This is a genomic window from Acinetobacter schindleri, assembly GCF_010918895.1.
Classification (GTDB): domain Bacteria; phylum Pseudomonadota; class Gammaproteobacteria; order Pseudomonadales; family Moraxellaceae; genus Acinetobacter; species Acinetobacter schindleri.
Genome location: NZ_CP044483.1, coordinates 2479752 through 2537422 on the forward strand (window position 1 = coordinate 2479752; position 57671 = coordinate 2537422).

54 protein-coding genes and 2 pseudogenes (1 of these 56 only partly in view) are annotated in these 57671 nt (G+C 41.7%); 17 read left to right on the forward strand and 39 right to left on the reverse strand.

The window, feature by feature from the left end:
- Positions 1–154 precede the first annotated feature (154 nt).
- A complete protein-coding gene (rho, locus tag FSC11_RS11895) occupies positions 155–1423 on the forward strand; it encodes a transcription termination factor Rho (protein WP_004812998.1) in 1269 nt (422 codons plus the stop codon).
- Between the two features lie 412 nt (positions 1424–1835).
- On the forward strand, positions 1836–2123 hold the full coding sequence (locus FSC11_RS11900; protein ID WP_004813000.1) for a hypothetical protein: 288 nt from the start codon (positions 1836–1838) through the stop codon (positions 2121–2123).
- A 104-nt stretch (positions 2124–2227) separates the two neighbouring features.
- Here the strand turns inward: FSC11_RS11900 and FSC11_RS11905 are convergent, their stop codons facing one another.
- The 3 genes from FSC11_RS11905 to pheS form a co-directional block, all read right to left on the reverse strand.
- Entirely contained in the window at positions 2228–2524 is a 297-nt protein-coding gene (locus tag FSC11_RS11905) for an integration host factor subunit alpha (RefSeq protein WP_004813003.1), read from the reverse strand.
- Positions 2521–4902 (reverse strand): phenylalanine--tRNA ligase subunit beta, encoded by a 2382-nt coding sequence (gene pheT, locus FSC11_RS11910; protein WP_163167085.1) that lies wholly within the window; start codon positions 4900–4902, stop codon positions 2521–2523. Before pheT ends, FSC11_RS11905 begins: the two co-directional genes overlap by 4 nt.
- Before the next feature lie 137 nt (positions 4903–5039).
- Positions 5040–6020, reverse strand: coding sequence for a phenylalanine--tRNA ligase subunit alpha (pheS, locus tag FSC11_RS11915; protein WP_004813006.1), 981 nt, complete (start codon positions 6018–6020; stop codon positions 5040–5042).
- Between the two features lie 160 nt (positions 6021–6180).
- Here pheS and FSC11_RS11920 point away from each other — a divergent pair, with 160 nt between their 5' ends.
- Positions 6181–7203, forward strand: coding sequence for a hypothetical protein (locus FSC11_RS11920; RefSeq protein WP_163167087.1), 1023 nt, complete (start codon positions 6181–6183; stop codon positions 7201–7203).
- Here FSC11_RS11920 and FSC11_RS11925 read toward each other — a convergent pair.
- From FSC11_RS11925 to rpmI, 3 genes and pseudogenes are all read right to left on the reverse strand, one after another.
- A pseudogene (locus tag FSC11_RS11925) lies at positions 7200–7777 on the reverse strand (P-loop NTPase family protein). The gene FSC11_RS11920 and the pseudogene FSC11_RS11925 overlap by 4 nt on opposite strands.
- Positions 7778–7854: 77 nt before the next feature.
- On the reverse strand, positions 7855–8214 hold the full coding sequence (gene rplT / locus FSC11_RS11930; protein WP_004647525.1) for a 50S ribosomal protein L20: 360 nt from the start codon (positions 8212–8214) through the stop codon (positions 7855–7857).
- Between the two features lie 11 nt (positions 8215–8225).
- Complete coding sequence (gene rpmI, locus FSC11_RS11935; protein WP_004278281.1) at positions 8226–8420, reverse strand: 50S ribosomal protein L35; 195 nt, start codon at positions 8418–8420, stop codon at positions 8226–8228.
- Between the two features lie 413 nt (positions 8421–8833).
- Here rpmI and FSC11_RS11940 point away from each other — a divergent pair, with 413 nt between their 5' ends.
- Complete coding sequence (locus FSC11_RS11940) at positions 8834–9574, forward strand: TonB family protein (protein WP_163167088.1); 741 nt, start codon at positions 8834–8836, stop codon at positions 9572–9574.
- Positions 9575–9600: 26 nt separating this feature from the next.
- On the opposite strand, the gene FSC11_RS11945 is transcribed toward FSC11_RS11940, so the two are convergent.
- The 3 genes from FSC11_RS11945 to FSC11_RS11955 all read right to left on the reverse strand — a co-directional run bounded on the left by FSC11_RS11945 (position 9601) and on the right by FSC11_RS11955 (position 11027).
- Complete coding sequence (locus tag FSC11_RS11945) at positions 9601–10023, reverse strand: YqaA family protein (protein WP_163167090.1); 423 nt, start codon at positions 10021–10023, stop codon at positions 9601–9603.
- Between the two features lie 17 nt (positions 10024–10040).
- Positions 10041–10331, reverse strand: coding sequence for a hypothetical protein (locus FSC11_RS11950; RefSeq protein WP_048881470.1), 291 nt, complete (start codon positions 10329–10331; stop codon positions 10041–10043).
- A gap of 75 nt (positions 10332–10406) precedes the next feature.
- Entirely contained in the window at positions 10407–11027 is a 621-nt protein-coding gene (locus FSC11_RS11955) for a glutathione S-transferase family protein (protein WP_163167092.1), read from the reverse strand.
- 281 nt (positions 11028–11308) lie between these two features.
- Between FSC11_RS11955 and FSC11_RS11960 the strand changes: the two genes are divergently transcribed.
- Positions 11309–11782 (forward strand): Hsp20 family protein, encoded by a 474-nt coding sequence (locus FSC11_RS11960; RefSeq protein ID WP_004889904.1) that lies wholly within the window; start codon positions 11309–11311, stop codon positions 11780–11782.
- Positions 11783–11830: 48 nt separating this feature from the next.
- On the opposite strand, the gene FSC11_RS11965 is transcribed toward FSC11_RS11960, so the two are convergent.
- The 5 genes from FSC11_RS11965 to FSC11_RS11985 form a co-directional block, all read right to left on the reverse strand.
- Positions 11831–12502 (reverse strand): HAD hydrolase-like protein, encoded by a 672-nt coding sequence (locus FSC11_RS11965; protein ID WP_163167094.1) that lies wholly within the window; start codon positions 12500–12502, stop codon positions 11831–11833.
- A gap of 284 nt (positions 12503–12786) precedes the next feature.
- Positions 12787–13338, reverse strand: coding sequence for a translation initiation factor IF-3 (infC, locus tag FSC11_RS11970; protein ID WP_076753101.1), 552 nt, complete (start codon positions 13336–13338; stop codon positions 12787–12789).
- A gap of 5 nt (positions 13339–13343) precedes the next feature.
- A complete protein-coding gene (gene thrS, locus FSC11_RS11975) occupies positions 13344–15266 on the reverse strand; it encodes a threonine--tRNA ligase (protein WP_163167096.1) in 1923 nt (640 codons plus the stop codon).
- 237 nt (positions 15267–15503) lie between these two features.
- The gene (locus FSC11_RS11980) at positions 15504–16661 is read right to left on the reverse strand and encodes an alanine racemase (RefSeq protein ID WP_163167098.1); all 1158 of its coding nucleotides are present in this window, start codon (positions 16659–16661) and stop codon (positions 15504–15506) included.
- A gap of 22 nt (positions 16662–16683) precedes the next feature.
- Positions 16684–17964, reverse strand: coding sequence for a D-arabinono-1,4-lactone oxidase (locus FSC11_RS11985; RefSeq protein ID WP_163167100.1), 1281 nt, complete (start codon positions 17962–17964; stop codon positions 16684–16686).
- A gap of 481 nt (positions 17965–18445) precedes the next feature.
- Between FSC11_RS11985 and FSC11_RS11990 the strand changes: the two genes are divergently transcribed.
- On the forward strand, positions 18446–20086 hold the full coding sequence (locus tag FSC11_RS11990; protein WP_163167102.1) for an acyl-CoA synthetase: 1641 nt from the start codon (positions 18446–18448) through the stop codon (positions 20084–20086).
- A gap of 56 nt (positions 20087–20142) precedes the next feature.
- Here FSC11_RS11990 and FSC11_RS11995 read toward each other — a convergent pair whose 3' ends face one another.
- A complete protein-coding gene (locus FSC11_RS11995) occupies positions 20143–21606 on the reverse strand; it encodes a phospholipase D family protein (protein WP_163167104.1) in 1464 nt (487 codons plus the stop codon).
- Between the two features lie 106 nt (positions 21607–21712).
- Entirely contained in the window at positions 21713–23872 is a 2160-nt protein-coding gene (gene znuD, locus FSC11_RS12000; protein ID WP_163167106.1) for a zinc piracy TonB-dependent receptor ZnuD, read from the reverse strand.
- Between the two features lie 140 nt (positions 23873–24012).
- Here znuD and FSC11_RS12005 point away from each other — a divergent pair, with 140 nt between their 5' ends.
- The 7 genes and pseudogenes from FSC11_RS12005 (at position 24013) to FSC11_RS12040 (ending at position 31082) form a co-directional block, all read left to right on the forward strand.
- On the forward strand, positions 24013–24777 hold the full coding sequence (locus FSC11_RS12005) for a DUF4184 family protein (RefSeq protein ID WP_163167108.1): 765 nt from the start codon (positions 24013–24015) through the stop codon (positions 24775–24777).
- A 162-nt stretch (positions 24778–24939) separates the two neighbouring features.
- Entirely contained in the window at positions 24940–26724 is a 1785-nt protein-coding gene (gene aspS / locus FSC11_RS12010; RefSeq protein ID WP_163167110.1) for an aspartate--tRNA ligase, read from the forward strand.
- A gap of 274 nt (positions 26725–26998) precedes the next feature.
- Positions 26999–27864: pseudogene (locus tag FSC11_RS12015) on the forward strand (lysophospholipid acyltransferase family protein).
- Positions 27865–27983: 119 nt separating this feature from the next.
- On the forward strand, positions 27984–28202 hold the full coding sequence (locus FSC11_RS12020; protein ID WP_048881462.1) for a hypothetical protein: 219 nt from the start codon (positions 27984–27986) through the stop codon (positions 28200–28202).
- 55 nt (positions 28203–28257) lie between these two features.
- On the forward strand, positions 28258–29271 hold the full coding sequence (locus FSC11_RS12025) for a glycosyltransferase family 2 protein (protein ID WP_163167112.1): 1014 nt from the start codon (positions 28258–28260) through the stop codon (positions 29269–29271).
- Between the two features lie 289 nt (positions 29272–29560).
- The gene (locus FSC11_RS12035; protein WP_163167114.1) at positions 29561–29821 is read left to right on the forward strand and encodes an IS30 family transposase; all 261 of its coding nucleotides are present in this window, start codon (positions 29561–29563) and stop codon (positions 29819–29821) included.
- Positions 29822–29984: 163 nt separating this feature from the next.
- Positions 29985–31082 carry a glycosyltransferase WbsX family protein gene (locus tag FSC11_RS12040; protein WP_163167116.1) on the forward strand — a complete coding sequence of 366 codons (1098 nt, stop codon included), beginning with the start codon at positions 29985–29987 and terminating at the stop codon, positions 31080–31082.
- A 36-nt stretch (positions 31083–31118) separates the two neighbouring features.
- Here the strand turns inward: FSC11_RS12040 and rfbC are convergent, their stop codons facing one another.
- From rfbC to rfbB, 4 genes are read right to left on the reverse strand one after another with little or no spacing between them, the layout of a single operon-like run.
- Positions 31119–31667, reverse strand: a complete 549-nt coding sequence (gene rfbC, locus FSC11_RS12045) for a dTDP-4-dehydrorhamnose 3,5-epimerase (protein WP_163167118.1) — start codon at positions 31665–31667, stop codon at positions 31119–31121.
- Complete coding sequence (rfbA, locus tag FSC11_RS12050; RefSeq protein WP_163167120.1) at positions 31664–32548, reverse strand: glucose-1-phosphate thymidylyltransferase RfbA; 885 nt, start codon at positions 32546–32548, stop codon at positions 31664–31666. The genes rfbC and rfbA overlap by 4 nt, the downstream gene beginning before the upstream one ends.
- Positions 32545–33438, reverse strand: coding sequence for a dTDP-4-dehydrorhamnose reductase (gene rfbD, locus FSC11_RS12055; RefSeq protein WP_163167122.1), 894 nt, complete (start codon positions 33436–33438; stop codon positions 32545–32547). The genes rfbA and rfbD overlap by 4 nt, the downstream gene beginning before the upstream one ends.
- 3 nt (positions 33439–33441) lie before the next feature.
- Positions 33442–34509, reverse strand: coding sequence for a dTDP-glucose 4,6-dehydratase (gene rfbB / locus FSC11_RS12060; RefSeq protein ID WP_048881453.1), 1068 nt, complete (start codon positions 34507–34509; stop codon positions 33442–33444).
- Positions 34510–34827: 318 nt separating this feature from the next.
- On the opposite strand from rfbB, the gene FSC11_RS12065 reads away from it, so the two are divergent.
- Positions 34828–35715 (forward strand): glycosyltransferase family 2 protein, encoded by an 888-nt coding sequence (locus FSC11_RS12065; protein ID WP_163167124.1) that lies wholly within the window; start codon positions 34828–34830, stop codon positions 35713–35715.
- Between the two features lie 46 nt (positions 35716–35761).
- Here FSC11_RS12065 and FSC11_RS12070 read toward each other — a convergent pair whose 3' ends face one another.
- Genes FSC11_RS12070 through FSC11_RS12085 form a run of 4 tightly spaced genes read right to left on the reverse strand, consistent with a single transcriptional unit; the run spans position 35762 to position 39125 of the window.
- The gene (locus tag FSC11_RS12070) at positions 35762–36538 is read right to left on the reverse strand and encodes a glycosyltransferase family 25 protein (protein WP_163167126.1); all 777 of its coding nucleotides are present in this window, start codon (positions 36536–36538) and stop codon (positions 35762–35764) included.
- A gap of 10 nt (positions 36539–36548) precedes the next feature.
- Positions 36549–37313 (reverse strand): glycosyltransferase family 25 protein, encoded by a 765-nt coding sequence (locus FSC11_RS12075; protein ID WP_005220996.1) that lies wholly within the window; start codon positions 37311–37313, stop codon positions 36549–36551.
- 9 nt (positions 37314–37322) lie between these two features.
- Positions 37323–38297, reverse strand: a complete 975-nt coding sequence (locus FSC11_RS12080) for a stealth family protein (RefSeq protein WP_163167128.1) — start codon at positions 38295–38297, stop codon at positions 37323–37325.
- A 54-nt stretch (positions 38298–38351) separates the two neighbouring features.
- On the reverse strand, positions 38352–39125 hold the full coding sequence (locus FSC11_RS12085) for a glycosyltransferase (RefSeq protein ID WP_071320474.1): 774 nt from the start codon (positions 39123–39125) through the stop codon (positions 38352–38354).
- Between the two features lie 183 nt (positions 39126–39308).
- Between FSC11_RS12085 and FSC11_RS12090 the strand changes: the two genes are divergently transcribed.
- Together FSC11_RS12090 and FSC11_RS12095 are read left to right on the forward strand one after the other, a co-directional pair.
- Positions 39309–40478 carry a nucleotide sugar dehydrogenase gene (locus FSC11_RS12090; RefSeq protein WP_163167130.1) on the forward strand — a complete coding sequence of 390 codons (1170 nt, stop codon included), beginning with the start codon at positions 39309–39311 and terminating at the stop codon, positions 40476–40478.
- Positions 40475–41497 (forward strand): NAD-dependent epimerase, encoded by a 1023-nt coding sequence (locus FSC11_RS12095; RefSeq protein WP_004813072.1) that lies wholly within the window; start codon positions 40475–40477, stop codon positions 41495–41497. The genes FSC11_RS12090 and FSC11_RS12095 overlap by 4 nt, the downstream gene beginning before the upstream one ends.
- 58 nt (positions 41498–41555) lie before the next feature.
- Here the strand turns inward: FSC11_RS12095 and FSC11_RS12100 are convergent, their stop codons facing one another.
- From FSC11_RS12100 to mazG, 12 genes are all read right to left on the reverse strand, one after another.
- Positions 41556–42482 carry a branched-chain amino acid transaminase gene (locus FSC11_RS12100; RefSeq protein WP_004813074.1) on the reverse strand — a complete coding sequence of 309 codons (927 nt, stop codon included), beginning with the start codon at positions 42480–42482 and terminating at the stop codon, positions 41556–41558.
- 24 nt (positions 42483–42506) lie between these two features.
- On the reverse strand, positions 42507–45257 hold the full coding sequence (glnE, locus tag FSC11_RS12105) for a bifunctional [glutamate--ammonia ligase]-adenylyl-L-tyrosine phosphorylase/[glutamate--ammonia-ligase] adenylyltransferase (RefSeq protein ID WP_163167132.1): 2751 nt from the start codon (positions 45255–45257) through the stop codon (positions 42507–42509).
- A gap of 78 nt (positions 45258–45335) precedes the next feature.
- A complete protein-coding gene (locus tag FSC11_RS12110) occupies positions 45336–46613 on the reverse strand; it encodes a sensor histidine kinase (protein WP_163167134.1) in 1278 nt (425 codons plus the stop codon).
- 694 nt (positions 46614–47307) lie between these two features.
- Positions 47308–47841, reverse strand: coding sequence for a ribosome biogenesis factor YjgA (yjgA, locus tag FSC11_RS12115; protein WP_048881444.1), 534 nt, complete (start codon positions 47839–47841; stop codon positions 47308–47310).
- A gap of 2 nt (positions 47842–47843) precedes the next feature.
- Positions 47844–48113: an HPr family phosphocarrier protein gene (locus FSC11_RS12120; RefSeq protein WP_008303424.1), complete on the reverse strand. Its 270-nt coding sequence runs from the start codon at positions 48111–48113 to the stop codon at positions 47844–47846.
- Positions 48110–48961 (reverse strand): RNase adapter RapZ, encoded by an 852-nt coding sequence (gene rapZ / locus FSC11_RS12125; RefSeq protein WP_008303422.1) that lies wholly within the window; start codon positions 48959–48961, stop codon positions 48110–48112. Before rapZ ends, FSC11_RS12120 begins: the two co-directional genes overlap by 4 nt.
- 14 nt (positions 48962–48975) lie before the next feature.
- Positions 48976–49827, reverse strand: coding sequence for a pantoate--beta-alanine ligase (panC, locus tag FSC11_RS12130; RefSeq protein WP_076753077.1), 852 nt, complete (start codon positions 49825–49827; stop codon positions 48976–48978).
- Between the two features lies 1 nt (position 49828).
- Positions 49829–50638 (reverse strand): 3-methyl-2-oxobutanoate hydroxymethyltransferase, encoded by an 810-nt coding sequence (gene panB / locus FSC11_RS12135; protein WP_163167136.1) that lies wholly within the window; start codon positions 50636–50638, stop codon positions 49829–49831.
- 52 nt (positions 50639–50690) lie between these two features.
- Positions 50691–51176: a 2-amino-4-hydroxy-6-hydroxymethyldihydropteridine diphosphokinase gene (gene folK / locus FSC11_RS12140; RefSeq protein ID WP_004889973.1), complete on the reverse strand. Its 486-nt coding sequence runs from the start codon at positions 51174–51176 to the stop codon at positions 50691–50693.
- A complete protein-coding gene (gene pcnB, locus FSC11_RS12145) occupies positions 51173–52639 on the reverse strand; it encodes a polynucleotide adenylyltransferase PcnB (RefSeq protein WP_103800617.1) in 1467 nt (488 codons plus the stop codon). Before pcnB ends, folK begins: the two co-directional genes overlap by 4 nt.
- A gap of 136 nt (positions 52640–52775) precedes the next feature.
- Entirely contained in the window at positions 52776–53201 is a 426-nt protein-coding gene (locus tag FSC11_RS12150) for a ComEA family DNA-binding protein (protein ID WP_163167138.1), read from the reverse strand.
- Positions 53158–53973 carry a nucleoside triphosphate pyrophosphohydrolase gene (gene mazG, locus FSC11_RS12155; RefSeq protein ID WP_163167140.1) on the reverse strand — a complete coding sequence of 272 codons (816 nt, stop codon included), beginning with the start codon at positions 53971–53973 and terminating at the stop codon, positions 53158–53160. The genes FSC11_RS12150 and mazG overlap by 44 nt, the downstream gene beginning before the upstream one ends.
- 90 nt (positions 53974–54063) lie before the next feature.
- Here mazG and FSC11_RS12160 point away from each other — a divergent pair, with 90 nt between their 5' ends.
- The gene (locus FSC11_RS12160) at positions 54064–54837 is read left to right on the forward strand and encodes an SDR family oxidoreductase (RefSeq protein WP_163167142.1); all 774 of its coding nucleotides are present in this window, start codon (positions 54064–54066) and stop codon (positions 54835–54837) included.
- Positions 54838–54854: 17 nt separating this feature from the next.
- Here the strand turns inward: FSC11_RS12160 and FSC11_RS12165 are convergent, their stop codons facing one another.
- The 3 genes from FSC11_RS12165 to bamB all read right to left on the reverse strand — a co-directional run.
- Positions 54855–55502, reverse strand: a complete 648-nt coding sequence (locus tag FSC11_RS12165) for a 4'-phosphopantetheinyl transferase family protein (RefSeq protein WP_163167144.1) — start codon at positions 55500–55502, stop codon at positions 54855–54857.
- Positions 55503–55609: 107 nt separating this feature from the next.
- Entirely contained in the window at positions 55610–57022 is a 1413-nt protein-coding gene (der, locus tag FSC11_RS12170) for a ribosome biogenesis GTPase Der (RefSeq protein ID WP_004889995.1), read from the reverse strand.
- A gap of 176 nt (positions 57023–57198) precedes the next feature.
- Positions 57199–57671: the 3' end of an outer membrane protein assembly factor BamB gene (gene bamB, locus FSC11_RS12175; RefSeq protein WP_163167146.1), read on the reverse strand. Its footprint extends 676 nt past the window's final position; the window shows 473 of its 1149 coding nt (coding positions 677–1149); the start codon falls outside the window, past its right edge; its stop codon occupies positions 57199–57201.

Consider the following 57671-nt stretch of genomic DNA (forward strand, 5'->3'; position numbering starts at 1 on the left):
AATTGTTTTTTCACATTTCTCTTTGAAACAATCAAACAAACCTCTGAATTGTTCTTGTGCAAATTCAATTGCTGTCGTTTGAATGCTTGTATGCGGCCGAATGTTACTCCCTTTCTAACCTGTACCTCAGAACTTTGATTCTATCCGACCACCTATGAATTTAACCGAACTCAAGAAAAAACCGATTGGCGAACTCATCAAGATTGCCGAGTTTATGGGCCTAGAAGGCATGGCCCGTAACCGCAAGCAAGACATTATTTTTGCCATCTTAAAGCGCCATGCGATGAATGGTGAAGAGATTTTTGGTGATGGCGTTTTGGAAATTCTGTCAGATGGTTTTGGCTTCTTACGCTCTGCGGCAGGCTCTTATCTGGCAGGTCCCGATGACATCTATGTCAGCCCTTCCCAGATCCGTCGTTTTAACCTTCGTACAGGCGATACTATTACTGGTACCATTCGCCCACCGAAAGAAGGTGAACGTTATTTTGCACTTCTAAAAGTGAACCAGATTAACTACGACACACCTGAGAACTCTCGCAACAAGATTCTGTTTGAAAACTTAACCCCATTATTCCCAACTGAGCAATTGGTCATGGAATTGGGTAATGGTACCACTGAAGATTTGACAGCTCGTGTAGTCGATCTGGTTGCCCCAATCGGTAAAGGTCAGCGTTCTATTATCGTTGCACCCCCGAAAGCCGGTAAAACCATGTTGCTGCAAAACATTGCACAGTCAATTGTTCGTAACAACCCTGAATGTTTCCTGATTGTACTGCTGATTGACGAACGTCCTGAAGAAGTAACGGAAATGGAACGTACGGTTCGTGGTGAAGTTATCGCTTCAACCTTTGATGAATCTCCGGCGCGTCACGTACAAGTGGCTGAAATGGTAATTGAAAAAGCCAAACGTCTGGTTGAACATAAAAAAGACGTAGTGATTCTGCTTGACTCAATTACCCGTCTGGCACGTGCGTACAACACTGTAATTCCTTCATCTGGTAAGGTATTGACAGGGGGTGTGGATGCACATGCACTTGAACGTCCAAAACGTTTCTTCGGTGCGGCTCGTAATATCGAAGAAGGCGGTTCACTGACCATTATTTCTACTGCATTGATTGAAACCGGCAGTAAAATGGATGAAGTGATCTACGAAGAATTCAAAGGTACAGGTAACCAGGAAATCACGCTTGATCGTCGCATTGCTGAGAAACGTGTATTCCCTGCAATGAACATCAAGAAATCGGGTACCCGTCGTGAAGAACGTCTGATGTCAGAAGATAATCTGCGTAAAGTCTGGATTCTGCGTAAGCTTTTGCATACCCAGGACGAACTGGCGGCAATGGAATTCCTGCTTGATCGCATGAAAGAAACCAAGACCAATGATGACTTCTTCGATCAGATGAAGCGCAAGGCATCTAACTAAGTCCTCAAAAATTATAGAAAGGTCATCTAAAACGATGACCTTTTTTATTTGGGTTGACATTGATTACACAAAGAAACAAAGTCCATGATGATTTGTAAACTTATTTGCAAGTTTATGATTAATAAAATAATGGTAAGAAAAATTGTATAAGTTTTAGAGGTTTAAATCGCCTTTACCCCATATAAGTCTTTCCTTTAATTGTTATTTTCTGTTAAAAAAACCATGAATTTCATGCGTTTTTTGCACTTTTTTGAACTTGCCCTGTAGCAATTAAAAATGCGCAGTGATAGCATATTTGCAGACCAGTTAGACTGCTCCTGCGTTGTTAGTACCTAACAAAATTAGGAATAATAAAAGCACATAACAGGCTAACGTCGGTTTTTTTTAATCTCAATTTTTAGAGAGTGATGCCATGTTATTCAAAAAAATCGCTATTGCTGCTGCAGTTGCTACTACTTTAGCTTTCGTTGGTTGTGCTAAAAAAACTGAAGATGCTGCTGCTGACGCTAACCAAGCTGCATCTGAAGCTGTAGAAGCTGCATCTGAAGCTGAAGCTGCTGCTGACGCTGCTGCTGTAGAAGCTACTTCTGAAGTTGCTGCTTCTGACGCTGCTGCTGTTGCTGAAGCTGACGCTGCTGCTGCAGTTGCTACTGACGCTGCTGCTGACGCTACTGCTGCTTCTGAAGCTGCTGCTCAATAATCTAACGATTATTCAGTACGAAAAAGAGAGCCATTGGCTCTCTTTTTTTATGCCTATAAAAATCGAAATTTCTACCGGCAATCTCTATCAAGAAAAAAAGCAGATCAATTGACCTGCTCAGTTCCCACACGCTGACGGAACTTCTGCCCCGCACGGAAGGTTACGACCCGGCGTGCAGAAATCGGAATTTCTTCACCAGTCTTCGGATTACGGCCTGGACGTTGACGCTTGTCACGCAACTCAAAATTACCGAAACCTGATAGTTTGACTTGCTCACCCGAGATTAGCGCCTGGCTAATCTCATCAAAGAACAATTCGACCATTTGTTTTGCTTCACGACGGTTTAAACTCGTGAGCTCACTTAAATGATCAGCCATCTCTGCTTTAGTTAGTGCTGTCATGAAGCCCTCAATGTCGCTTGATAAGTGTTTTCTAACACTTGCAGGATATTATCCATGCCTGATTTAATTTCAGCATCTTCCAGGGTGCGGGTTGGATGCTGCCAGAGAAGAGCAAATGCTAGAGAACGCTTGCCTTCTTCTACCCCTTGTCCAGTGTACACATCGAACAACCAGGTTGACTCCAGGAGCTCACCACCAGTCTTTTCGATAAGTCTCTGAATTTCGCTAACATTAATCTTATCACTAATTAAAAGCGCAATATCACGTCGAACCGACGGAAAACGTGATAATTCTGTAAAATTAGATACATAAGTTTGCAAAACGGCTTTTTGATCGAGTTCAGCGACCCAAGTGGTTGCTAAATCCAGCTCATCTTCAAGTGATGGATGTAAACGACCTAAATAACCAATCGACTGACCATTAACCATAATTTCAGCAGATTGACCAGGATGCAACCATGCACGCTCTGAACGAACATATTCAACATTCAGACGAGCTGCTGCCAGAATTTCTTCCACATCACCTTTAAAGTCAAAGAAATCCATTGGCTGTGGCTTACCATGCCATGATTCATTGATACGTGAACCAGTCGCAATCAGGGCGAAAGTTGGAATCTGTTTCAGGTCATGAATCGATGCAGCATCCTGATAATCAAAACGCAGACCCAGCTCAAAGAAACGTACGCGGTTTTGCTGACGATTGACGTTATATTGCACACATGGAATCAAACTTGATAACAGGGTTGAACGCATTACCGCTAAATCACTTGAAATCGGGTTTGCCAATGCTAATGGATTTACTGCAGGGTTGAGCTGTTTTTCCAGTTTCAAGTCAGCAAAGCTAAAACTGATCGCTTCTTGATAACCCAAAGTCACCGCAGTCTGACGAAGCTGAGCCACTTCGAACTGATCCTGGTATTTTGCAAGTTTGACATCAATCACAGGCAAACTGATTTGAATATTGTCATAACCATGAATACGTGCAACTTCTTCGATCAAGTCCTGGTAGATTGCCATATCATAACGGTGTGACGGTGGTACCACAGACCATTGACCTTCTGCTTTCACAGTCACTTCACAGCCCAAACGCGTTAACGCATCGGTAATGAAGTCTGATTCAACTTTATAACCCAGAAGTTGATCTACTTGTGCCTGTTCAAGTTCAATTGCTTCACGTCTAGGCAATACTGCTGGATTTTCTGCAACTGTAATTGGACCAAACTCACCGCCTGCAAGTTCAGCAATCAGCTGAGACGCACGGTGCATTGCCATCACTGGCAATTCAAAGTCCACACCACGCTCATAACGCTGAGAAGCATCCGTATGTAAACCGAAGCTACGCGCACGACCTGCAATGTGTAAAGGTGCAAAGAATGCAGACTCCAGGAAGATCTCAGTGGTTGCATCCGTTACAGATGAAGACAGACCACCCATGATGCCTGCAATCGCCAATGCTTTTTCATCATCTGCAATCACCATCACTTTTTCATTCAGTTCAACTTCCTGTTCATTTAACAGCACCAGCTTTTCACCGGCTGTTGCTTGACGAACGTGAACTGCACCTTGAACCTTGCCACCATCAAATGCGTGTAACGGTTGACCCAGCTCGATCAATACATAGTTGGTAATGTCGACCAAAATGCTGTGCTGACGGATACCCGAACGAGCAAGCGCACGTTCCATCCATTCAGGGGTTGGCGCTTTGGTGTTGACGTTTTTGATCACACGACCTAAGTAACGTGGACAGCCTTCAGTCGACACCACCACTTTCTTTTCATCAGCAATGGTTGCAGCCACTTCTTGAATTTCTGGCGCAGTCACTGGCAATTGGTTAATCACACCAATTTCACGTGCAATACCACGAATGCTGAAACAGTCACCACGGTTTGGCGTAATGCTGATGTCAATCACGTTGTCATCTAAGTCTAAATATTCACGAATGTTGACACCCACAGGTGCATCGTTTGGTAATTCTAAAAGACCATCAATTTTGTCTTCTAAATCAATTTCAGACGCACCACACAGCATACCTTGGGATTCGATCCCACGAAGTTTGCCCTTCTTGATTTTGAAATCGCCCGGCAAAACCGCGCCAATGGTAGCAACTGGCGCTTTCATACCTGCACGTACGTTTGGCGCACCGCACACGATTTGGAGTGGTTCACCTGAACCGATATTCACGGTAGTTACACGTAAACGGTCTGCATCTGGGTGCTGTTCAACAGTCAGAACTTCACCAACCACTACACCTGTAAATGGTTTTGCGGCAGGAGATAAATCATCGACTTCTAGACCTAACATGGTCAATTGATTAGAAAGTTTCTCGCTGTCGATGGCTGGGTTAACCCATGTGCGTAGCCAATTTTCGCTAATTTTCATTGATATAAAACCTGTAATTCAAATCTCTAGAATCCCCCCTAACTCCCCCTTTAAGAAAGGCGGAGAACCCCCACTGATTTCGTGGAGTCCCTCTCCTTTTAAAAAGGAGAGGTTAGGAGAGGATTTAATAAAAAGTTTTAAGCAAACTGGCGTAAGAAACGCACATCGTTTTGGTAGAACATACGCAAGTCGTTAATGCCATAACGCAACATTGCAAAACGCTCAACGCCTAGACCAAATGCAAAGCCTTTGTATTTGTCAGGATCAATACCAGCAGAACGTAATACATTCGGATGCACCATACCGCAACCCAGAACTTCCAACCATTTGCCACGCTCATCCATAATATCCACTTCTGCACTTGGCTCTGTGAATGGGAAATAAGATGGACGGAAACGTACTTTTAAGTCTTTTTCAAAGAATTCGTTGAGCAGATTGACCAGCAAACCTTTCAATTCAGCGAAGCTGGTATTTTCAGCAACGTATAAACCTTCGATCTGATGGAACATTGGTGAGTGGGTTTGATCCGAGTCACAACGGTATACACGACCTGGACACACGATACGGATTGGTGGTTGTTGCGTTTCCATAGTACGAATCTGCACACCAGAGGTATGCGTACGCAGCAAATGGTTTACATCAAAATAGAACGTGTCGTGCATGGCACGTGCAGGGTGATGGCCTGGAATATTTAAGGCTTCAAAGTTGTGATAGTCATCTTCAACTTCCGGGCCAGTTGCCACTGTAAAACCTGCTTTGGTAAAGAACTGGCAGATACGTTCCTGTACTTGGGTCACTGGGTGGATACTGCCCACCTGCTGGCCACGACCGGGTAATGTAATATCAATAGTTTCGCTGGCAAGCTTCTGCTCCAGCGCAGCTTTATGCAGTTCTGCCTGACGTGCTGTCAGTGCAGCTGTAATCGCTTCACGCACAGCATGGATTTTTGCACCGAATTCTTTACGTTGTTCCGGATCCATTTTACCCAGCGACTTAGATTGTTCCGCGAGCTGGCTTTTTTTCCCCGTAAATTGCACTCGTACTTGATCAAGTGCAGCAAGGTCTTGAGCTGCTGCAATCGCAGCGAGCGCTTCAGTGGTCAGGGCTTCCAGTGACATAGTAACTCTCAAAGCAACAGGTTAGAAATATTTTTAAAAAACCCCGTATTCTAACAGTTTTTAGGCACGTTGATGAAGATGGCATGTAATGAAAATTAGATTGGCAGATGTAAAAATAAAAAGTATAAAATAAACATGATATCAATTAGATCAAATCATTATGGCAATCGATCAAATTTGGAAACAGCAACTTACTTTAGTAACTTATGGAAATGAGTACCTGTCTCAGGACTTAAGTTTCAATCGCTGGCTTCAGCATTCCATCTTTAATCAGCATCAGTTTGCCTTTCGTGATCTGATTTCACAGCATCTTTTAGCGCAGCATTTTCAAGTCTGGCTGGAAGGCTTGAAAAAACAGGGCGTACAACGTCTAAGTCTGCACCGCTCCACCCTGCTTGAAGATGAGCAGAATCCCAATGTAAATGTTGAGCTGCTGCCATTTGAATATTTCATTGTCAGTCATGAAGCCCAGAAAAAAAATGCCTGGATTATTGGCAAGGAATTACCAGAATGGTATACCGCAGACAATGATTATGAAGCGCCTATTACACAGCGATCTTCTCTACGTCATGAGACCTTCTGGCAATATGAACTCAACAGCAAACTGGCCCGACGTGTACTGGCAGATCTGGAACAGCCAAACTGGGACGATATTCAAGTCTTTATGGATCATGAATTATTTGATACCAGATTTGCGCAAGGTTTTGTTCAACCTGCTCAGCTTGGACAACCTTATTATGGGGTGTCTTCTACTGCGGATACAGCTATCGGTAATAGACTGGCATTATTGCCAACCGATTATACAGCTGACTTTGCCCATGACATGCTGTACCGTCTGGATGCGCTGGAAGAACTAATCGAAGCTAAAATCCAGCATCCTTATCATGAAAACGGTGAAGTGCTGACACCGGACCAACAGCTTGACCTACGCCATTTTGCGCAGAAAATCGACGATCTGAAAGCGAAGTTTATTGTCAAAATCGCGAATCACTACAAGACTGCAAAACTGAGTCCAAAAATCAGCGCTGATCCATTTGCAGGAATGACTACCGACGAACATGTGACCAAACCATCTAAAGCACATAAGCCTCACGATGCTGCCAAATCCAATTCACGTAACGTTATTACCCTGATTATTATTACGGTAATTATCTGTTTGATTGGTTATTATTTTGGACTTTAATGCTGTGCCAGAAAAGCGTCAATTTCTTGGGGCGATCTTAATCTGATCCAGTGGATATGCTGATATTCAGGCGCATGCATCAACTTTAAATAATGCTGACGATTTTCTGGTGGGTTTTAATCATCCACCAGATGATGGAATCACGACTCAACATCTGGCTGAAACTTTCTGTATTATTCGAGTTTGGCCAAAGCGGTTGTTTGCTAATTGCCCGCTGTATGGCTCTTTTTATGGAACGATATAGATTGAGATGGAACGGTAAATCAATCCAGATCACACTGTCGATCTCAGCCCATTTGACGGGAATACTGCGGGTATAATTACCATCAATCACATAGCCATCTTTGGCCTGATCGATGGCTGCTTGAATTTTATCAAAGAACTCTCGATCCGCAGTTTCCTGCCAGTTATCCAGCCAGAATAAATTATCCAGCTCGATATAACTGAGGCCTAATTTTGTCGCTAAAGCGCGAGCAAAAGTAGATTTTCCCGAAGCAGAGGTGCCGACCACATTTATTCTACGAAAACCTCGTACTTTATCTTTCTCATTCATCAGCACTAAGTCATTTGTCATATTTTAAATAGCTTATACTTTTTCATCAGACAAAAAAAAGACCGCTAAAAGCGATCTTTTTTCTAAGTCATAAAGACTTATGCAGCCAATGCATCTTTAGCTTTAGAAGCTAGAGCTGCAAACGCAACTGCGTCATGCATAGCGATGTCAGCAAGTACGCGACGGTCGATAATCACTTGAGCTTTTTTCAAGCCAGCGATCATACGGCTGTACGACAAACCATTTTGACGAGCACCAGCGTTGATACGCGCAATCCATAGAGCACGGAATTGACGTTTCTTCTGACGACGGTCACGGTAAGCATATTGACCAGCTTTGATTACCGCCTGGAACGCTACGCGGTAAACGCGTGAACGAGCACCATAGTAACCTTTAGCGCGAGCAAGAATTTTTTTGTGACGGCGATGAGCCTGTACACCACGTTTTACACGAGCCATTTATAATCTCCTTAGATGTACGGGCACATACGACGAACTGAAGCAACGTCACTTACGTGAACCATTACACAGCCGCGCAATTGACGAATACGCTTAGCAGATTTTTTGGTCAAAATGTGGCGTTTGAACGCTTGTTTACGCTTAAAACCGTTAGCAGTCGCTTTGAAGCGTTTAGCTGCACCACGGCGAGTTTTCATCTTAGGCATAACAACCTCTTTTGAACACCTGTTCGGCACGTCTGCACCATTGCAAAGACGCCCTGCAGGTAAGGGAGCCGATATTCTAAAGCATCTTTGTTTAAAACAAAAGCAGTATTAAAAGTAAAAGATAGATGACAGGGACTTAATCCTATTTCCCATAAATATTGCGCGATGAAATATCAAGCTGACTAATCCAAGTTTTTTTATAATCCACGCATCTTTCTCATAAAAAAACTTCTGACTCCTGCAGCAATACATGTATAGCTTGGCTTCATTATGATTTTTTAATTATCACCTTCAAGATTCACAAGGCAGAAAAATAAATTATTTTGAATGAGATACTTGCCAGTATTGCCAATTCAGGAAATACTGCGCTTCAAAATTGAACATCCTCTTTGCTTGATTCAAGACCGAAACTTATGAAACGTATTCTGTGTATGACCCTGTTGTTGAGCTTTCCCTTTGCAGCAAGCTATAGCGCATCAACAAAAAAAGCACCGCAATTGCCCACACAGACCATTGATGTGCAGCCAACACATTTGACGACACGCATTGAGTGGACCAAGTTTCCCAAACCAAAATATAGCAATGAAGATTTAAAAGGTCAGGACCGTTCTGCGGTGGTACGTATCTATGCCAATGAGCAGGGACACATCAAACAGGCTGCCATTCAGGACAGTACCGGTTACCAGCAGCTGGATCAGCTACTACTTAATGCCGTGGAATCTGCTGAAGTTAGACCACATATTGAAAATAAAACAGCACTACCGATCATTGGCTATCAGGTGTTTAACCTGAAACTGACTGACCAGGATCAGGAATTTTGTGAATACAGTTTCAACTCTAAAAATTGGCAAGCACAACAGCAGCAGCAAAAAACTAAATTCCAGTATCTCAACCAACCTGAGCTGAACGTTAATACAGATTTACTGAATGAACATGACCGAACAATAGAGTTTCAGATCAAAGCCAATCGCAAAGGCGAGATTAAAAAGGTCAATATCAAAAAAGGTTCAGGCATTTATCAATTAGATCAGCAAGTAACAAGTGCATTAAAAGGTACACAAATCAGTACTAAACGCCGCGCAAGTACCCTATGGTTGTATAAACCATCCAGCTTTAAGGATGAAATTCAGTTTAAACTGAATGAATGCAAATAAACCAAAAGAGGCTTCAAGCCTCTTTTTTAAATCATGCTATAAGCCATGTAAATAAACAGATAACGTCCGATTTTCGCAATACTCACGATCAGTAAGAATCGAGCAAAGTTTTCCTTAAGCAATCCTGCAATTAAGGTAATTGGATCACCAAGCATGGGCACCCAACTCAGCAACAAGGACCAATAACCGTATTTCTGGTAGCTCCTTTGTGCTTTTTGCATCTGCTGTTCAGAGACTGGAAACCACTTCCGGTCTCTATATTGCTCAATCTTTAGACCTAAATACCAATTGACGCAAGAGCCGAGAATATTCCCAATACTGGCAACGGCGATCAAAGTAAATGCTGAATAGCTACTATTGACCAGTAATCCTAACAATACCGCTTCTGACTGCAAAGGCAATAAAGTTGCCGCGCCAAAGGCAGACAGAAACAGAATCAGTAATGCCATCTAAGTGATCCGACTGTTTAGCGTGTCAGTCTTAACTGTCTTTTAGCTTTCAGATATTCCATATTTGACCAGAAAAGAGCGAGTATGATTGCAAAAATACGAGACCATTTATATTTGGTTGCCAAGGGCAAAATTGCCTCAGCCAATACATTTTGATCCTTGGTATTCAGCTCATTAATAACCAGCTGAATATGCACAATCTCAGCCACAAACAAAGCTAAACAGGCAGCTAGACCAAAGATAATGCTCCAGTAAATTCGAGGATTAGTTTCCACAATTCGAGTGAAGTTCAGGAAAAATGCTTTCATGCTCATATCCAATAAAAAACCACCTGAATCGGTGGTTTTAATAACTTTTGTACATCTTAACATAACAATCGCAGATTAACTGACCTGAATCGCTAATGCTTTTTGCACCGCAGGACGTGCCTGTATACGCTCAATATAACGACTGATTTCAGGATAATCCGCCAGATCAATACCTTGCCATTCATAACGAAGTAACCAAGGGAAAATCGCCATATCAGCAATTGAATATTCGCCAGTGACATAGTCCTGACCAATCAATTGTTTATCCAGCACACCATACAAGCGCTTGGTCTCATTCACATAGCGCTCTGTTGCATAAGGAATCCGCTCTGGAGCAAAACGACTAAAATGATGGTTCTGTCCCAGCATCGGACCCAGTCCACCCATTTGCCACATCAGCCATTGTTCCACCTGAATCCGCTTAATTTCATCGGTCGGATAAAACAGTCCGGTTTTACGTCCCAAATACTGCAAGATGGCGCCGGATTCAAAGATTGAAATCGACCGATAATCTGGTCCATCCTGATCGACAATAGCTGGAATTTTATTGTTCGGTGAGATTGCCAGAAAGTCTGGCTGAAACTGGTCATTTTCCAGAATATTGACTGGAAGGATCTGATAAGGCAGCCCCATTTCTTCTAATGCGATTGTAATCTTATGACCGTTGGGTGTACCCCAGTAATATACATCAATCATTCGTGCCTATACTCCATACACCTTTATTATGGTGTTTTAACAAAATAATGGATCTGGTCAAAAACAACAAGCAATGCTTAATAAAATAATTTTTAATTTAATTTCAATAAATTAATTAATTTTTAAAAAAATTTCACTGAATTTTCTTGAAAATTTCCAGCCTGAACACATATTTATTTCTGCATAAGGATGGTCTATCCATCTTTTGCCCTGTCGATGATCATCATGACAGCGGTGTTTTCTTATTTTTAAAACTTTGCTGACCTCAGGAGGTTCTAATAATGAGTAATATCAATCTTCATCCATTATTCCGCCGTAGTATTGGCTTTGATCGCCTCAATGATTTCATTGATTATGCCATGCAAAGTGATGCGCCAAATTATCCACCATACAATATCGAAAAACATGGTGAAAACCGTTACCGCATTGTCGTAGCCACCGCCGGTTTTAACCAGGAAGAGTTGAGTATTTCTCTTGAAAATCGCTTGCTGACAATTTCTGGAAAACCTGAAGCTGTTCAGATTGAAGGTACTGAGTATCTACATAAAGGTATAGCCCGTCGTGCCTTCAAACTATCACTGCGTTTAGACGAACACATTGAAGTACAGCAGGCAGATTATGCTAACGGTCTACTCGTAATTGACCTGCAGCGTGTAATTCCGGAAGAAAAACTACCAAGACAAATTCCGATTGGCAAAAAGTTATTGCTAGAAAATCCGGAAGAAGTCACTGAAAAAACCGTCAATGCGGAATAAGCATATATAAAATGTTCTAAAAAGGCCCTTCGGGGCCTTTTTTTATTTTTAGGCCGGTCTGGATTTTGGAGTTAATAACAGACTTTTTAACTGCTGAACGCTATGAATCAGGTAATGTGGCTGATGAGCCACCAATGCAGATTCACTATTAAAACCCCAAGTCACGGCAGCGACAATAATCCCATTCTGATGAGCTGATTTTATATCAATGATCTGGTCACCAATATAGATAACCTGTTCTGGATGCAATTTGGATTGCTGCACGATTTTTCTAATCTGTTTGGCTTTGCTATAAATTGAAGCATTGCTTTCGACCCACTCAAATAGCTGAAACAGTTCAGCACCTAAATACTTTCGGCAATTATTCGGAGTATTTGAGGTGACAATTGCCAGGCGAACTCCCTGCTGTTTGAGATGGTGAAGCAGATCCGTAATGCCTTCAAATAATTCTGGAGTCTTGCCACTACGACGCATTTCCCGTTTACAGTCATACATTAAGCGAAAGGTCTGAAATATTGACAGATTGAGTGCCTGACGGATCTGTCGTGGTGGTAAAGCTCTTAAATGCTCGACCTGATCTTTATACATCAATGCATAGCGATATTTACCAGCAAAGCAATTCAGCAACTCGATAAACTGTTCAAAGGAATCAACCAGAGTACCATCTATATCAAAAATGACCAGTTGATACGGTACAACGCGATTATTTAAAAAAGCCATAAGCCAGTCATCCAGCAATTTATGCCAAGTTTAAAAAATATATCTTTTCTCTACTCATATTCACTCATATTCACTCATATTCACTCATATTCACTCATATTCACTCATATTTGTAATGTTTATAACTGTAATCCTGATCAAAATTATTTCAACACAAATAATGTGCGGCATAGTTGAGTTATTTTTTAGGCTTTAAACTGATAGCAGAAACTAGATTGTCTATTTTATGGCTATAAAATAAAAAAAGCCCTGCAAGTGCAGGGCTTTTTTCGCTCAATGAGTGCTTACTTTTTCTTTTTAGGACCAAGCAGCATACCCATTTGACGGCCTTCCATTTTTGGAGACTGTTCAACTACACCAATTTCCGCTACATCAGCTTCAATTTTTTGTAATTGAGCCAGACCCAACTGTTGGTGAGCCATCTCACGACCACGGAAACGAAGCGTGATTTTTACCTTGTTGCCTTCTTCAAGGAACTTGATAATTGCACGCAGTTTTACGTTGTAATCACCTACATCAGTACCAGGGCGTAGCTTGATTTCTTTCACCTGTACTTGATGTTGTTTTTTCTTCGCTTCTTTCTGCTTTTGTTTAAGATCAAACAAATGCTTGTTAAAGTCCATGATTTTACAAACAGGTGGCTCAGCATTTGCTACGATCTCTACAAGATCAAGCTCTACGCTTTCTGCTGCACGTAAAGCTTCAGTTAAGCTTACGATACCTTTTTGCTCACCATTTTCGTCTACAAGACGGACTTCTTTTGCACGAATTTCATCATTCAACGCAGGACGGTTTGATTTGTTACCGCCCTGTTGATTACGGTCAGGCTGTTTAATCGCTGTTACTCCACAATGTACCGGCCGCGTTCGGCAACGGCTGTTTTTACCAGATCAACGAAAGCATCGATTGACATGGTACCCAAATTTGTTCCTGAGCGGGTACGGACATTTACCGTACCTTCCTCTACTTCACGGTCCCCAAGTACCAGTAAGTAAGGAATACGCTCTAAAGTACGTTCACGAATCTTAAAGCCGATTTTCTCATTTCTCAAGTCGGAAATCGCGCGGATACCGCTTTCTTTAAGTTTTGCGACGACTGACTCACAAGCCTCAGCTTGAGAATCGGTAATATTCATGACACACGCCTGAATTGGTGATAACCAAGGTGGCATAAAGCCTGCGTAGTGTTCAATAAGTATACCAATAAAACGCTCGAAACTGCCAAGAATTGCACGGTGCAACATTACTGGCTGATCACGATCGTTGTCTTCGGTCACGTAAGATGCATCTAGACGTTCTGGAAGGTTGAAGTCACATTGAATGGTACCGCATTGCCATACACGGCCCAAGCAGTCTTTCAATGAGAATTCAATCTTCGGACCGTAGAACGCACCCTCACCTGGCTGCAATTCCCACTCCAGACCAGCAGCATCTAAGGCATCCGCCAAAGATTTTTCTGCCATATCCCAAAGTGTATCATCACCAACACGTTTTTCAGGACGAGTTGACAACTTCATTTGTACTTCTTCGAAGCCAAAATCTTTGTATACATCCAGTGTCAATTTGATAAAGTCTGCAACTTCAGTACCAATTTGTTCTTTGGTACAAAAAATATGTGCATCATCTTGGGTAAAACCGCGAACACGCATAATGCCATGTAAAGAACCTGATGGTTCGTTACGGTGACATGACCCAAATTCTGCCAGACGTACCGGAAGATCACGGTATGATTTCAAGCCCTGGTTGAACACTTGTACGTGACAAGGACAGTTCATTGGTTTCACCGCATAGTTACGGTTTTCAGAATGCGTCGTGAACATGTTGTCTGCATAGTTGGCAGCATGCCCTGATTTTTCCCACAACGTGAAATCAACCACCTGTGGTGTGCGGATTTCTTCGTAGCCATTGTCCTGCTGAACTTTACGCATGTACTGTTCAAGAACCTGGTAAATGGTCCAGCCATTCGGATGCCAGAACACCATACCCGGTGCTTCTTCCTGCATATGGAACAAGTCTAGCGCTTTACCGATTTTACGGTGATCGCGTTTTTCTGCTTCTTCAATACGTTTGATATAAGCTGCTAACTGCTTCTTGTCTGCCCAAGCTGTACCGTAAATACGTTGCAGCTGTTCGTTTTTCGCATCACCGCGCCAGTAAGCACCCGAGATTTTAGTCAGCTTGAACGATTTTAAGAATTTAGTATTTGGAACGTGCGGACCACGGCACATATCCAGATAGTCTTGATGGTAATACAAGCCCATTTGTGTTTCTTCAGGCATGTCTTCGATCAGACGGAGTTTGTATTCTTCACCACGTGCAGTGAATTCTTTGATCACTTCATCACGTGGTGTCATTTTTTTGATGACATCGTAGTCTTGATCGATGAGCTTTTTCATACGCTCTTCGATCGCAGCCATATCGTCTAGAGTAAATGGACGTGGCATCCAGATGTCATAGTAGAAACCTTCTTCAATGACTGGACCAATTACCATTTTTGCTTCTGGGAACAATTGCTTAACAGCATGACCCACTAGGTGTGCGCAAGAATGACGAATGATATGAACACCATCTTCGTCTTTAGGCGTAATAATCTGTAAGGTTGCGTCTTCATTAATAAGATCACAAGCGTCTACTAAACGATCGTTCACACGACCTGCAACAGTATTTTTTGCTAGACCAGGACCGATGCTTTGAGCAACTTCCATCACAGATACGGCTTGATCAAACTGTTTTTGATCGCCATTTGGCAAAGTGATAATTGGCATATAAAATCCTTAAGGAGTGATGCCCCGTACAATGGAGCATGTCACCGCGAGATTATGATCGAGGAGAACCTCAAAAGATAAAAACGGTGGATAAATAAAAATCGCCTAGAATTTTACACGTCTCGGGCCATTTAATAAACCGTTAATCCTTTTTTCTCGGCTGAAAACATGCTTTGCTGCCAATCCCTTGCAGGATATTCAGGATGACTTGGGAGATAACCACCATGATCCATCCTGTTATTCCCTAAAATTCTCCCATTTTTGATATTGTCCCTGCTCATAAGCATACAGCGAAGCAAATTGTGGCAGAATCGATTCACTTTGGGCTGGTCGGAAAAATACATAATCATCGACCTGAATCTGGCAACTAGATGGAATCTGCAACAATTCCTGATTACTACTGCGCCCATACAGTAAATGCGGTTTCGTACCTGGTGGATAGATGCATTTCCCGCGCCAGTAGCCACCATAGATACATACCGCTCGTTGCCGCGGTTGAAATCGCCTTAATCGCTCTAATCCAGGTAACTGAATTTGGTCCAGCACTTTCAATACTGGTGCAGCAATCCATAAAGCTGGTTGCATGGGCTCTAGGCCTTCCAGATCAAAATCAGTTGGCTTGAGCAGCATCGAACCGAAGGACACATCATTACAGACCGTCTGGATAAAGTGGTGATGCAAGGTGCCACTTCCCGCTCCATTCAGACAAAGAGCAGACAAATCCAGTTCAGGTAGCATCTGGCACATGACATTAATGAAGTTCATATAACACTGTTGAGATTTCTGATAGCTCTGGATGGGAGGAAATAATGCACTAGGCAACTTAGAAACATGAGCATCGTAACCCATCAGACCACTTAAAGTCAGATATTCAGAATGGCTTTTGATAATCGCCAGACAGTGCATAAACTGCTCTAGATCTGACAGCCCACCACGATGTAGGCCAATATCAATTTCCAGATTGATCCGCAGCTGTAAATTTCGCTCCTTGGCATACGTTAGATAATTTTTCAGACGATCAGCTGAATCAATCAGCCACTGCACTTTCGGCAGATGCTCAGCCTGATCTTCGGTAAAGCTTTTCAGGCATTGCAAAGGCACTGGCTTACCCATCAGAATATTTGCCTGTGTATAGGCTTGCAGGATATGGACCGCATGCGGAAGATGGAACACCATAAAAGACTGGCTATTAAAGGCTTTAGCAATTCGTTTTAGCAATATTGAATTGGCTAATGATTTCACCACCAGACGCGGTTTCAGATGGGTCGGCATCTTATGTTGTAACCAGTCAATATTCTGTTCCAGCTTAGACAGATCCAGAATCAATTGAGGTTGTCCATTTCCTTGCTCATGCAGAGTTTTCTGGAGTTCCTGAAAGTAGTCAAGATATAGCATACTGTATTCCTCCTCAGCTCATTCAAGATGGAATGAACAGGCGCTCCAGATAAGGATTGAGCCATTTATCCTGTGGATCAAGGGATTTTCGTAACTGCATAAACTCATCCCATTTCGAATAGAGTTCACAAAGCTGTCGGGCTTCCAGTGAATGCAGCTTGCCCCAGTGCGGGCGTCCTCCGTATTTTCTGAAAATCGGTTCTACCAGATCAAAAATCACCTGATAATCCTGTTTGTAAAATTGATGTACCGAGATCGAAACTGAATCTTGCTGATAAAATGGACTTAGCCAGATATCGTCCCCACGTACATAACGAAATTCAATTGGAAAAAATACCGGCGCTTTCTGTTGCTGTAGTACTTCCATAACCTCCTCAAAACAGGCCAGTCCCTGTTTCACCGGCAGCTGATATTCCATTTCATTAAAACGGGTATTACGTACACTAGGAAAAATACGGCTGGACCAGTCTACTGCTTTCGATGGCCGGATCGCTATATTTAATAGACGCTGTAACCAGGGATTCAGCCCTGGCCAAATTCGATTCAGCTCACAGCACATGTTCAACATGAAGTCCTCATCCAGCCACCCATCCGGTCTTGCCTGTGCTTCTTCCTGAGTTTCATCCAGACTTTTTAGAATGACATTATCGCTATGGGTAAAGGCCCAAAACTCTATATGCCGGTGCTGATGCTTCCATTTGTCGATGCTTGCATATAGGTCAGTGAGTGAGCAAAGTCGAATCTGCTCCTGCAACCGGTACATAGGCCGGTTTTGTAGCTGGATACGGGTCATAATGCCCAGACTGCCACATGCCACCCGTCCTGCAGCAAAGATATCTGCATTCTGCTCAGAGTTACAGCATAGCAAGTTACCGTCCGCAGTCAGCAATTCAAATTCAGAAACCAGAGCAGAAAGACAAGGTAACTCCACCCCTGTTCCATGCGTACCTGTAGCAATGGCACCTGCCAGACTTTGCCGGTCAATATCCCCCTGGTTTGCCAATGCCTGATCAATGGTGGCCAGCTTCTCGCCCACATCATACAAACGGGTCCCCGCCCAAAAGGCACTGCGACACTGTTCTCGATCATAGTCACACATCCCTTTAAGCTGATCCAGACAAACTAGCACGTCGCTGGTTTTTGCCAGGGCACTAAAGGAATGGCCTGCACCCACAACACGTAATTTTGGATAAATACGCACAAGCCCCTGCAGCATCTCAATGCTGTAAGGGTGAAAAATACTGGGACTGGATCGCTGAGAACCTGACCAGTTGGCCCACATCTCCGCGCGTGCTATCTCCATAGCGGCTTCCTTTTACCCGGTTTTAAGTCAATAAAACCCGGACATAATTGCTCTTATTTTTGTTGTTATGAATATCTTTCTATTTAGAAATCATCATGCAGTCATTTAGAGAAACAAGTCAATTTTAAAGTCTATGTAAATTTGTAAAACTCGTTTTTTTATAAATACTTGCAAAATAATTTGATTTTATCAGTCACTAATCCACAAAAATAAAAGCCAGGCATTTTATCTATTTGCACTGGTCTTTGAAGCTAAATTGCACACCGGATTCTATTTGAGCCAACTTTATTCTGTTTATTATGATGACAGACAAGGAAAGTAACAGTTCATTTTACCCATTAAATTTTAATAAAAACAAATATATAGATATTAAAAGCTTGATCCTTCATTCACGCTCGACTAAAGCATAAATGTCAAAATCACTAAAAATTGCTAGATTTAGAGTAATTACACAATAATTATTTATTCATGGAGTAGAACAATGGTCAGTGCATATGATGAATTACCACGCACACCAGCAAACTTTGTAGCGCTTTCACCTTTACGCTATCTAGAACGTGCGGCCTATATCTATCCCAACCAGAATGCCATTATTCATGGCCAGCGTGAAATTACCTGGCGTGACACTTATCAGCGCTGTCGTCGGTTCGCTCACCAGTTGCAACAGCTTGGTGTAGGCAAAAATGATACCGTATCTGTCCTTTTACCTAACGTCCCAGCCATGATTGAGGCGCACTTTGCTGTTCCGATGGCAGGTGCTGTACTGAATACCTTAAATACCCGTTTAGATGCCAAGACTTTGGCTTTTATGCTAGAACATGCGGAAACTAAAGTTCTACTTGTCGATCCTGAATTTACTGCTGTGGCGCAGGAAGCGCTGGCACTGATCAAGCAGGATATTTATATCATCGATGTAGCAGATGAGAACTATGAAGAAGCTGCTGATCGTATTGGCCAGATTGAATATGAAAGCTGGCTGGCTCAAGGTGATGCCAATTTTGAATGGCACCTGCCACAAGACGAATGGGATGCGATCAGCCTGAACTATACTTCAGGTACGACTGGCAACCCGAAAGGCGTGGTTTATCATCATCGCGGCGCGTATATCAACGCAGCCAGCAACATCATTGCCTGTGGCATGATGCCACGTGCAACCTATCTCTGGACTCTGCCATTATTCCACTGTAATGGCTGGTGTTTTGCCTGGACCATGGCGGCCAACGGCGGAACTAATATCTGCTTACGCAAAGTTGATCCTGAACTGATCTTTCAGCTGATTGCCACACATAAAGTGGATTATTTCTGTGGTGCACCAATTGTCCTGTCGATGCTCATCAACACACCGGAAGAGAAAAGAACCAAATTTGATCACCGTGTAGAAGTCATGGTGGCAGGTGCTGCGCCTCCAGCAGCCATTATTGAAGGCATGCGCAATATTGGTATCAATGTAACGCACGTCTATGGTTTAACCGAGACGTATGGTCCTTCTGCCCTATGTGCATCTCAAGCTGGCTGGTCCGATCTCACTATCCAGGAACAGGCCCAGTTACACTCACGTCAAGGTGTACCATATCCATTGCAGGATGGTATGAAAGTACTTGATCCTGAAACCATGCAGGAAGTGCCACATGATGGTAAAACGCTGGGCGAGATCATGTTCCGCGGTAACATCGTCATGAAAGGTTATCTGAAAAATCCGGAAGCTACGGCAGAAGCTTTTGCCGGTGGCTGGTTCCATACCGGTGACCTCGCTGTTTGCCAGCCAGACGGTTATGCCAAAATCACTGACCGCTCTAAAGATGTCATCATTTCTGGTGGTGAAAATATTTCTTCGCTAGAAGTAGAGGAAGTGCTGTATCAGCACCCTGCAATTCTGACTGCAGCGGTAGTTGCCAAACCAGATCCACGCTGGCAGGAAGTGCCGTGTGCCTTTATTGAACTCAAACAGGGCTTCGAAGTTACACCAGAAGAAATTATTGAATTCTGTCGTGAACATTTGGCGCGTTTCAAAGTGCCAAAAGATGTGGTGATTACTGAGATTCCAAAAACCTCGACCGGCAAGCTGCAAAAATTTGTCCTGCGTGAATGGGCCAAAGAACGCTCAACTGGTGAGTTTAGCTAATCCATTGTTATTCGATAAAAAAAGGAAGTCATCTCGACTTCCTTTTGATTTCTCATCTAAAACGTCGACCAGCCACTCCATTCCATAAAACGGTATAGCCAGTATTTAAAGAACGAATCTTCTGCATATTGCGTATAGTCCACGCTCATGGAACGACCATTCAGATTTAACCATGCACCGTCAAAATATTGCTGGGCATCCTTGAACACTTCGGCCTGAGGCTGCCCCAGCACGCGCATATTGGTTTCCAAATTATAGTTTTTCAGATTGCGTACCGTGAAATTGGCCGAGCCTAAAATCATTTCAGCTTGCTGAGCATTGCGCTTCATCAGTATTTTGCTATGACATTGCTCACCCTGAGTACGGCACCAGCGCACATCAATACCTGCTTTATGCAGTTCCCAAGCCACTTGCCGGTTTGGAATCCCGTTTTTCTCACGGCCAAAAGCATCTTTATTTGGATCGAGTAAAACCCGGACTTTGACACCACGTTCATGTGCCGCGATCAGGCTTTTAATAATTTTGCGTTCAGACAGATAAAACATCGCCAGATCAATCTGTTCATTGGCTTTTGCCGTCTGGATCAGGTTCAGAATCGCATCATAAATAGCTTTTTCAGTCAGTACCTGAACTTGTGGCTGGCTACTGTCTGCCTGAAAATCCCCGGCGACAATGGCAGGCATATTCGCTTGTGACATCATGCCGACAGATTGCTCGGTTTTCAGAATGTCCACAGCGGTGCTACCCCAGACCAATAAACCAATATTAGAATGCCGCGAACTGCCATCATGCGGGTTCATGGAGGTAACCAGTGCTTTCCAGCCCTGATCGGTATCGACTACCATGGTTTTACGATGATTGGCTTTAAAGTTAAACAGCTCAAAATAACTACGCAGGGTGATTTTTTCTGGACCAAACGGATTCGGCAACCAGCCCTTGCCCGGATTATTGCCAATGCCCTGACAACAGATATACCAGAAGCCGGACCAGCTTGGATTAGAAGCCCGCAATGGCGTCAGATTGGTTTCAATCACATCAATACCATGTTGACGTAAGGTCCGATACTGCTCGGATCGAATGCCACCATAAACCGAATTAATCGGATCAGTAATAAATTTGATTTCGACTTCAGGATTCAGCAGGCGTTTACTAATTAAAGCATCCGTCAGTTGTTGACTTAATGCCTGATGTTCCTGCGTAGATGCCCCCGTTTGCTGATTAAATAAAAACATATCCAGCACAATCAGCGATTTGGCCTCTTCAATCATGTTCAGCATTTCATTAAAAATGCGATGATCTAGCTGCTGCTTGCCTTGTGCATCCAGATAAGTCTGATCGGCCAAAAACTTGACTTCGGCATGACGCATTTTGCCTGTGTAATTCAGACCTTCCGGCAAAGGCTTATACGTGTGGTAGATCGCTGAAGCCAGATAACCCACGGCCAGCATACTAATGATCAAAGCCGCATAACGGCGATTCGACCAGTTCAATTTATTGTGAATTCGTTGAAAAATACGCATAAGAAAAAACCTAACCCAATAGGCTCAGGCTAGGTTTAATCTTATGATTTTTCAAGTAGATTTCAGTGACATCTATTTGATTTCGTCAATTACTTCATCTGACTTATTAGAAATCATACTGTACGCCAACAGTGAAGTTACGACCAACTTGCGGGATATTGGTCAGGAATGAGGTATGTGAATAGACCTGATCATCCAGCAAGTTATTGGCTTTGAAATACACGCGATAAGCATTTTTATCGGCAATCGTATTGGCATAGCTTAGGCCAAGATTGACCATATTGTAGCCCTGAGTTTCATCTTCATAACTGGCAATTTTGTCCTGATTGAAGACATGATAATACTCAGCCAGACCTGACCAGCCATCGGCAAAGTCTGCTTCGACTTTGGTGCCTAAGCGACCTGCGGGTACACGTGGTGCATTCTCAGCTTCAATCTTACCGCGCACATAGTCACCAAAGACGCTGAGCTTATACATATCATTGATCTGATAACCTGCTTGTGCTTCTGTACCATAGAAACGTGCTTTGTCTTGGGTATATTGCACGCCCCGTAAATTACCTTTCTGCGCTACCGTTTCGCCATAGATATAATCATCAAACCAGTTGTGATAGACATGCACATGGTAATCCAGTTTATCGCCTTCATAATGCAAACCTAATTCGAGATTATTTGAAGTTTCTTTATCGAGATCAGGATTACCGAGTTCATAGGTATTGGTCGCAAAATGCAAGCCATCAGCATAGAGTTCTTGCGCTAAAGGCAAACGTTGCTGATGTGATCCCACTACAGAAAGTTTGTAATTCGGTGCAAATTCCCAATTGGCAGCAGCGGATGCAGAGACACCAGTCCCCGAATAATCTTTCTGATCCGAATCTACTTTCACTTTTTGATGATCGATACGCGCACCAAGTTCAACATGCACATCGCCAAGTTGTTTATGTTCCAAAGCAAATAAGCTGTATTTTTGAGTTCTTGTGTCCGGCATTACCACACCTGAACCATGAACATGATGTTCTTCATCATCTTCATCGCCATCTTCATGATGGTCATGCTCGGAAGCGGCAAGATTAATTTTTTGCTGTGAAATCTGGGTTCCAATTACACCTTCCCAGCCTGCAACTGGTACATGCACCAATTCTAAACGACCGTCATAACCTTTGCTTTTAAAGTTACTGATGACTTCATTTTCTTCTAGCTCATCGTGTTCATAATCAGTGAAGCTGGCATGGGCACGTAATTTATCAAAACCGGCAAAAGGCTGTTCCAGCTCGGTGCGTACTTCATAACGTTCAGATTTTAAATCTACCCATGGTCCACCATGCTCTTCATGGGCTGGTGCATCTGAATCATCAGGTGTTGGACAACCATGAAAATGATCACCATGTAAGACACAGCCATGATATTCATGACTATGACCGGGCAAGCCATACTGATCCTGACGGTTACTATAAGATAGACCAACAAAACCACGATCATGAATCCATGACCCGCCAATATTGACTGTTTGTCCTTCTGCAAAAGTATTGTCGACACGGCGGGCTTTTTCACGATGAATTTCTTCAATTTCATTTCCATTTTCATCTTCTTCATGATGAGAATGTTCTGTGAAATAACCTGCATGAGCAATATAGTTATTAGCTTTACGTTTTGAACCTTCTACACGTAGAGCAAAGTTTTCACCAATACCCGTTGTCACACCAGCACTTGCCAGTTTTTCGTCACTACCTGAGTTATAACGCAGGCCGACTGTACCTTCCAGACCATCTGCCGGCATTTGGGTCGGAATTTTTTGATCGGTGACATTCACCAACCCACCGACTGTACCGGCACCGTAAAGTAATGTAGATGGACCGCGAATCACTTCTACCTGTTTCGCCAGAATCGGATCAACGGTGACAGCATGATCCGGAGACAAGGTCGAAACATCAGCAGTTTCTGAAGCATGCTGCAACACTTTCACACGTGGGCCATCCTGACCTCGAATGACCGGACGACTTGCACCTGTACCAAACTGATTTGAATAGACACCCAATTCATCTGCCAGTGCATCACCAATAGTCGTCGCACGCTCAGATAATGCTTTTTGATCCACCACATGATCCGCAACCGCAAAATCTGCTGCGGTTTGTATCAATGGATGGGCCTGAACCTGGATGGTTTCCAGCGTTTGTACAGCTACTGTCGCTTCTTCTTGTTGTGCGAATGCTGATGGTGTAATAACCGCAAAAATAGAGAGTGTTATTAAATTCTTATGAAAAGACATGACCCAAGCTCAAAATGACTAAAATAGAATAATGTTATAATATAACATTTCATTATTTTTGCAATCGTTTACGATAACCAGTGATATATTTTATTAGAATGCTCTTTGAATATTTTTTATTACATTAAAACATTATTTTTATGCCCTTTACCTTATCGCATGCTGTGCTTGCTCCACCTATTTCACGTTTAAGCGGTAATCGGCTACCGATTGCTGCGTTGGCGATTGGCTGTATGGTGCCCGATTTACATCGACTGTTTACTTCGAGCAATTCAAATATCACGCATTTATGGTCTTCGCTGATTCATCCAGACCTCTGGATTGGGCTGGCTTTCTGTAGCATCTGGTATCTGGTTTACCGGCCAGTAATTTACCGTTTCATGGGCATTCAGCATGATTTAAATATTTACAGCATCCTTTCAGCTTTAAGATTCATCTTGGCGATGTGTCTAGCACTGATCATCGGCACAGCCACTCATTTAATCTGGGATGGTCTGACCCACGTCGATTTTCGGACTTTTGCCTTCCATGAAGTTTTAGCACAACAGTTTCAGTTGTTTGGACAGAGTTATCCCTTGCATCGGATTTTACAGATCGGTACGTCCGTGATTGTTTTGCCGTTTATGCTGTGGATGAGTGTGCACTACTATAAAAAGCATCGCCAATATCTCGCAGTCAGTCTGAAAATCAAATCATTTGCCGGAGGCTTATTTTTCTTTTCTATATTAACCGCTCTGTTTTCAGTCTGGGATTATACACGCTATATTCCTACAGATGTCTGGCAATCAGATCTCTACTATTTTACTGGACGATCTATTAATGAATTTAGTCAGGGCTTCCTAATCACATTCAGCCTAGGCTGTTTACTGTTTTTATTTTTAGGCAGAGGTCGCAGGATGGGTTAGATAAAGCGCTGGCTTTTCGTCTATTCACTTTAAAATGATATTGTTTTTGACCCAGGTTCTTGTGACTACATGCCCAAAGAGGCATAATCCTACCTTTACGAAAAGCGGTACGCTGTTTACGTATTCGCTGACCTTAAACCATATAGTTGGATTTTTAACGCTATGATGCGAACTCATTACTGCGGTTCATTAACCGAAGCTCAAATTGACCAAACCGTAACATTATGCGGTTGGGTTCACCGTCGCCGTGACCACGGTGGTGTAATCTTCCTTGACATGCGTGACCGTGACGGTCTTGTTCAAGTGGTTATTGACCCAGATACTCCTGAAGTATTCGCAACTGCCGACAAATCACGTTCAGAATTTGTATTAAAAATTACAGGCCGCGTACGTCGTCGTTATGCAGGAACTGAAAACGCAAATATCACCAGCGGTCAAATCGAAGTTCTTGGTAAAGAAATTGAAGTTCTTGCTGCGTCAGAAACTCCGCCATTCCCATTGAATGACGAAAATACCAACATTTCTGAAGAAGTACGTTTAAAGTACCGTTTCCTGGACATCCGTCGCCCTGAAATGTTAGACCGTTTACGTTTCCGTTCTAAACTGACTAACCTGATTCGTAACTACTTCGAAGACAATGGTTTCTTAGATGTTGAAACTCCGATTTTAACTCGCGCGACTCCTGAAGGTGCACGTGACTATTTAGTACCTAGCCGTGTATCAAATGGTAGCTTCTATGCCCTGCCACAATCTCCACAGCTGTTCAAACAATTGTTGATGGTGGGCGGTATTGATCGTTACTATCAAATCGCAAAATGTTTCCGTGATGAAGACTTACGTGCTGACCGCCAGCCTGAATTCACCCAAATCGACGTTGAAACATCGTTCATGAGTGACGATGACATTATGGATTTGATGGAAACATTGACGATCAAGATGTTCAAAGAACTTCTAGACGTGCAATTCGAAAAATTCCCTCGTATGACCTATGCAGATGCTATGCGTGACTATGCATCTGACAAGCCAGACTTACGTATTCCGTTGAAACTGGTGGACGTTGCAGACTTAATGCAAGACGTTGAGTTCAAAGTATTTGCAGGTCCAGCAAAAGATCCTAAAGGTCGTATTGTTGCACTTCGCGTACCGGGTGCAGGCTCACTGCCACGTTCTGCAATTGATGAATACACCAAGTTTGTAGGCATTTACGGTGCACGTGGTTTGGCGTACATCAAAGTCAACGAACTTGAAAAAGGTATTGAAGGTCTTCAATCTCCAATCGTTAAATTTATCGAGCCAATCGTGCTTGATCTATTAAAACGTGTTGGCGCTGAAAATGGCGATATCGTGTTCTTCGGTGCAGATAAAGCGAAGATTGTAAATGATGCAATGGGCGCACTTCGTGTGAAAATTGGTCATGACATGAAACTTTCAACGTGTGAGTGGGCGCCGCTTTGGGTGGTTGACTTCCCAATGTTTGAAGAAACTGATGATGGTAAATGGACTTCTGTTCACCATCCATTCACGCTACCAAAATCAAGCGTTGAAGAAGTGAAGAACAACCCAGGTGCTGCATTGTCTGTTGCTTATGACATGGTATTGAATGGTACTGAAATCGGTGGTGGTTCACTGCGTATTTATAACCTGGAAATGCAAAAAGCGATCTTTGAAGCGCTTGGTATTGGTGAAGAAGAAGCAGAAGAGAAATTCAGCTTCTTATTAAACGCGTTGAAATTCGGTGCGCCTCCGCACGGTGGTTTGGCATTTGGTCTTGACCGTCTTGTGATGTTAATGACAGGTGCGTCTTCAATCCGTGACGTAATCGCGTTCCCAAAAACCAAGACTGCTGAATGTCCACTGACTCAAGCACCAGCTCCAGTTGAATCAAATCAATTGCGTGATTTGGGTATTCGCTTACGTGAAAAACCAAAAGCTGAATCTCAAGAATAATTCTTGAAGATTTAAGTAAATAAAGCCCTGCTCTGTGCAGGGCTTTTTTATCACGATGTTAGCGACTCATTTTTTATATTTTTAACTAGGGCTTTGAGTATAAAAAATCTTATCTTTCAGTATGAAAATATAGATAAATTTTTTTAAGCTATTTTTCACAATATTTTATATTAACTAATAAGTTGCTTTGCTATTTTTGATAATCTCTTAGATTTTTAGGCACTTATATAATTTTCAAGATTAAACCCGCCTATTAAAGAGTCTTTTTTAAAATATGTATTTTCTACTAACTTTTTTAGCTATATTGCCTTTACGCATTTTACAATTGTTCGGGTACATCATTGCTTGGTTTTTATATCAAACCAATTCATCTATTCATCGTATCACGCAGATTAATATTCAACTAGCTTATCCTGAACTAAATGATAAACAAAAAAAAATATCATTAGAAAAAGTATTCAAAGTCAATGTTTAAGTTATTTGGAATGTATTAAATTTTGGGGAATGTCTACTGATTACAACCTTTCACGTGTCAATCAAATTCATGGCATTGAACATTTCAACCATGCCATCAATGAGAAAAAAGGTGTGATTGTCGTAGTTCCACATTTGGGAAGCTGGGAATTACTAAATGCATGGCTTTGCTCACAAACACAACCCATGATCATGTATAAGCCGAATAGAAATAAAGATATCAATCGCTATATTTTGCAGGCTCGCCAGAAAACGAATGCTATTTTAGTCCCTGCAGATGAAACTGGTATAAGAGCAATATTTAAACATTTAAAACAAGGTGGTCTTACTGTTATTTTACCAGATCATCTTCCTAAGCCTTCGGGCGGCATTTATGCAGATTTTTTTAAACAAAACGTTCTTTCAGGAACTATTGTTCCCAAATTAGCTCAAAAAACACAATGTAATGTTGTAGGTGTCAGCTGCATTCGTAATGAGCATCCTGGCTATTTTGATATTCACTGTAGTTTTGTATCAGAGGGTATTATGTCTAAAGATATACACACTAGCGTACTCTGCCTGAATCAACATATGGAGCAGATGATCGCAACAGCACCAGCACAGTATATTTGGTCATATAAACGTTTTAGAAGCTGCTTTGGTAATGACAATCCTTATAAAGCTTAAAATCAAATTTCATAAGCGCCTGTTAGCTCACTGTTAATTCTGAAAACATAGATTAAATTGAGATTCCGCCCTAAAAATGGCATAATCTCTACATTCTTTTAAGATGTGGATTGTCTCCCATGGCGATGCGTCCTGCTGTCCGTAATCGTGGCATCATGCTGATTGTGTTTTCAGTCGTTCAATGGTTGTTTATGCGCTATATTCTTGCCAACAATCTATTCTCTTTAGATACTAATGACCGTATTGTTTACTTCTGTCTCAGCAGTATCATTGGTGCTTTCCTGATTTTTGTGGGTTTGATTTATATGGTGTTGAAGGGGAATCCAGAGAAGGATTAACTAACACCTCTCATAAACCAATTCATAATTCTTAATATTTTGGACTTATTGAACCGTGTTCATCAGCGTTATTGTACCTTGCTATAATCATGCACCTTATTTAAAAGAGCGGATTGAAAGCATTATTCATCAGACTTACCAAAACTTTGAGCTGATTTTATTAGATGATTTATCACCTGATAATAGCGCTGAAATTCTTCTATCTTATAAAGATCATCCTAAAGTTACATACTGCATTATCAATAAAAAAAATTCTGGTTCAACTTTTTACCAATGGAATAAAGGGATAAAGCTCGCCAAAGGAGAACTGATCTGGATTGCAGAATCTGATGATGTGGCTGATTTAAGTTTTTTAGATGAGTTAGTTAAACCTTTTCTAGAAAACCCTAATTTAGTTTTAGCATATAGCCAATCTTATCGATTTGATAGTAAAGGCAATATTACTGGCTCATGGAAAGACCATACAGATGGCTTAGATTCAAAAAAATTTGAAGAAAATTTCACAATGTCTGGACTAGATTATGTAGATAAGTTTCTAGTAGTAAAAAATACAATACCCAATGCAAGCGCAGTTTTATTCAAAAAGCATACTTATCAACAAGTAGGTGGAGCAAACCCTCATTTAAAATTAATCGGCGATTGGGAAATTTGGAGCAAAGTTGTTACGCAAGGTGATATTTTTTTTAATGCGAAAAAATTAAACTACTTTAGATACCATGAAACCAGTGTCATCGCTAAAGCTAAAAAGACGCAAGGTAATACATTACTTAGAAATCAAGTAATTGAATTTAGGCAATTGATATCCATTTACTGGAAAAGTTTGCCACAAAATAGAAATATTCTAAATATTCAGAAAAAGAATAAAAAATATTTATTTCAAGATATTAAGAGAAACTCTTCTTTAGCAATTCGAAAACGCTACTATAAAGAGATTTTACCTACTTCTATTCAAACCATTCGAAATACTCCCTTATATTTATTACCTATTATTATTCCTAAGTTATTAGTGAAACTTATTTTTTCAATTTGTATAGATGCGCCTTTAAAAAAGTTCATTATTCGTAAATAATCCATTCATTAGAGTTCTTTCATAAATCATTTTTTACTCAACTCCAAGTTGTAAATTCCAGCGATTAAATTAAATCTCAGGTGGTGTTTCAAAAAGTATGCTGGGATTAAATGCAGTCATTATTGATGTAGAAGAAAGTTAAATCGTAAGCATCCGGCTAACCCATCTTACCAAGCTATCCTATAAGCCTTAATTTAGTCCCCACTTAAAAGCAAGTGGGTACTTAAATTTATGACTACAAATAATCAGACATTCATCGCATCTCTTGCGAAAAAACGAAGAACATACAGTGCTGAATTTAAACAGCCGATCGTTCTTACTTACACCGATTAAAGATCAGCTGAAAACCACCACTGCAGATAATGGCAAAGAATTTAGCTTACATGAGCATATTGCTCAGGAACTAAATTTGGATTGGTATTTTGCGGATCCTTACAGTGCTTGGCAACGAGGTACCAATGAAAATACGAATGGCTTAATCAGACAATACATTAAGAAAGGCAATGATTTAAACAATTACACAGATGAATATATTTCAGAAATTACTTAACGTTTGAATCAACGTCCAAGAAAAAGACTCGGATTTAAAAGTCCGAGTCAGCTATTATGCCAATAACATGGTGTTGCACTTCAGATGCTAATCTAAGTAGTTTATAATAAATGGCTAATCATTAAATTCAATCTTCAAGTCAACTGAAAAATCCGGATATTTCATGAAAATATTTGCCTTTTACCTTCCTCAATATCACAGCATTCCTGAAAATGATGCATGGTGGGGCGAAGGATTTACCGAATGGACTAATGTACGAAAAGCAAAGCAATTATGTATTCACCATAATCAACCACGTGTACCTTATGGTCAAAATTACTATAATTTATTAGATAAAAAGACCTTAGTTTGGCAATCTGACCTAATGCAAAAATATAAAATTGATGGTCTTTGTTTTTATCATTATTGGTTTTCAGGTCGTAAAATTTTAGAAAAACCCGCAGAACAATTATTAAAAAATTCTGGAATTCACATACCTTTTTTCTTTTCATGGGCTAATGAGCCTTGGACAAGAAGTTGGGATGGTTTAAATCAAGACGTATTATTAGAACAAAAATATGGAGAACGTCAAGATTGGATTGATCATTTTAATTATTTATTACCATTTTTTAAAGACGAACGCTATATCAAACATAATGGTCATCCAATCTTTGTACTCTATCGCTCAGCAAGTTTTGATTTATGTGATGAATGGATTAAATGCTGGCGAGAACTCGCTTTTCTGAATCATTTAAGTGATATTCATTTTGTTACATCATTAACTTCATTTGAAACAGATAGTCGAGAATTAGATTTTGATGCTCAACTATATTTTGAGCCTATGAATACAACTGCACATTATATGCATCATTATAAACGTAACAGAATTGAAAAATTGAGAAAAAAAGCATCCAACATTACAAATAGAATATTTGGATATTCTAAAAAAATTCAATCTTTTGACTATAATGTAGTATGGGGAGAAATATTAAAGAAACCTTTAAATACAAAAACTTATGCTGGAGCATTTATAGACTGGGATAATACATCCAGAAAAGGTATTAAGGGATCAATTGCTAAAAATGCCAATCCATTGAATTTCAGAAAAAATTTTAAAATACTATATAAAAATGCATTAGATGCCAATACCCCTTATATTTTTATTAATGCATGGAATGAATGGGCTGAGGGTACATATCTTGAACCTGATACAAAGCATGAATATGGGTATTTAGAAGCAATTGAAGAAACAGTAACCGAATACCAAGCTATAGAAAAATAATTTTTAAATCCCACCTAATAGGTGGGATTTTTTAAATTATAGAAATTTTGATGCTTCTTTGTCTTTATCACTTACCAATATTTCATCTACTTGATCTAAAGGCCATTCAATTGCAAGCGTCAGGTCATTCCAGATAATAGCACCTTCGCTTTCTTTATTATAATAATTGGTAGTTTTATAAAGAAACTGGGTATTATCTTCGAGCGCAATAAAGCCATGTGCGAATCCTTCTGGAATCCAGAACATGGTTTTATTTTCTGCACTCAATTCCACACCCACCCATTGACCATAAGTTTTAGAATCAGAACGGATATCTACAGCCACATCCCAAACTCTTCCTTGCACTACGCGAACCAATTTACCTTGGCTATAAGGTTCATTTTGATAATGAAGACCACGCAACACACCCTTTTGTGATAAAGAATGGTTATCCTGAACAAAAGTCGGGATCGGTAAATTCAACTCTTTAAGAGCTGCTTCAAATCGTTGCTGATTGAAACTTTCCATAAACCAGCCACGATCATCCCCAAATACATTTGGGTGTATGATGAGTAGACCTTCAATTTTTGTTGTTTCAACTTTCACTTCGACTCTTCCAGCAACTTAAATAAATATTGACCATATTCTGTTTTTTTTAGAGCATTTGCGCTTTCAGCAAGCTGCTCTCTTGAAATCCAACCTTGTTGAAAACCGATTTCTTCAAGACATGCAACTTTGAGAGACTGACGTTTTTCAATGGTATAAACAAATTGGCCGGCTTCTAGTAAAGACTCATGTGTACCGGTATCTAGCCAAGCAAAGCCACGTCCCAAAAGTTCTACGTTTAGGGAACCGTTTTGCAAATAAGCATTATTAATATCTGTAATCTCAAGTTCACCACGCGCTGAAGGCTTCACCTGCTTGGCAAAATCAACCACGCGATTATCGTAAAAATACAGACCTGTTACAGCATAAGGAGATTTCGGTTGAGCTGGTTTTTCTTCAATACTCAACACCTTACCAGAAGGATCGAATTCAACCACACCAAAACGTTCTGGATCTGTCACATGATAGCCGAAAACAGTGGCACCATTTTCAACTTCACTCGCTGCTTTCAACTGCTTACTGAAGTTTTGTCCATAGTAGATATTATCCCCCAGGATCAAGCAAACATGATCTTCACCGATAAACTCTTCACCAATTAAAAATGCCTGTGCCAAGCCATCAGGCGAAGGCTGCACTTTATAACTAAGTTCAATCCCAAATTGTGAGCCATTTCCTAATAATTTCTCAAAATTTGGTAAATCTTCAGGAGTTGAAATAATCAGTACTTCACGGATACCAGCCAGCATTAACACCGATAGAGGATAGTAAATCATCGGTTTGTCATAAATTGGTAAGAGCTGCTTCGATACACCTTTGGTGATCGGGTGCAATCGGGTTCCTGAACCACCTGCCAATATAATACCTTTACGTTTTAAACTCATTTCCCCAGTACCTCTATCACTGTTCTTTGTACATGTACTTTCCAATCTGGTAAGCTAATTTGGAAAGCCTGCTGAATTTTTTGATTATTTAATCTTGAATTATGTGGCCGTTTTGCTGGTGTAGGATATGCAGTTGTTGAGATTGGATTCACTTTTTGAATAGCCAGCTCAGCACCTAAGCTCTTTGCCTGTTCAAATACATAACTTGCATATTCAAACCACGAAGTTTCTCCACTGGCTACTAAATGATAAATACCTATTTTAGTTGCATCCTGCAAAGTTTGAATAATCGCATGAGCACTGACATCAGCAATTAACTCGGCTGAAGTAGGTGCGCCAATCTGATCATCAATAATGGATAACTCTTCACGCTGCTGGGCTAGAGCAAGCATTGTTTTCAGGAAGTTTTTACCTTTCTGTGCAAATACCCAAGAGGTTCTAAAAATCAGGTGATGACATTTAGAATTCTGAATTACCTGTTCACCCAAGGCTTTGGTTTTGCCATATACATTAAGTGGTTCAACTACATCTGCTTCATTAAATGCGAGCTGGCCCGCACCATTAAATACATAGTCGGTAGAATAATGCACAAAGAGTGCACCAGTTTCAGCACATGCATTGGCAATTTTTTTAACAGCCTGATGATTGACCAGATCAGCCGTTTCCTGATCTCTTTCAGCCATATCTACCGCAGTATAAGCACTCGCATTCACTACAACATCGGGGGACAACTCTAAGATTGTTTGATAAATCTGGTCCGGCTGAGTTAAATCTCCAGACCATTGGTTCATGCCATTGCGGTCAAGTGCAATAACCTCTCCTAATGGAGCTAAAGCACGTTGCAGCTCCCAGCCTACCTGACCATTTTTTCCTAGTAATAAGATTTTCATGGTTTAACCTTGGTATTGTTTTTCTAGCCAGGATTTATACTCACCACTTTGTACATGTGAAATCCATTCCTGATTATTCAAATACCATTCAACTGTTTTACGCAGGCCGGTTTCAAATGATTCTTCAGGAACCCATCCTAATTCTTCTTTAATTTTAGAAGCATCAATAGCATAACGTACATCATGCCCTGGGCGATCTGTAACATAGGTAATCAGGTCGGTATACTGCTGTATACCTTGTGGTTTGTTCGGGGCTAGCTCTTCAAGTAAAGCACAAATACTATGTACTACTTCAATATTGGCTTTTTCATTATGACCACCAATATTATAGGTTTCACCTACCATACCCTCTGTTACGACTTTATATAAGGCACGAGCATGATCTTCCACAAATAGCCAGTCACGGATTTGTTGACCATTTCCATATACTGGTAAAGATTTACCTTGTAACGCATTTAAGATCATTAAAGGAATTAACTTTTCCGGGAAATGATAAGGTCCATAATTATTGGAGCAATTCGTGACTACAACTGGCAGTCCATAAGTACGATGCCAGGCTCTTACTAGATGATCTGAACTTGCTTTAGATGCCGAATACGGCGAGCTTGGTGAATAAGATGTTGTTTCAGTAAACAAATCTGTGGTTCCTTCCAGATCACCATAAACTTCATCAGTTGAAATATGATGAAAACGGAATTTATTTTTTAATTCTTTAGACAGATTTGACCAATAATTTCTAGCAGCTTCAAGTAGCTGATAAGTCCCAATAATATTGGTTTCTATAAAAGTAAAAGGGCCTGAGATCGAACGGTCTACATGCGATTCTGCAGCAAGGTGCATTACTGCATCAGGCTGATATTCAGTGAAGATGCGATCAAGTGTTAAACGATCACAAATGTCAGTATGACTGAATTGATATCTTTTATTATTTTCAACAAGTGCAAGAGATTCAAGATTTCCTGCATAAGTCAATTTATCAATATTTAGAACATGGTGCTCAGTATTTTGAATAATGTGGCGAATAACTGCTGATCCAATAAATCCAGCTCCACCAGTTACAAGAATTCTCAAGGGCCCTCCAGATATATCTTTCGATATTAAATTTTTCGGGATTTTACCATATATGTCATCTTTACCTATCTTTGCTCTGATAGTTTCATACATTAATTCTGTATTTACCGATGGACCAATCAAATTGAACTATCAAGAGATGATTGCAATCACAATTATCACAAATTTTTTACAATTAAATTTTAGAGATAAAGCAGGAATATTTTTTATTACCTAATTCCAATGATGTTATAGTCTAAAATTTAATAATAGATAAATAATTTTTCAGCTAACCCTTGTATACTTGATTCAGTAATTTTTTCTCACATAATTTTTCCTATGCAACTTTCAATTCTTGTTGTTAACTATAATACTGAATCTTTTATTAAAAGCTTTCTGCTTGATTTAAAAAGTCAAACTCTTTCACATAAGAATTTTGAAGTTATTTTAGTAAATAACGTTCAAAATAAACATCTCAATGAAGTTATTGAACAGAGTCATGAGCTAAACGGTTTAAATATCAGAATTATCGATTCTGAACGCAATGTAGGTTTTGGCCGCGCTATGAATCTAGGTGCTGAACATGCTCAAGGGAAAGAATTACTGATCGCCAATCCTGATCTTCGTATGATGCAAACTGATTATTTAGAACAATTACTTACCTATTCAAAACAGTCAGAAAATTATGGTCTGATTACAACTCGACAGCTTAATGACGATAATAAAGATACTTCAGAATATAAAAATTATGAATTTCATGAAAACTTGATCGATGGTCAATCGACCAACTGGTTCTGTGGAGCCCTTCTGTTAATTAAAAAATCTGTATTTGATCAAATCAACGGCTTTGATCCTGATTTTTTTATGTACTGTGAAGATGAAGATTTAAGTGTACGAATTAAAAAGACAGGACTTCCTTTAATAAAAATTAATGAATTAGCTATTTATCATAAAGGTGGTTCAAGTGAGCCTTATCATAATTACGCTTTTTACCATCGCTGGTTTAAATCAAAAATTTTATTTGCTCATAAACACTATCCTACCAACATATTTAATCAAATTTTAAATCAGATAGAAAATAAGGCAAAAGACAAGACACGACTCTATAGCATCGTGGCAATAACTGGTATTAAAAAGTATCAATCGAGAAAAGATAAATGGAAGGCTATGCTGGACTGTGTGCAAAAAACAAAAAATGAATCAATTCAATGGCTTTTTTTTAAATAATTAATAATTTAAATAGAAAAAACCGCAGCAATATCTGCGGTTTTTTCTATTTAAATTCAATGGTTTTTTTATACTTTGATGTATGTATTTGGTGTTTTAGACGCTGCCACTCTCGACTAATTTTTTCACCAAATGTACGTGCCTGACTTTCAGTCTGGCGACGCTGTACACGCTGGTCTTCCAGCATGCTACCAAATTGATTTTCCTGAGCCTGCTCATATAAATAGCTTTGTATACATAAAGCCGGTTTCATTTGATACAAGCTCATATTCTGTTGATGGTATTTAGGATCAAATAAAATATGATCTAATGGTTCTGTGATCAAATTTTGCTTCAATAGTTTGATAAGATACTGAGCAGCTTTTAAACTTAAAATATAACCGGCAGCGCCCACGTGTCGACCTTTTAGCTTAAACAAACTACGATCTTTTCCTACAAGCATTCCCTGTGGGACATGTAGAATTTTTTTAGCAAATGCTTCAAGTTTGATAATATCCCAGTCATTTTGAATCCAGTCATGCTGACTCAGAAAATAGTCAGCATTTTCTCCCAAATATACATCATCTTCAAAAATTGCCAAATGCGAAATCTGCTCATCTACCATTTTTTGCCAGATCGATACATGACTCATAAAACAAGCTAACTCGCCAGAAGTCAGAAAATCTTCGTGCACCTGCAGTGCCATTTTTTCAGCCAGCGGTTTAGCTAAATCTGGTGTTAATGCATCAAAGAATTCAAAATCGACATTCTGTTTGCCAAATTCTTTTTGAATGTGTTCACGACGTGCAGTTGCTGTTTTTAGGCTAATTACAATGTTTTTCATACAGATTTACTTACTTTGAAGCCATCAAGTGTTTAAGTGCGTAATAGCGGTCACGCCACATGCGCTTCTGCTTCTTCAAACCATGGGACACCCCACGATTTTCTTTTTGTTTACGTGATACCCCTTGGGAAGCGACTGTTCCTAAAATATCACTGTCTAAGCCTGCAGGTCGAACCAAGGCTGGCCACACACCTAATCCCTTTCCATTTTTACTCAGCCAGGTCTGGAAGAAAATATCGACAGGCATATTTATGTTGTTACCTGCTTCTAAAAATGCTTGAGCACCTTGGCGTGACCAGATCAAACCTAATCCGCGAATTGGAAAATAAAAAGCATGCCACATGCTCATATCTTCAATCTGGGTAATATCTTTCGCCAGCTTTTTCTTTTTGGCTGCAATATTGATTAAGTACCAATCTAATTCTTTATGCTGATCCAGATATTCCAACACACCATCCAGCTTTGTTTTAAAGTCTGGATTAATTTTCATATCATCTTCAAGCACAACCAGATAATCTGCATCAGTATTCAGAAACTTCTCTGCGCAACCATAATGACTCAGATAACACCCCAATTCCGAGTTCATCAGGCTACGCCCAAGTATCTGTTGCGCACCTTGATCATCATAGTTGGTAAATTCAGTTAAAGCCTTGCCGCGGCCATCGACTGCGGAGAAACGCTCAAAAGGCCAGTGCACTGCATCTAGTTGCTGAGTCGCCCGTTCAAGCCGTTCATGACTACCATCCAGATTAATCAGATAAGTAATTACTTTCATCATGAACCTCTAAGCTAAAATTGAATTTGGCAAATAACCAGCCAGTTTTTGCTGCATGGCATTACTGATCTGCTTTGCATCTGCTGGCTTTAATTGATCCAGACTCTGGATACAACCATATTTTATTGCAGAATTATCTAAAGCTGAAACGAAACTGTCGAGGCTATCTTCATTTTTCAGATAAGCCAGTTCAATATCCGGCTTCAGCTCAGCTTGCTGCTTTTGAATCTTGATATGATTCATCAGTGAAATGGGATTAAGCTGCTCTACACTGCGGAACTTGTATTTAATCTGGGTTTCCAGCAACTGCGGATGTGCCAATAAATAATCTTTCAAAGCATGACGATCAACAATATGTGGATAATGATGGATCTCAAAGAACTTTTTGAAACCCAGGAAATCAGCTCCTAACATTTGTGCAATCATGTGCTTCGGCTGAATCGGCTTGCCAAATTGACGCTGCAAAAATTGGCGATATTTTAACTTTGTCTTCAGCGCAAAACTGCTTTGCCAGTGGCCATAGATCACCAAATGATTACCGTTTAGAAAATCTTCTGGCTGTGCAGTTGAATTAAAGAAAAAGTCATCATTCAAATAAATAAAGTAGTCTGATAATCCTTCAATGTTCCAGAGCATACTTTCAATGGATCGGGTATTAAAAGTGGGCAAATGCTGCTCATAACCTCTAAAAATTTCCCGATGATCCACTACACGAATTTTATCGGCAGTACACAGGCCTTGTGCAGCAAATTCATCGATAAATTCTGGGCGCTGGTTATCGGTCACTACAAAAATATTGCGGCAAAAAGGTACATATTTCAGGATTGAAGCAATGTTGTAGTAGATTTCATTATTACTGGCGAAGCGGGTATCACTGACTGCATCGGATGCATCTTCACCAGTCAGATATTTATGCCGTTTCTTTTTTAATTCCAGATCATTGCCATCCACCCAGGCAATTACAATATCAATTTGCTGCTGCATTTACTTCATCACTTTAAAATAGGTACCGGATTGCTTAATTACTACACTTAATAATTATTGCCACGCATCCTTGATCCATTGCGATGGCAGAACATAACGGTACCATTTACCACCACCGCCGTTAATTGCGTCAGGTGGATTGATTTCACCATGGAAAATAATAATTTTGACGCCTTCCGGCTTCACAGGCGGCTTGAAATAAGCCATTGGAATTTTTTGCAGACAGTGATATTTATAGCTCTTGCACCAGGAATCCGGCCAGTAACTCAGTTTCTTTTCCTGATCGACATACCAGGATAAATAAGCCTGCTCATTACGAAACTTCTGACGGATTTCATCAAAATGTTCACGGAAATATGGCATTAAACCAGGAAAAGCTCCCAGCTTGAAACGATAAACCGAGCTATTTCCGGTAATACGCCATGGACGTTTCCAGTCATGAATAATCAGGAAATCACCCGGATGGGTAAAGAAACTGTCAATATTATCGACAATCACAACATCTAAATCGAGAAAAAGTGCATTTCCTTTTAAACCATATAAATCAGGTTCAAAGGTCGATAACTTATTCCAGCCACGTTCAGGACTACCTGCTGGCAAGGCCAATGGCGGAATAGGAAAACATTCAACAGCAGGATCAATGCCCTCGGTACGGTCTGTCAGACACACCATTTTAAAGTCAACCGTAGTATGACGCTTGACCATGTTGTATAAACGATTGACGTACTCTGCCCCATATTTGGTGCCCCACTTCATGCATAGCACAATATTCTGTTCAGACTGTGTATGAGCCTGACCTGACAGTGAGTCGTTTACGTTTTCCTGCATGTATTCATCTTCCACCAGCATTCTGCGCCATATCATACCATCTCTAAAGCAAAGTTACTCCCCCGCTTTTCAACACCTTCATAATACTCAAAATACTTTATGGTATGATATGAAACCGCCTTGAGAACACCACTATTGGCTTGGGCTCTGGCTCCCCTATTAAAAATACATAATCAGGTTGATATGAAAATAGCAGTTGCAGGCACCGGTTACGTCGGCCTTTCCAATGCCATGATCTTCTCACAACATCATGAAGTCGTGGCATTAGATATTATTGACAATAAAGTTGAAATGTTAAATCAGAAGATTTCTCCGATTCAGGATCCTGACATTTCAACTTTTTTAAGTGAAAAGCCACTAAACTTCCGTGCAACAACTGACAAATATGAAGCTTATCAGAATGCTGATTTTGTCATTATTGCGACACCGACGGATTATGATACCAAAACCAATTATTTTAATACCCAAAGCGTCGAAAGCGTTATTCGTGATGTGACCGAGATCAACCCTCAAGCGGTCATGATTATTAAATCTACGGTTCCTGTAGGCTTCACCAAAACGGTTAAAGAAAAATTTAATACAGAAAATATTATTTTCTCTCCAGAATTCTTGCGTGAAGGTAAAGCTTTACATGACAACCTTTATCCATCACGTATTATTGTTGGAGAGAAGTCAGCGCGTGCTCAACAATTCGCAGATATGCTGATTGAAGGTGCAATAAAAAAAGACAGTCCTGTTTTGTTCACTGACTCAACCGAAGCAGAAGCAATCAAGTTATTTGCCAATACCTATCTGGCTATGCGCGTAGCTTTCTTCAATGAACTGGATACCTATGCACAAACGTTCGGTTTAGATACTCAGCAAATTATTGAAGGTGTCTGTCTGGACCAACGAATTGGCAATCACTATAATAACCCTTCCTTTGGTTATGGCGGTTACTGCCTGCCAAAAGATACCAAACAGCTATTGGCGAACTATAGTCAGGTACCTAGCAATCTGATTCAAGCTATTGTGGATTCTAACCGTACCCGTAAAGACTTTATTGCCGATTCTATTTTGGCAAGGAATCCGTCGGTGGTCGGGATTTATCGACTGGTTATGAAAAGTGGCTCAGATAATTTCCGTGCCTCTGCCATTCAAGGGGTAATGAAACGCCTTAAAGCCAAGGGGGTTGAAGTCATTGTTTATGAACCGGCATTAAAAGAAAGCGAGTTCTTTAAATCTGAAGTGATTACTGATTTAGAAGCCTTTAAACAGCGGGCAGATGTGATTATCACCAATCGTCAATCCAAAGATTTGAGTGACGTTGAAGATAAAGTGTATACCCGTGATATTTTTGGAGGCGATGAATGAAAATTCTGGTAACAGGTGCAGCAGGTTTTATTGGATTCCATGTTTCCAAAAAGCTTTTAGAACGTGGTGATGATGTGGTCGGTTTTGACAACATGAATGACTACTACGATCCAGCTTTAAAACAGGCACGTGTAGATCTGCTAACTCAAACAGCGGAACAGCAGTCGGGGCAGTTCGACTTTTATCATGCCAACCTTGCAGATAAAGCCGCAGTTGACAAGTGTTTTCAGGAACATCAATTTGATCGCGTGATTCATCTTGCTGCACAGGCAGGCGTACGTTATTCGCTTGAAAATCCGATGAGTTATGTGGAAAGCAATATTGTCGGTTTTACCAATATCATTGAAGCCTGTCGCTATGCCAAAACACCACATCTGACTTATGCCAGTACCAGTAGCGTGTATGGTGCCAACACTACCATGCCTTTTAGTGAAAAGCATGGTGTCGACCATCCGATCCAGTTCTATGCAGCAACAAAGCGTGCCAATGAATTGATGGCACATAGCTATAGCCACCTCTTCAAACTGCCAACCACAGGCTTGCGCTTCTTTACTGTCTATGGTCCTTGGGGGCGTCCGGATATGGCTCTCTTTAAGTTCACCAAGAACATTATTGAAGGCAAATCTATTCCGGTTTTTAACCACGGCAACCATACCCGTGATTTCACCTTTGTTGCAGATATTGCTGAAGGCGTGATCCGTTCCAGTGACCAGATTGCTGCACCAAATCCAGACTGGGATAGCAACAATCCTGATCCATCCACCAGCAATGCCCCGTTCCGGATCTTTAACATTGGCAATAATTCGCCAGTCAAACTGATTGAATATATCCATGCCATTGAAAAAGCAGTCGGCAAAGAAGCCATTCTGGACTTACTGCCACTACAACCCGGTGATGTACCAGATACTTTCGCGGATAGCTCAGCACTAGAACAAAGTGTAGGTTACAAACCTTCTGTTTCTGTTGAAGATGGCGTAAAACAGTTTGTTGACTGGTATCGGGATTTCTATCAGGTTTAATAGATTCTTCTAGCCATAAAAAAAGGACTCATTTGAGTCCTTTTTCTATCTGTTGAACTTATTTTACGTAAGTTAACCAGTGCGCATATTTAGGATCTTTACCCTGAACCGCATTGAAGAATGCAGTCTGGATTTGCTCAGTGATCGGACCACGTTTGCCTTCACCGATTTGACGGTCATCGTATTCACGGATAGGCGTTACTTCAGCAGCAGTACCGGTGAAGAATGCTTCATCAGCAATATAGAATTCATCACGGGTAATACGGCGTTCAACAACTTCATAACCAAGATCTTTAGCAATGGTAATAATCGTTTGACGGGTAATACCATCAAGCGCACCACCTGCGATATCAGGTGTATGAATCACGCCATCACGTACCAGGAATACGTTTTCGCCTGAACCTTGACACACATAACCTTGTGGGTCTAGAAGCATTGCCTCGTCATAACCAGAATGTGCTACTTCTTGATGTGCAAGGATAGACAGGGTGTAGTTACCTGATGCTTTGGCTTTACACATGGTCACGTTAGGGTGATGGTGGGTAAATGAAGAAGTTTTTACGCGAATACCCTTCGCCATTGCTTCATCACCCAGGTAAGCACCCCAGCTCCACGCAGCAACTACTGCATGAATGGTATTGTCAGTTGCGGCAATACCCAGTTTTTCAGAACCAATAAAGATAATTGGACGTAAATAGCAAGACGCTAATTTGTTTTCACGAACGACATCAATTTGAGCTTGTTCTAACGCTGCCTGATCAAATGGAACTTTCATTTGATAAATTTTTGCAGAATTAAGTAAACGTTTGGTGTGTTCTTTCAGACGGAAAATAGCCGTTCCATTCGGGGTTTCATAAGCACGGACACCTTCAAACACCCCCATGCTGTAGTGCAAGGTATGTGTTAATACGTGAGTTTTTGCCTCACGCCAATCTACCAGTTGTCCGTCTTGCCAAATGAAACCATCACGATCAGCCAAATTCATGCCACAAACTCCAATTTTTCACAATTATTCACTATCCAGTGCAAATACTGCACTTGGATCAATCAGTCTTTGCCATAACTTGCAAACGGTCTTTCGGGTATCGTGCCAGTCGCTTGCAGACACTTGCATGGATTGATTTGCAAGGGCTAAGCGGTGGCTCTCGGCGCGTTCACGGAGATAAGCTTGAATCAGAGCAGTCGCATCGTCGCTGGATAAGCAACCTGATTTTGCGGCATCCTCAAGGATTCGTACATTGTCGGAGTAATGGGCGAGATCTTTATTCGTCCCACTCCAAGCTAACACCGCATACTGTGCCATAAATTCGATATCAACGATACCACCTGCATCTTGTTTTAAATGAAAAATTCCATCTTTTTTTTGCTCTTTTGAAGAACCCAGATGATCTTTCATTTTCTGACGCATTTTTAATACTTCTTCACGCACATGACCGATATCCCGTTTTTGGGTCAAGATATCACAGCGCAATATCTCGAATTTTTTACGTAAACTCATTTCCCCTGCGATTGGACGGGCACGTACCAAGGCTTGATGTTCCCAGAGCCAGGCGCTCTTAAACTGATACTGTTCAAAAGCTTTCAGACTGGTAACCAATAAACCTGCTTCCCCTGAAGGACGTAAGCGGGTATCAACTTCATAAACCCGCCCATCCAAGGTTTGTGTAGTCATCAGTGACATCAGCTTTTGCGCCACACGCATGGCAAATTCAAAGCCACTAATTGGTTTCAGTCCGTCAGTATCTGCCTGTTCATTCATAAAATGAATAAATACCAAATCCAGGTCCGAACCATAACCGAGTTCAATCCCGCCCACCTTGCCATAGCCAATCACGGCAAAAGCAGTATGGTCGACTGAACAGCGTTGCCCTTCGGCATCAAGTGGGAAACCATGCTTTTTGGCCACAATTTGATAAGCCAAATGCAAGGCAGCATTTACAGACACTTCAGCAATATCAGTCAGAGCATCTGATACTTTCATCAAAGGACTTTCTGCCAATACATCACTGGCAGCAACAGCCAGCACATTGGATTTTTTAAACAGACGCAATACCCGCATCTGGTCTTCCACCTGATCAAGTTCAATACGCAGCAACTGCTGACGTAGAGAATCTTCAAGATCTTTACGCTTTGGCAGTTCAAAATCCATAGACAGGAATTCATCCAGTAACACTGGATAATGGGTTAATTCCTCACAAATCCATGGGCTGACAGTTGCCATCTTGACCAGACGTTGAAGTGCACCTTTGCTTTCAATCAGCATGACCAAATACACAGTACGGCGCATGACTGACTCAACCAATGGCATCAGACGCACTAAAGCCGTCTGCGGCTGATCAGATTGCAAAATTGCTTCGATCAGATAAGGCCAAAACGTTTTCAAACGCTGTAAGGCTTTAGCCGGCAATTTTTTTAAGGTATTACTGTTCCAGAACTCATGTACCAGATTTCTGGCATTTACATCTAATACTGCGTTTAACTGCTGTTCCAGTTGGCTAAAACTTGAGAGTTGAGTTTCTGGACCATTCTCTTTAATCAGATGTTCAAACTGGTAAATCACTTTGGCGCGCTTCTGATCCAACACATCCATAAAGGCTGTCCAGTCAGTAAAGCCCAAAGTATCAGCAATGCGCTGGCGAGGGTCATCTTCGGTTGGTAATGACTGAGTTTGCTGGTCATTCAGCGCCTGAATCGCATGTTCAACCCGGCGCAGGAATAAATAAGCATCCTCAAGATCTTCTACTGCTTGCTCATCCAGTAATTCAGCCGTAACCAAGTGCTTGAGACTGACCAGACATTGGCGATCCTGTAATTCTAGCTTGGCGCCACCATAAATCAGCTGATACACCTGAACAATGAATTCAACTTCACGAATCCCGCCAGCACCAAGCTTGATATCATCTTCAATATTGCGGCGCTGCACTTCACGCTGGATCATCGCTTTCATTTCACGCATAGCAGCGAAAGCACTGTAGTCCACATAGCGACGGAACACGAACGGACGTGTCATCTCCAGTAACTCATCACCCTCAGGCGTTGGATTGACAATCCGCGCCTTGATCCAGGCATAACGTTCCCATTCACGACCATGCTGGCTGAGATATTTTTCCAGCGCGATATGGCTAATTGCTAATGGTGAACCATCTCCCCAAGGACGCAGGCGCATATCGACACGGAAGACAAAACCATCTGAGGTAATATGATCTAACAGGTAGATCAGCTTTTGTCCCCATAGAATGCAAAACTGCTGCACATCAATACATTTTCGCCCATCGGTTTCCCCTTGCTCATCAAAGGCAAAAATCAGATCAATATCACTAGAAAGATTGAGTTCTTGGGCACCGAGCTTACCCATAGCAATTACAATTAAGTCTTGCACCTTTCCATTGTAGCCAATCGGCTGGCCATACTTTGCAACCAAGGGAATACGGGCAAAATCTTTGGCGGCACAAATGGCGGCATCGGCAAAATCAGAAAGTTCACGAGTAAGAGTAATGACATTCGTAAGTTGATTGGCATCCTGCCAGATCCAGCGAAACATCAGGCGAGCACGCAGAGTACGTAACGTACTCATCCATTTGTCTTCATCACTAATATTGCTAAGAGTATCTGTGACAGATTGCTTGATTTGTTCAGTACTTAAAGCATGCTGAAAATGGTCAACTGCATAGTCCTGCTGCAGCAAGGCAGCGTGTCTGGACAATACCTGCTCGGCATATTGGCTTGCCCTTAAAGTTTTCTGCAATTGTACGTCGTTCATTTCCAGTCCTTGTCACCTGCAAGATTTTTTCTAGTTATAACAGGTGACTGGCAGCGCTGTGAATGCCTTGGACGGAAATTAATTTTTTTCTTTTAATGCACCTGCCGGTTCAGCAAGTGCCAGTGCCTGATGTTCATTGGTGGCTTTTGGCAACAATACACTAAAGGTCGTACCCTGACCTTCTTTAGAGTCCACATAAATTTGACCATGATTCAGATCGACAAATCGCTTACACAGTACCAGACCAAGACCCGCGCCTTTTTCATTATCTGTGCCTTTCACACTTACTGTCAGATTTGGCTTAAACAGATTTTGCATCTGTTCTTCAGTCATGCCCAGACCGGTATCCTGAACGCTGATTCTGACCAGCTCGTCTTCAGCTTCAGCAGTCAAAATGACCTGACCTTGCTGATCGATTGGGATAAATTTCAATGCATTGGAGACCAGATTTTGCAGCACTGAAGTAATCATGTTGATATCCGCATTGACTTTCACTCCTTCAGGAATGCGGTCAATCAGGTCGATTTTTTTATTCAATGCTAAGCTTTTGAGTACATCGCAAACAATTTTGCTGGACTGTTTTAGCTCAAAGTTGATCGGATGGTAAACGAAACGTCCCCCTTCAGCCATTGCCCAAGTCAGCAGGCTTTCCAGCAAGTTATAAGTTGACTTGGCATTTTCACAGAGATAATCGGCAATATTCTGAACACTTGAATCATCCAGTGTATGACGTTCTTCAGCCAATACTTCCGAGAATCCAAGTAAACCATGAAAGGGTGCACGCAGGTCATGAGCAATGATCTGGAAGAATTTCGTCTTACTAAAGTTCATGGCGCATTGCTGCTCGTACATTTCCTTCAGTTCATTATAGTCTTCATGCAAGCGAATCCGTCCGACCAGCCCATCGGCAAACTCCTGCACCAGACGAATATCTTCTTGATCAAAGCCCTTTTCTTCCTGATCAAAAAATACCACATGACCAATTGAATGGGTATCACTGGCTTTCAGATTAAAGGAGATCAGGCGCTTATGCTCTACGCCAAGACTACGAATATATTCTGACATTTCTGTATAGGCAGGATGCGTATGATCCAGACAGTCATCATTTTTAAGATAATTGAGCAGATTTAATTCTGGCGGGGTTTCAATCCCCCAAAATTCTGAAGCAGTGGAATACCAAATATAAGGTTCTTTATGAAAACCCAGTAAACATTTTTCAGTCTTGAGTAGCCGACGTGCGACTCGAGCAAATGTATTAATTAGGTTATTGGAAGTATTTACGCCCAAAATAAGAGACAGGCGGCATGAGCTTAGCTGTTCAGTATTTTGACCTATCTCCAGAAGGTTAAGCTTCATCTCTGCCTCTCATGGTTATGTTTATTTACTCGACCAATTTTATACAATCAATAACAAAGAATCTAAACAGTCTCAACAACATTTCCTAACATCTAGACTAATTGATTTCATTACATTTAACTACGTATACGTTCATTTTTTCTTTAAAAAATGTAAAACAAATTTGACATTAACCGTTATTTGTAAACCTATAAACAACCTTGATAATGCCACTAACATGTCTATTTTTTCACCACCACTTGTAACATGCACCTAAACTAAATACTAGTGCCAAGCCTATAGATAATTAATTTAATTTAAAATAATAGCGTTAAAATAAATTATTTGGATTAATATTGTTAAGAATTTCTTCACCAACCAATCTTTTACGAGTAAATATCCTATTTTTTGCTTCATAATGCTCAAATGATTAATCTTCTAAATAACTATGTAATTTAGTTAATTCTTTGATATGTCTAATTTTTGTTAATTAAGCAAAATAAAACTGGCATAAAGTGCCAATCTTTTTGTTAATGACTGAGATTTCCTTACAGTTAATTGTAAGCAGCCACTACAATTCTTATAAATTGTTTCTTTAAAAATTATGCTTGAGATCATAATTCCAGATCATGAATCTTATTATAATTTTCCGTCTGGTAAAATATGGATATAAAAAAAGCGACCTTCTAGGATCGCCTTCTCTATCGACACGAAATCAATTATCTGAAATCAATGCTACTTGCTGTACATAGTTGAACAGTTTCAGCTTTGATGCTGCAACCTCTTCTTCAGGTGCCTGATTTTTTAGATCACGATGTACACGCAAATAATGCTGACGTAAGGTATGACGTTCTGTTGCATTATAGGTTTTGGTAAATTCGTTAATCGCCGGATCACCATCTTTGACAATACGATCAACCCAACGCTGTAATTGTGCTGTCTTTTTCAAACCCTGTTTAGGGGTCAGGTAGGACAGAATCACGGTTTCATTTTCGTTACGTAGTAATTTGCCAATACGTGAGAATTGGCGACGACGTGCTTCATGTGAACTAATTTGCTGAACATCTAGCAAGGCTTCAATCAAACGCTCTTCAACAGGAAGGTTCTTGATTTGTTTCGCACTCAGTTCTGCCAGCTGTGCGCCTAAAGCAGCCATACGCTGGACTGCCTTTTTCTGTTCGGTTTTACTTGCGCGTCCCTCTAAAGATTCGAAATCTTCTTCAGTTAAACTGCTCGGTCGACGTGCCACGATTAATCTGCCTCATAAAATTTTGCCGCAAACAGTGCCTGAATTTCAGATAAAGCTTTTTCTTCATCTGCTCCTTCAAGTACCAAGCGTAATGTTGTGCCTTTGCCCGCTCCTAGCATGAGCAAGGACATGATATTTTTTGCATCGACGAGCTTGTCACCCTTTCCAATTTGAATATTGGAACGAAATTTGGTGGTGACTTCAATGAGCTTACCCGATGCCCGCGCATGTAAACCCAATTTGTTAATTACGTCAACCGTCGTATCAATCATGACCAGTGCTTCATTTCTCGGTGGAGGACTTGAACAGACCATTTTGCCTCAAGCGCTTTTTTTAGTCTATCCACAATATAAACAGAACGATGCTGACCACCGGTACAACCCACAGAAACTGTGATGTAGTGACGGTGCCCTTCAGCAAAAGCCGGTAGCCATTTTTCCAGAAAGTGGTAAATGTCCTGAAACATGTCTTCTACCTGCTCACTCTTTTCCAGGAAAGTCTGTACAGGCTGATCCAGTCCGGAAAATTTACGTAGTTCCAGATCCCAGTGCGGGTTAGGCAGATGACGCACATCAAAGACATAATCGGCATCCAATGGAATACCATGTTTATAACCAAAAGACTGTAAAATCAGAATCAGGTTATCTGTCTGACCGAGCTTATGCAGTAAGGTATGCTTCAGGTCATGCACACTTTTGTCAGAAGTATCGATATGTACCGTCGAGCGCAACTGGATCGGAAGCAAAAGTAATTTTTCTTCCTGAATGCATTCATTCAAGCTCTTGAAACGTGCAGCCAGCGGATGCGGACGGCGTGAAGCACTAAAACGTGCAATCAGCTCCTGATCCTGCGTAGTCAGATAAATAACATCGACTGTGCCATGCTGTTGCAGCTGTTCAAACACATGATCAAATTCTTGCAGATCCGCCCGGGTGCTACGAACATCCACTCCTAATGCCAACTGTTCCAGGTTATTTTCCTGATCCAGTTTCGCGACAATTTCAGGAAGCAGTGCCAGCGGCAGGTTATCGATACAGTAATAACCCAGGTCTTCCAGTACCTGCAAGGCAGATGACTTACCTGAACCAGATTGGCCTGTCACAATTAAGATGCGCTTCATGCACTGCTACCCTATTAATGACGTGCAGAATATTTTACCTGCAGATTGTCGATCAAACGTGTTTTACCTAATTTCGCCGCAATGAACAACACAAGATCCTGATTAAATTCATCAATCTTTTGCAATTCTGGCGTACGTGCCTCAATATAATCTACCACAAAACCAGCCTCAGTGAGGGTCTGGCGAATACCAGTTAACACAGTATCTAACACTACACCTTCATGTAGCTGCTGTTCCGCTGCTTTTAAGCTGCGGTAGATCACTGGTGCAGTCTGGCGTTCCTGCTCGGTCAGATAACCGTTCCGTGAACTCAGTGCCAAACCATCTTCAGCGCGCGCTATCGGCACCCCAATTACTTCCAGTGGAATATTCAGGTCTTGCACAAACTGGCGAATCACTGCCAGCTGCTGATAATCTTTTTCACCAAAGAAAGCATAATTTGGCTGAACCATGTTAAACAATTTTGTCACGACAACTGCTACGCCATCGAAATGCCCCGGACGCTGTAAACCACACAGGTCATTAGTGATATCCGAAACACTGATATTGGTCAGACGCGGCTTGTTGCCATACATCTGTTCTACACTTGGAGCAAAGACGATGTCACAGCCTACTTCAGCCAATAACTGCTGATCCTGTTCCAAGGTACGTGGATAATTATCAAAATCTTCGTTTGGCCCAAACTGAATCGGATTCACGAAGATGCTGACCACGACTACATCACATAACTTGCGGGCTTCACGTACCAGATTTAAGTGACCTTGATGCAGATTTCCCATGGTGGGTACGAAGCCAATAATTTTACGTGCTGAACGAGCCGGATTTAATGAGGCTGCCAAACCCTGGATTGTAGTTTCTGTTTTCATGTTATAACTCAACCTGGAATGTATGTTCAGGTGCAGGGAATGAGCTGTCTAGTACAGCAGCATGATAGGCCTTGAATGCATCCAGGATTGCATTGGCACCTGATTGTTCTTTCATAAAGTTACGTACAAATTTAGCCGTATGACCAAAGTTCAGGCCCAGCATGTCTTGCACTACAAGCACCTGACCATCCGTATCTACACCCGCACCAATACCAATCACTGGAATCTCCGGGAATAACTCAGCCACTTCTTTGCCAAGTTGTGCAGGCACACATTCAAGCAATAACAAGGCAGCACCAGCTTCAACCACAGCCTTACAGTCAGCAAGCAGCTGATCTGCCGCTGCACGGTTACGTGCCTGTAATTTATAACCACCAAATACATTCACTGATTGTGGTGTCAAACCTAGGTGTACACAAACTGGAATACCGTTACGCGTCATGACCTGTACGGTTTCAACCAGCCATGCTCCACCTTCCAGCTTAACCATCTGAGCACCCGCCTGCATCACGGTACGGGCACTTTGCAAAGCATCATTCAATGTTGCATAACTCATAAATGGCAGATCAGTCAGGATAAAGGCATGCTGATTCGCACGGCGCACTGCAGCAGTGTGATATGCCATATCGGCTACAGTCACTGGCAAAGTAGAATCATGCCCCTGAATGGTCATACCCAGGGAATCCCCGATCAGAATCGTATCTACTTCGGCAATTTCCATGGCTTTGGCCATGCTGGCATCGTAGCAGGTCAGGCAGGAGAATTTACGGCCGTCCGCCTTGAATCGTCTTAAGTCGCTCAGACTGATCATGAAGGTATTCCTCTCTTATTGAAGTTCTCGCGAACATACCAATAAATAAAAATTAAATATTTGCCCAATTCGTGCGATCAAGGACCGTCAAGGTCGATTGTTTTACGATGTCCAGGTCTTTTAATGATTGTCCATTCAGCTGTAATTCAGTATCAAGATCCAACAACGGCAATAATACAAAATCACGCTCCATTACACCGACATGCGGCACAGTCAAACGCTCATTCTGAATACGTTCATCACCGTAAATAAGCAGGTCCAGATCCAGGGTACGTTCACCCCAGTGGCGTAAACGTACCCGACCCGCTTCCTGTTCCAATGCCTGTAGACGATCCAGTAAATCGAGTGGTGCCAGATCGGTAATCAACTGCACCACAGCATTATGATAATTTGGCTGATCCTGTGGACCCATCGGTGGACTTTGATACAAATGGGATATTTTCACTGTTCCCAAGCTTGCCAGTTTCTGTACCGCCTCAGCCATAATCTGGCGCGAATCACCAAGATTACTGCCTAAGCCAATATAAGTAATGGTCATTGTGTCGGTCCAAAAACAACTTGGCTTAAATCACGCTGTACACGCTTACGTTTCATAATTGGATGATCCGGACCAATCTCACCGCTTGCACTCGCTGCTGCATGAGAAACTGGTTTCTCTGCTGCTGGCTTAGGTTTGCGGGTACGACGGTTACGTGGTTCCGGCTCATTGACTAATGGCTCAATCTCAGTGGTTTCCTGAACAGCAAGACGCTGTTCCAGATGCTCTTCCTGAGTCGCTTTACGACGGCTCTTGGCACGCTGACGGTTATACTGTGCAATGGCACGTTCTTTTTCATCACCGCCCATTTGCTGATAAGCATCCCACCAGCTCCCCATGCCCTGTGCCGTTTCATCACCTGATTTTTCGCGGAGTAACAGGAAGTCAAAGCCGGCACGAAAACGCGCATGACCAGACAGCGCTTCAATCTGCTGCGGTTTTGGATTCAACAGCCGGGTCTGCATTTCCCAGACTTCACGGATAAAGGTTTCCGCAAAACGTGGAATGATGGTACGGGTTGCTTGACGCTTCAGCACATCCAGGCCTGCTTGAGCACGTGCTTCAGCTGGAATAATGCCTTTACTCAAGTAGAAATCACAACGTTCCAGGAATGGCTTCCATAACAATACAGCATAGAAGAACGCGGGATTAATCGTCTTGCCAATCGAAATACGCTGATCGGTATTGGTCGCAGCACGTTCAATAAACGGTGTGATTTCAGGCTTGATCTCTGCAAACAGCTGACGCCAGATCCCGAAATCAATCAGCATTGGCAAGACGCGGTTGAGATGCCCCATGGTGAACAGCTTCTGTGACTCATCATAAAGACGATGCGGAGATACATCACGAAGCAGCTGGGTCATTTCTGGTGTAAAAATATCCAGAATCGCTTCATCAATATTGAAATTTAATTTTGCTGCAAAACGCAACGTACGCAGCATACGGACTGGATCTTCTTCAAAGCGGAGTGTTGGATCACCCAGCAGGCGCAGTGTTTTATGTTTAATATCATCTACTGCATTGCAGAAATCCAGCACAATACCTTTACGTGGCTGGTAATACATTGCATTAATCGAGAAATCACGGCGAGCAAAGTCCTGCTCGATAGTTCCCCAGTTATTGTCACGCAGAATCATGCCCTGCGCCGAAGTGACGGCCTTTTTCGGCGGTGCCCGGAAAGTCGCGACTTCTACCAGTTCGCGACCAGAATAGACATGAGCCAGCTCAAAACGACGCCCGATAATACGACAACGTCGCCCGAATACTTCTTTGACCTGAGCGGGAGTTGCGTTAGTGACAGCATCGAAATCCTTGGGATTCAAGCCCAGCATCAGATCTCGTACACCACCACCAACAATATAAGCTTCATAGCCGGCCTTATTTAAGGCATCAATCACATCGAGGATATAAGAAGGTAATTGAGCGGTTGATAAACCACATTTTGACGCGCGCAAAGTTTGCAAAAGACGCTGTCTCCTACGTCTGAACGTAAAATTCTAAGATGACGCTAATCATATCGCTTACACGGCTAAAGGGCAATTTGATTATGTCAATCCTGTATCCAGCAATGATAGAGGATTCACTTTAAATTTAGATGATTTACAGCGCCAGTCGAGCTTGATTTTTAGCAAATAGTGCAGGACCAATCCCCTTGACCAACTGAATATCTTCAACACGTTTAAACTTGCCATGCGTGTTGCGATATTCAATAATTGCTTCTGCTTTCTTCTGACCAATGCCATGCAGCTGCTGCAACTGCTCGACCGTAGCGGAGTTCAGCCGGATCCTGTCTGCACTGGAAACAGCTGCAAGCTCCGGCCTCGCCAGATAGTGATTGCTATGATTTTGGGATGGCCGATTCTGCTGTTGTTTCAGCCGTGCATCATATTGTTGCTGTTTGGCCTTCCAGTCAGCATAACTTTCATTTTGAGCAGCAGCTGCAAACGAACTGTACAGTACAGATAAAATTGTAAGGATGATACTAATCAGTTCTCTGCTGATTGACCGAATTTTTATTATTTTCATGCGTGACCCGTTGTTTTAATTCTTGTTTCGCCTGTTCCCACAACTGATCCAGTTCAGTCAGTGACAGGTCTTCTATATTCAGATTCTGTTGTACTGCCTGATGTTCCATCAAGGCAAATCGAGTACGGAATTTATGGATAGTACCTAATAGTGCCATCTCACTCGAAATTCCAAGTTTACGACCAACATTGACCAGAGAGAATAAGCAATCACCAAATTCTTCCAGAATTTCGTCGGATTTCTGTCCTACCATTGCCTCTTTAAATTCACCTAACTCTTCTTCAAGCTTACCGAATGCACCATCCACATCAGGAAAATCAAAACCAATTTTTGCCACATTTTTCTGGATTTCGTCTGCCTGTACGAGTGCCGGTGCATGTTTCACATCATCCAGACGGGAACGGGGCTTACCCTGTTTTTCTTGTGCCTTAATCTTTTTCCACAATACAGCCACATCTTCAGGGCTGAGTTTGGAAAACTGTTCAGCCTGAAATACATGCGGATGACGGCGGATTAATTTATCGCTAATCGCCTGCACTACATCCTGGAAATTAAAAGCACCTTGCTCACTGTACATCTGCGACTGAAAAACCACTTGTAATAACAGGTCACCAAGCTCATCACGTACATCTTCAGTCTTACCGGAACGAACAGCCGCTTCAACTTCATACGCCTCTTCAATCGCATAACGCGTTAATGATTCAGGCGTCTGCTGTTGATCCCACGGACATTTTTCACGTAATTTTCGCATGATGCTCAGTAATTGTTCCACCTTTAAACCTCTTTATTTTATCGGACAAGAAAATATCTTTTGCTCAATGTTTGCTATGCTCTAAAAACAATCAACATGGAGGTGAGCTCAATGCACAGTATCTTTATTAGCGGGGCAGCACAAGGAATCGGTGCTGCTGTTGCCAGCCTATTTTGCCGCGAGGATTACAAGGTCGGTATTTATGATCTGAATATTAGCCTTGCCGAACAACTGGCTGAACAGTTAGGCCCGAATGCGCATGCAGGTTATCTGGATGTCGCCAGTTATGCATCCTGGCAAACCGCCTTAGAAGATTTTGAAGCTTGGGCAGGCAAGATCAATATTCTGGTGAATAATGCCGGCATTCTCTATTCAGGAAATTTTGAAAAGACCCCTATTGAAGCACACCACCGTACGGTCGATATTAATATCAAGGGTGTGATCAATGGCTGTCATGCAGCCTTTCCCTTTCTGGAGCGTGCTGCTTTTGCCCGGGTCATTAACCTTTCCTCTGCTTCAGCGATCTATGGTCAGGCTGATCTTGCTTCTTATGCCACCAGTAAATTTGCCGTACGAGGCCTGACAGAAAGCCTGGATATTGAATGGCACAAGCATGGCATCCGGGTCATGGATGTGATGCCACTTTTTGTGCGCACTGCAATGGTTCAGGATATGCAGGCAGAAAGCATCAAGAAAATGGGCGTACATTTGAGTGCAGAAGATGTCGCTCAAGATATTTTAAAACTGGTACAGCGCAAGGACAATTTACTGGTTCCTACCCATCAGCCAGTCGGCTTTAAAAGCCAGTTCTTATACCATTTGTCACGTTTCAGTCCGCAGTTTGTGAACCGCATGAGTAATTTGCTAATTGCCCGAAAACCCTGATTCTTATATCCCCCTGTTTATGCTACCGGATACTGGTAAATCTGAATCTGTGGAAAACTGAAGCCACGACAGGACTGCTCAGCCTGCCATGCCACGCTGAGCACACAATCACCAAATACATAGTTTTGAAATCCAAAGACCCCAAGCTGCGCATGCTGACACAGGCCACCCTGCTGCTGTGGATGTACTTTAGTATTGAGCTCACTTAAGTTCATACGAATACCCATACCATGTGCTTTTAATACTGCTTCTTTGGTGGTCCAGACCTTAAACCAGTATTCAGGATCACAGTCCAGCTGTTGCCAGCTCGCGTATTCTTCAGGGTGAAAGGCATGCCGTGCCAATGCATCAAAACGAACTTTACGGCTTAATTCTTCAACATCCACCCCAATTTCTTTGACTGTTTGGCTCATGGCAAGTGCATAAAAATTTTGGCTATGGCTATGGTTAAAGGCAATATTTGAGTGGTCTTTGAGATAGGGTTTGCCATGCTCTGCACGTGCAAGATCATGATCGCAAATTGAGAAATTCAAAGCACTGGATAAATACTGATTTCGCAATTGAACGATGTGTTGTTTACGTTGCTGGAGATACGCTTGACGCGTTAGTCCATCAGATGTGGCTTGAATCGGCAGTTTATGTAAATCAATTCGAATCTGACGCATTAAATGGTCCTTTATTGCTCAAGTGAATTATAAAACAGTTCAGACCTCTCTGGTAAAAACACAAAAAAGCCTGCTATTGCAGGCTTTTTACTTTATTCAAATACAGATTAACCGCGTTTGAATTTCTTCTCAGCTTTCTTGAATTTCTGAACATAACGACGCTTACGTGCTGCAGTACGTTCATCAATTTGCGACTTGCGACCTTCGAATGGGTTTTCAGACGTCTTGAATTCAATTCTTACTGGTGTACCTTCAAGTTTATAAACTTTGCGGAACACATTTTCCAGGTAACGACGGTAATCCGCAGGAGTTTTATCGACCTTGTTACCATGAATAACAATAGTCGGTGGGTTCTGACCGCCAATGTGTGCATAACGCATTTTGATACGACGGCCTTGAACAGTTGGCGGCTGGTGAGCTTCAGTCGCATCTTGCAGAATCTGGGTGATTTTTGCAGGAGAGACTTTCAGGTGTGAAGAATCATAGGCACGGTGGATCGAAGGATAAAGCTCACCGACACCGGTACCATGTAATGCAGAGATCAAGTGAATCTTCGCCCATGGAATGAAGTCAAAACGACGTTCCACATCCAGCTTACACTGTTTACGATCATATTCAGACATATTGTCCCATTTATTGATCGCAATCACCATGGCACGACCTGCTTCAATCGCATAACCGATCAAGTGCAAGTCCTGCTCTACAATCCCTTCACGTGCATCAACAACTACGACAACCACGTGCGCATCTTTCATCGCCTGCAAAGTTTTCACGATTGAGAATTTCTCAATCATCTCATCAACTTTACCTTTACGACGTACACCTGCGGTATCGATCAAAGTGTATTTACGGCCATCACGTTCAAATGGAATGTAAATCGAGTCGCGTGTTGTACCGGGCTGGTCAAATGCAACCACACGCTCTTCACCCAGTAAACGGTTGACCAAGGTTGATTTACCAACGTTCGGACGACCAATAATCGCGAGACGCAAACCGGTATTTTTATCGTGTTCAGCTTCAGACTCATCTTCAGGCACATCTGCAAGTACTTCTTCAAGCATCTGCTGTACACCACGACCATGACTCGCCGCCACTTGCATCGGCTCGCCCATGCCAAGTTTATAGAACTCAACTAAAGCAGCTTCTGCGTGTACTCCATCTACCTTGTTCGCAACGAGGAAGACTTTTTTACCCAAAGTACGCAGCTCACGGGCAATCTGTTCATCAGATGCCAACAATCCGGCACGTGCATCGACCACAAAGATGATCATATCTGCTTCATGGATTGCAGTTTTAGACTGCTCTGCCATGTAAGAGTCGATCCCACCTTCGTTCTCACCGATACCGCCAGTATCAACGACAATGAAGGATTTATTTTGATAGACAGCATCGCCATATTTACGGTCGCGTGTCAGACCTGCAAAGTCTGCCACCAATGCGTCACGGCTCTTGGTTATCTGGTTGAACAGCGTTGATTTTCCGACGTTCGGACGACCAATGAGCGCAATTACGGGTTTCATAGATTAACCTTTATTCAATATCAGGCTGTCTAAAAATGGCCTGAACATCAGAAAGTTCTGGAAGAAAATGGGAATAGGATTAAAGCCTAAAATAAATAAAAACACGGGGCATTGAACATTCAATCACCCCGCGTAAAAAATACGGTTGGCTTATTTTAGCATAAGCCACAGAAAAATTAACGATTCTGCCAGATACTGTAAGCACCCTTACGTGTCGACACATAGAGCTGGTTGTCGATCACACGCAGTGTGCGAACTTCACCAGAAGTCTTGGAACGACCAACAATCTGTCCAGTAGACGGATCAATCAAGTGTAATACACCGTCTAGGTCACCGACTACAAGGTCTGTACCCAGCATGACCGGGTTGCTCAGCTGACGGTTTAACAGCTGGTCATTTTCCCAGAGTTTCTGGCCAGACGTAATTTCATAGGCGGTGATTTTACCATCAGTCTGGGCAACAAAGACACCGTTACCTACAACTTCTGGACGCTGGATACTGCTGGCATCTTCACTCCAGATCACCTGCTGTGAAGCCAGATCAAGCACAGTCACCTGACCTTGATAGCTGGTTGTTACTACAAACTGACCAGCAACGACCGGCTCACCATCAATATCATTCAGACGTTGAATATCGGAGCGACCATCAG

What these genes read in the sequence shown, in the direction of transcription:
- rho (WP_004812998.1), top strand. Translation starts at nt 155, where the DNA reads ATGAATTTAACCGAACTCAAGAAAAAACCGATTGGCGAACTCATCAAG.
- FSC11_RS11900 (WP_004813000.1), top strand. Translation starts at nt 1,836, where the DNA reads ATGTTATTCAAAAAAATCGCTATTGCTGCTGCAGTTGCTACTACTTTA.
- FSC11_RS11905 (WP_004813003.1), bottom strand. Translation starts at nt 2,524, where the DNA reads ATGACAGCACTAACTAAAGCAGAGATGGCTGATCATTTAAGTGAGCTC.
- pheT (WP_163167085.1), bottom strand. Translation starts at nt 4,902, where the DNA reads ATGAAAATTAGCGAAAATTGGCTACGCACATGGGTTAACCCAGCCATC.
- pheS (WP_004813006.1), bottom strand. Translation starts at nt 6,020, where the DNA reads ATGTCACTGGAAGCCCTGACCACTGAAGCGCTCGCTGCGATTGCAGCA.
- FSC11_RS11920 (WP_163167087.1), top strand. Translation starts at nt 6,181, where the DNA reads ATGGCAATCGATCAAATTTGGAAACAGCAACTTACTTTAGTAACTTAT.
- rplT (WP_004647525.1), bottom strand. Translation starts at nt 8,214, where the DNA reads ATGGCTCGTGTAAAACGTGGTGTACAGGCTCATCGCCGTCACAAAAAA.
- rpmI (WP_004278281.1), bottom strand. Translation starts at nt 8,420, where the DNA reads ATGCCTAAGATGAAAACTCGCCGTGGTGCAGCTAAACGCTTCAAAGCG.
- FSC11_RS11940 (WP_163167088.1), top strand. Translation starts at nt 8,834, where the DNA reads ATGAAACGTATTCTGTGTATGACCCTGTTGTTGAGCTTTCCCTTTGCA.
- FSC11_RS11945 (WP_163167090.1), bottom strand. Translation starts at nt 10,023, where the DNA reads ATGGCATTACTGATTCTGTTTCTGTCTGCCTTTGGCGCGGCAACTTTA.
- FSC11_RS11950 (WP_048881470.1), bottom strand. Translation starts at nt 10,331, where the DNA reads ATGAAAGCATTTTTCCTGAACTTCACTCGAATTGTGGAAACTAATCCT.
- FSC11_RS11955 (WP_163167092.1), bottom strand. Translation starts at nt 11,027, where the DNA reads ATGATTGATGTATATTACTGGGGTACACCCAACGGTCATAAGATTACA.
- FSC11_RS11960 (WP_004889904.1), top strand. Translation starts at nt 11,309, where the DNA reads ATGAGTAATATCAATCTTCATCCATTATTCCGCCGTAGTATTGGCTTT.
- FSC11_RS11965 (WP_163167094.1), bottom strand. Translation starts at nt 12,502, where the DNA reads ATGGCTTTTTTAAATAATCGCGTTGTACCGTATCAACTGGTCATTTTT.
- thrS (WP_163167096.1), bottom strand. Translation starts at nt 15,266, where the DNA reads ATGCCAATTATCACTTTGCCAAATGGCGATCAAAAACAGTTTGATCAA.
- FSC11_RS11980 (WP_163167098.1), bottom strand. Translation starts at nt 16,661, where the DNA reads ATGCTATATCTTGACTACTTTCAGGAACTCCAGAAAACTCTGCATGAG.
- FSC11_RS11985 (WP_163167100.1), bottom strand. Translation starts at nt 17,964, where the DNA reads ATGGAGATAGCACGCGCGGAGATGTGGGCCAACTGGTCAGGTTCTCAG.
- FSC11_RS11990 (WP_163167102.1), top strand. Translation starts at nt 18,446, where the DNA reads ATGGTCAGTGCATATGATGAATTACCACGCACACCAGCAAACTTTGTA.
- FSC11_RS11995 (WP_163167104.1), bottom strand. Translation starts at nt 21,606, where the DNA reads ATGCGTATTTTTCAACGAATTCACAATAAATTGAACTGGTCGAATCGC.
- znuD (WP_163167106.1), bottom strand. Translation starts at nt 23,872, where the DNA reads ATGTCTTTTCATAAGAATTTAATAACACTCTCTATTTTTGCGGTTATT.
- FSC11_RS12005 (WP_163167108.1), top strand. Translation starts at nt 24,013, where the DNA reads ATGCCCTTTACCTTATCGCATGCTGTGCTTGCTCCACCTATTTCACGT.
- aspS (WP_163167110.1), top strand. Translation starts at nt 24,940, where the DNA reads ATGATGCGAACTCATTACTGCGGTTCATTAACCGAAGCTCAAATTGAC.
- FSC11_RS12020 (WP_048881462.1), top strand. Translation starts at nt 27,984, where the DNA reads ATGGCGATGCGTCCTGCTGTCCGTAATCGTGGCATCATGCTGATTGTG.
- FSC11_RS12040 (WP_163167116.1), top strand. Translation starts at nt 29,985, where the DNA reads ATGAAAATATTTGCCTTTTACCTTCCTCAATATCACAGCATTCCTGAA.
- rfbA (WP_163167120.1), bottom strand. Translation starts at nt 32,548, where the DNA reads ATGAGTTTAAAACGTAAAGGTATTATATTGGCAGGTGGTTCAGGAACC.
- rfbD (WP_163167122.1), bottom strand. Translation starts at nt 33,438, where the DNA reads ATGAAAATCTTATTACTAGGAAAAAATGGTCAGGTAGGCTGGGAGCTG.
- FSC11_RS12065 (WP_163167124.1), top strand. Translation starts at nt 34,828, where the DNA reads ATGCAACTTTCAATTCTTGTTGTTAACTATAATACTGAATCTTTTATT.
- FSC11_RS12070 (WP_163167126.1), bottom strand. Translation starts at nt 36,538, where the DNA reads ATGAAAAACATTGTAATTAGCCTAAAAACAGCAACTGCACGTCGTGAA.
- FSC11_RS12075 (WP_005220996.1), bottom strand. Translation starts at nt 37,313, where the DNA reads ATGAAAGTAATTACTTATCTGATTAATCTGGATGGTAGTCATGAACGG.
- FSC11_RS12080 (WP_163167128.1), bottom strand. Translation starts at nt 38,297, where the DNA reads ATGCAGCAGCAAATTGATATTGTAATTGCCTGGGTGGATGGCAATGAT.
- FSC11_RS12085 (WP_071320474.1), bottom strand. Translation starts at nt 39,125, where the DNA reads ATGCAGGAAAACGTAAACGACTCACTGTCAGGTCAGGCTCATACACAG.
- FSC11_RS12090 (WP_163167130.1), top strand. Translation starts at nt 39,309, where the DNA reads ATGAAAATAGCAGTTGCAGGCACCGGTTACGTCGGCCTTTCCAATGCC.
- FSC11_RS12095 (WP_004813072.1), top strand. Translation starts at nt 40,475, where the DNA reads ATGAAAATTCTGGTAACAGGTGCAGCAGGTTTTATTGGATTCCATGTT.
- FSC11_RS12100 (WP_004813074.1), bottom strand. Translation starts at nt 42,482, where the DNA reads ATGAATTTGGCTGATCGTGATGGTTTCATTTGGCAAGACGGACAACTG.
- glnE (WP_163167132.1), bottom strand. Translation starts at nt 45,257, where the DNA reads ATGAACGACGTACAATTGCAGAAAACTTTAAGGGCAAGCCAATATGCC.
- FSC11_RS12110 (WP_163167134.1), bottom strand. Translation starts at nt 46,613, where the DNA reads ATGAAGCTTAACCTTCTGGAGATAGGTCAAAATACTGAACAGCTAAGC.
- FSC11_RS12120 (WP_008303424.1), bottom strand. Translation starts at nt 48,113, where the DNA reads ATGATTGATACGACGGTTGACGTAATTAACAAATTGGGTTTACATGCG.
- rapZ (WP_008303422.1), bottom strand. Translation starts at nt 48,961, where the DNA reads ATGAAGCGCATCTTAATTGTGACAGGCCAATCTGGTTCAGGTAAGTCA.
- panC (WP_076753077.1), bottom strand. Translation starts at nt 49,827, where the DNA reads ATGAAAACAGAAACTACAATCCAGGGTTTGGCAGCCTCATTAAATCCG.
- panB (WP_163167136.1), bottom strand. Translation starts at nt 50,638, where the DNA reads ATGATCAGTCTGAGCGACTTAAGACGATTCAAGGCGGACGGCCGTAAA.
- folK (WP_004889973.1), bottom strand. Translation starts at nt 51,176, where the DNA reads ATGACCATTACTTATATTGGCTTAGGCAGTAATCTTGGTGATTCGCGC.
- FSC11_RS12150 (WP_163167138.1), bottom strand. Translation starts at nt 53,201, where the DNA reads ATGAAAATAATAAAAATTCGGTCAATCAGCAGAGAACTGATTAGTATC.
- FSC11_RS12160 (WP_163167142.1), top strand. Translation starts at nt 54,064, where the DNA reads ATGCACAGTATCTTTATTAGCGGGGCAGCACAAGGAATCGGTGCTGCT.
- FSC11_RS12165 (WP_163167144.1), bottom strand. Translation starts at nt 55,502, where the DNA reads ATGCGTCAGATTCGAATTGATTTACATAAACTGCCGATTCAAGCCACA.
- der (WP_004889995.1), bottom strand. Translation starts at nt 57,022, where the DNA reads ATGAAACCCGTAATTGCGCTCATTGGTCGTCCGAACGTCGGAAAATCA.